This is a genomic window from Aeromonas sp. 82P, from assembly GCF_051919365.1.
In the GTDB taxonomy this organism is placed as follows: Bacteria; Pseudomonadota; Gammaproteobacteria; order Enterobacterales; family Aeromonadaceae; genus Aeromonas; species Aeromonas veronii.
Window position 1 is genome coordinate 3,926,256 of the sequence record NZ_JBQBEV010000001.1, and the last position, 46,245, is coordinate 3,972,500.

At 60.8% G+C, this 46,245-nt stretch carries 41 protein-coding genes, 2 rRNA genes and 1 pseudogene (2 of these 44 running past the window's edge); 11 read left to right on the forward strand and 33 right to left on the reverse strand.

Features of this window, described 5'->3' with window-relative positions; genetic code table 11:
- The 9 genes from recO to rpoE all read right to left on the reverse strand — a co-directional run.
- Positions 1 to 268 carry the beginning of a DNA repair protein RecO gene (gene recO / locus ACTG2S_RS17870; RefSeq protein ID WP_005335391.1) on the reverse strand. It extends 443 nt beyond the left edge of the window, so only the first 268 of its 711 coding nucleotides appear in the window; its start codon is at positions 266 to 268; the stop codon falls past the left edge of the window.
- On the reverse strand, positions 269 to 1,168 hold the full coding sequence (gene era / locus ACTG2S_RS17875) for a GTPase Era (RefSeq protein ID WP_005335393.1): 900 nt from the start codon (positions 1,166 to 1,168) through the stop codon (positions 269 to 271).
- Positions 1,165 to 1,836 (reverse strand): ribonuclease III, encoded by a 672-nt coding sequence (gene rnc, locus ACTG2S_RS17880; RefSeq protein WP_005335394.1) that lies wholly within the window; start codon positions 1,834 to 1,836, stop codon positions 1,165 to 1,167. The genes era and rnc overlap by 4 nt, the downstream gene beginning before the upstream one ends.
- Positions 1,837 to 2,760: a signal peptidase I gene (gene lepB, locus ACTG2S_RS17885; RefSeq protein ID WP_005335395.1), complete on the reverse strand. Its 924-nt coding sequence runs from the start codon at positions 2,758 to 2,760 to the stop codon at positions 1,837 to 1,839.
- Between the two features lie 3 nt (positions 2,761 to 2,763).
- Positions 2,764 to 4,557 (reverse strand): translation elongation factor 4, encoded by a 1,794-nt coding sequence (lepA, locus tag ACTG2S_RS17890; protein ID WP_439983044.1) that lies wholly within the window; start codon positions 4,555 to 4,557, stop codon positions 2,764 to 2,766.
- A gap of 116 nt (positions 4,558 to 4,673) precedes the next feature.
- Positions 4,674 to 5,135 carry a SoxR reducing system RseC family protein gene (locus tag ACTG2S_RS17895; protein ID WP_040068038.1) on the reverse strand — a complete coding sequence of 154 codons (462 nt, stop codon included), beginning with the start codon at positions 5,133 to 5,135 and terminating at the stop codon, positions 4,674 to 4,676.
- A gap of 93 nt (positions 5,136 to 5,228) precedes the next feature.
- Positions 5,229 to 6,209, reverse strand: coding sequence for a MucB/RseB C-terminal domain-containing protein (locus tag ACTG2S_RS17900; RefSeq protein WP_005335407.1), 981 nt, complete (start codon positions 6,207 to 6,209; stop codon positions 5,229 to 5,231).
- A 21-nt stretch (positions 6,210 to 6,230) separates the two neighbouring features.
- Complete coding sequence (locus tag ACTG2S_RS17905; RefSeq protein ID WP_005335409.1) at positions 6,231 to 6,833, reverse strand: RseA family anti-sigma factor; 603 nt, start codon at positions 6,831 to 6,833, stop codon at positions 6,231 to 6,233.
- A 22-nt stretch (positions 6,834 to 6,855) separates the two neighbouring features.
- Positions 6,856 to 7,437 (reverse strand): RNA polymerase sigma factor RpoE, encoded by a 582-nt coding sequence (gene rpoE / locus ACTG2S_RS17910; protein WP_005335411.1) that lies wholly within the window; start codon positions 7,435 to 7,437, stop codon positions 6,856 to 6,858.
- Positions 7,438 to 7,619: 182 nt separating this feature from the next.
- Here rpoE and nadB point away from each other — a divergent pair, with 182 nt between their 5' ends.
- Positions 7,620 to 9,227, forward strand: a complete 1,608-nt coding sequence (nadB, locus tag ACTG2S_RS17915) for an L-aspartate oxidase (RefSeq protein WP_005354382.1) — start codon at positions 7,620 to 7,622, stop codon at positions 9,225 to 9,227.
- Positions 9,228 to 9,382: 155 nt separating this feature from the next.
- Here the strand turns inward: nadB and ACTG2S_RS17920 are convergent, their stop codons facing one another.
- Both ACTG2S_RS17920 and ACTG2S_RS17925 read right to left on the reverse strand, forming a co-directional pair.
- The gene (locus tag ACTG2S_RS17920; RefSeq protein ID WP_274161543.1) at positions 9,383 to 9,775 is read right to left on the reverse strand and encodes a protein YgfX; all 393 of its coding nucleotides are present in this window, start codon (positions 9,773 to 9,775) and stop codon (positions 9,383 to 9,385) included.
- Positions 9,776 to 9,794: 19 nt separating this feature from the next.
- Positions 9,795 to 10,064 (reverse strand): FAD assembly factor SdhE, encoded by a 270-nt coding sequence (locus ACTG2S_RS17925; protein ID WP_005335417.1) that lies wholly within the window; start codon positions 10,062 to 10,064, stop codon positions 9,795 to 9,797.
- Between the two features lie 111 nt (positions 10,065 to 10,175).
- On the opposite strand from ACTG2S_RS17925, the gene ygfZ reads away from it, so the two are divergent.
- Positions 10,176 to 11,084: a tRNA-modifying protein YgfZ gene (gene ygfZ / locus ACTG2S_RS17930; RefSeq protein ID WP_274161542.1), complete on the forward strand. Its 909-nt coding sequence runs from the start codon at positions 10,176 to 10,178 to the stop codon at positions 11,082 to 11,084.
- Positions 11,085 to 11,090: 6 nt separating this feature from the next.
- Here the strand turns inward: ygfZ and ACTG2S_RS17935 are convergent, their stop codons facing one another.
- On the reverse strand, positions 11,091 to 11,972 hold the full coding sequence (locus ACTG2S_RS17935; RefSeq protein ID WP_076494938.1) for a LysR family transcriptional regulator: 882 nt from the start codon (positions 11,970 to 11,972) through the stop codon (positions 11,091 to 11,093).
- Between the two features lie 125 nt (positions 11,973 to 12,097).
- Here ACTG2S_RS17935 and ACTG2S_RS17940 point away from each other — a divergent pair, with 125 nt between their 5' ends.
- Positions 12,098 to 12,544 carry a PACE efflux transporter gene (locus ACTG2S_RS17940; RefSeq protein WP_047436069.1) on the forward strand — a complete coding sequence of 149 codons (447 nt, stop codon included), beginning with the start codon at positions 12,098 to 12,100 and terminating at the stop codon, positions 12,542 to 12,544.
- Between the two features lie 107 nt (positions 12,545 to 12,651).
- Positions 12,652 to 12,795: pseudogene (locus tag ACTG2S_RS17945) on the forward strand (chlorhexidine efflux transporter); the annotation flags it as partial.
- Between the two features lie 167 nt (positions 12,796 to 12,962).
- Here ACTG2S_RS17945 and ACTG2S_RS17950 read toward each other — a convergent pair.
- Positions 12,963 to 13,319 (reverse strand): hypothetical protein, encoded by a 357-nt coding sequence (locus ACTG2S_RS17950; protein ID WP_005362699.1) that lies wholly within the window; start codon positions 13,317 to 13,319, stop codon positions 12,963 to 12,965.
- Positions 13,320 to 13,563: 244 nt separating this feature from the next.
- Between ACTG2S_RS17950 and cutA the strand changes: the two genes are divergently transcribed.
- The 4 genes from cutA (at position 13,564) to ACTG2S_RS17970 (ending at position 16,642) form a co-directional block, all read left to right on the forward strand.
- On the forward strand, positions 13,564 to 13,881 hold the full coding sequence (gene cutA, locus ACTG2S_RS17955) for a divalent-cation tolerance protein CutA (RefSeq protein ID WP_058056979.1): 318 nt from the start codon (positions 13,564 to 13,566) through the stop codon (positions 13,879 to 13,881).
- Entirely contained in the window at positions 13,878 to 15,677 is a 1,800-nt protein-coding gene (locus tag ACTG2S_RS17960; RefSeq protein ID WP_274161541.1) for a protein-disulfide reductase DsbD, read from the forward strand. Before cutA ends, ACTG2S_RS17960 begins: the two co-directional genes overlap by 4 nt.
- On the forward strand, positions 15,667 to 16,158 hold the full coding sequence (locus ACTG2S_RS17965) for a GNAT family N-acetyltransferase (protein ID WP_274161540.1): 492 nt from the start codon (positions 15,667 to 15,669) through the stop codon (positions 16,156 to 16,158). The genes ACTG2S_RS17960 and ACTG2S_RS17965 overlap by 11 nt, the downstream gene beginning before the upstream one ends.
- Before the next feature lie 70 nt (positions 16,159 to 16,228).
- A complete protein-coding gene (locus tag ACTG2S_RS17970; RefSeq protein ID WP_042080037.1) occupies positions 16,229 to 16,642 on the forward strand; it encodes a hypothetical protein in 414 nt (137 codons plus the stop codon).
- 54 nt (positions 16,643 to 16,696) lie between these two features.
- Here the strand turns inward: ACTG2S_RS17970 and ACTG2S_RS17975 are convergent, their stop codons facing one another.
- The 11 genes from ACTG2S_RS17975 to ACTG2S_RS18025 all read right to left on the reverse strand — a co-directional run bounded on the left by ACTG2S_RS17975 (position 16,697) and on the right by ACTG2S_RS18025 (position 30,752).
- Positions 16,697 to 17,287, reverse strand: a complete 591-nt coding sequence (locus ACTG2S_RS17975; RefSeq protein WP_274161539.1) for a hypothetical protein — start codon at positions 17,285 to 17,287, stop codon at positions 16,697 to 16,699.
- Between the two features lie 236 nt (positions 17,288 to 17,523).
- The gene (locus tag ACTG2S_RS17980) at positions 17,524 to 18,828 is read right to left on the reverse strand and encodes an NAD(P)/FAD-dependent oxidoreductase (RefSeq protein ID WP_439983046.1); all 1,305 of its coding nucleotides are present in this window, start codon (positions 18,826 to 18,828) and stop codon (positions 17,524 to 17,526) included.
- A gap of 159 nt (positions 18,829 to 18,987) precedes the next feature.
- On the reverse strand, positions 18,988 to 20,067 hold the full coding sequence (gene fbaA, locus ACTG2S_RS17985; RefSeq protein WP_005340963.1) for a class II fructose-bisphosphate aldolase: 1,080 nt from the start codon (positions 20,065 to 20,067) through the stop codon (positions 18,988 to 18,990).
- A gap of 115 nt (positions 20,068 to 20,182) precedes the next feature.
- Positions 20,183 to 21,346: a phosphoglycerate kinase gene (locus ACTG2S_RS17990; RefSeq protein WP_005335436.1), complete on the reverse strand. Its 1,164-nt coding sequence runs from the start codon at positions 21,344 to 21,346 to the stop codon at positions 20,183 to 20,185.
- A 61-nt stretch (positions 21,347 to 21,407) separates the two neighbouring features.
- Positions 21,408 to 22,418, reverse strand: coding sequence for an erythrose-4-phosphate dehydrogenase (gene epd / locus ACTG2S_RS17995; protein ID WP_005335438.1), 1,011 nt, complete (start codon positions 22,416 to 22,418; stop codon positions 21,408 to 21,410).
- A 60-nt stretch (positions 22,419 to 22,478) separates the two neighbouring features.
- Positions 22,479 to 23,408 carry an ROK family protein gene (locus ACTG2S_RS18000; protein WP_274161537.1) on the reverse strand — a complete coding sequence of 310 codons (930 nt, stop codon included), beginning with the start codon at positions 23,406 to 23,408 and terminating at the stop codon, positions 22,479 to 22,481.
- Between the two features lie 111 nt (positions 23,409 to 23,519).
- The gene (gene hemE / locus ACTG2S_RS18005; protein ID WP_005335440.1) at positions 23,520 to 24,587 is read right to left on the reverse strand and encodes a uroporphyrinogen decarboxylase; all 1,068 of its coding nucleotides are present in this window, start codon (positions 24,585 to 24,587) and stop codon (positions 23,520 to 23,522) included.
- Between the two features lie 180 nt (positions 24,588 to 24,767).
- On the reverse strand, positions 24,768 to 25,547 hold the full coding sequence (nudC, locus tag ACTG2S_RS18010; RefSeq protein ID WP_274161536.1) for an NAD(+) diphosphatase: 780 nt from the start codon (positions 25,545 to 25,547) through the stop codon (positions 24,768 to 24,770).
- A gap of 221 nt (positions 25,548 to 25,768) precedes the next feature.
- Entirely contained in the window at positions 25,769 to 28,933 is a 3,165-nt protein-coding gene (gene putA, locus ACTG2S_RS18015) for a bifunctional proline dehydrogenase/L-glutamate gamma-semialdehyde dehydrogenase PutA (RefSeq protein WP_274161535.1), read from the reverse strand.
- Positions 28,934 to 29,247: 314 nt separating this feature from the next.
- Positions 29,248 to 29,853 carry a TIGR04211 family SH3 domain-containing protein gene (locus ACTG2S_RS18020; protein WP_005335443.1) on the reverse strand — a complete coding sequence of 202 codons (606 nt, stop codon included), beginning with the start codon at positions 29,851 to 29,853 and terminating at the stop codon, positions 29,248 to 29,250.
- Between the two features lie 146 nt (positions 29,854 to 29,999).
- A complete protein-coding gene (locus ACTG2S_RS18025; protein WP_005354446.1) occupies positions 30,000 to 30,752 on the reverse strand; it encodes a potassium channel family protein in 753 nt (250 codons plus the stop codon).
- A gap of 101 nt (positions 30,753 to 30,853) precedes the next feature.
- Here ACTG2S_RS18025 and ACTG2S_RS18030 point away from each other — a divergent pair, with 101 nt between their 5' ends.
- From ACTG2S_RS18030 to glnE, 3 genes are all read left to right on the forward strand, one after another.
- The gene (locus ACTG2S_RS18030) at positions 30,854 to 32,104 is read left to right on the forward strand and encodes a methyl-accepting chemotaxis protein (RefSeq protein ID WP_005335445.1); all 1,251 of its coding nucleotides are present in this window, start codon (positions 30,854 to 30,856) and stop codon (positions 32,102 to 32,104) included.
- 83 nt (positions 32,105 to 32,187) lie between these two features.
- On the forward strand, positions 32,188 to 32,634 hold the full coding sequence (locus ACTG2S_RS18035) for a GNAT family N-acetyltransferase (RefSeq protein WP_064339507.1): 447 nt from the start codon (positions 32,188 to 32,190) through the stop codon (positions 32,632 to 32,634).
- Positions 32,635 to 32,793: 159 nt separating this feature from the next.
- Positions 32,794 to 35,667: a bifunctional [glutamate--ammonia ligase]-adenylyl-L-tyrosine phosphorylase/[glutamate--ammonia-ligase] adenylyltransferase gene (gene glnE, locus ACTG2S_RS18040; protein WP_274161534.1), complete on the forward strand. Its 2,874-nt coding sequence runs from the start codon at positions 32,794 to 32,796 to the stop codon at positions 35,665 to 35,667.
- 76 nt (positions 35,668 to 35,743) lie between these two features.
- On the opposite strand, the gene ACTG2S_RS18045 is transcribed toward glnE, so the two are convergent.
- The 9 genes from ACTG2S_RS18045 to ACTG2S_RS18085 all read right to left on the reverse strand — a co-directional run.
- On the reverse strand, positions 35,744 to 36,274 hold the full coding sequence (locus ACTG2S_RS18045) for a GNAT family N-acetyltransferase (protein ID WP_257687209.1): 531 nt from the start codon (positions 36,272 to 36,274) through the stop codon (positions 35,744 to 35,746).
- Between the two features lie 95 nt (positions 36,275 to 36,369).
- Complete coding sequence (locus ACTG2S_RS18050; RefSeq protein WP_274161533.1) at positions 36,370 to 38,571, reverse strand: glycoside hydrolase; 2,202 nt, start codon at positions 38,569 to 38,571, stop codon at positions 36,370 to 36,372.
- Between the two features lie 108 nt (positions 38,572 to 38,679).
- The gene (locus ACTG2S_RS18055; RefSeq protein WP_439983049.1) at positions 38,680 to 39,426 is read right to left on the reverse strand and encodes a DUF2861 family protein; all 747 of its coding nucleotides are present in this window, start codon (positions 39,424 to 39,426) and stop codon (positions 38,680 to 38,682) included.
- A gap of 50 nt (positions 39,427 to 39,476) precedes the next feature.
- On the reverse strand, positions 39,477 to 40,124 hold the full coding sequence (locus ACTG2S_RS18060) for a response regulator transcription factor (RefSeq protein ID WP_439983051.1): 648 nt from the start codon (positions 40,122 to 40,124) through the stop codon (positions 39,477 to 39,479).
- Positions 40,121 to 41,503 carry an ATP-binding protein gene (locus tag ACTG2S_RS18065; RefSeq protein WP_274161530.1) on the reverse strand — a complete coding sequence of 461 codons (1,383 nt, stop codon included), beginning with the start codon at positions 41,501 to 41,503 and terminating at the stop codon, positions 40,121 to 40,123. The genes ACTG2S_RS18060 and ACTG2S_RS18065 overlap by 4 nt, the downstream gene beginning before the upstream one ends.
- Positions 41,504 to 41,647: 144 nt before the next feature.
- Positions 41,648 to 43,792: an AsmA family protein gene (locus ACTG2S_RS18070; RefSeq protein WP_274161529.1), complete on the reverse strand. Its 2,145-nt coding sequence runs from the start codon at positions 43,790 to 43,792 to the stop codon at positions 41,648 to 41,650.
- Between the two features lie 132 nt (positions 43,793 to 43,924).
- Positions 43,925 to 44,431 carry an NUDIX domain-containing protein gene (locus ACTG2S_RS18075; protein WP_201947648.1) on the reverse strand — a complete coding sequence of 169 codons (507 nt, stop codon included), beginning with the start codon at positions 44,429 to 44,431 and terminating at the stop codon, positions 43,925 to 43,927.
- Between the two features lie 183 nt (positions 44,432 to 44,614).
- Positions 44,615 to 44,729 (reverse strand): 5S ribosomal RNA (gene rrf, locus ACTG2S_RS18080).
- A 117-nt stretch (positions 44,730 to 44,846) separates the two neighbouring features.
- Positions 44,847 to 46,245: ribosomal RNA gene (locus ACTG2S_RS18085) — 23S ribosomal RNA — on the reverse strand; it runs 1,491 nt beyond the window's last position.

Genomic DNA, 46,245 nt, shown 5'->3' on the forward strand with positions numbered 1-46,245 from the left:
GATAGAGGCCGTAGAAGAGGCGATCGCCGCCGAGACGCAGGGAGTGATCCGGGCATTCGACCTGGGTGAGGTTCTTGAGATCACCCTTGCCGCGCCAGGCGATGGTGAGCAGGGTAAAGGGTTGCAGCAGCCCCTTGAGAGGGGAGCGTGGCCCGCGAGAACCGCGAGCCACCAGAGTAAATCGGCCACTATCCTGGGTGAAGACCTCGACCAGCTGGCTGGTCTCCCGATAGGGCCGACTATGGATGACGAAAGCCGGGGTCAGCAATCAGTCGTCGCCATACCCGAGGCTGCGCAGGGCGCGCTCATCATCAGCCCAGCCCGACTTGACCTTGACCCACAGCTCGAGGTGCACCTTGTTCTGGAACAGACGTTCCATGTCGAGGCGCGCCTCGGTGCCGATGGTCTTGATCTTCTCGCCCTTATTGCCGATGACCATCTTCTTCTGGCCATCGCGCTCGACCAGAATGAGGCCGTGGATGTGATAGAGGCCGTTCTCTTCCACCTTGAAGCGCTCGATCTCCACCGTCACCGAGTAGGGCAGCTCCTCACCGGTAAAGCGCATCAGCTTCTCGCGGATGATTTCGGAGGCCATAAAGCGGGAGGAACGGTCGGTCACGTAATCTTCCGGGAAGAAGTGGACGTTTTCCGGCAGCAGATCCTTGGCCCACTCGCGGATCTTCTCCACGTTGGTGCCCTTTTCAGCACTGATGGGCAGAATATGGGCGAAGTTCATCTGTTGTCCCAGCCACTCGAGGTGGGGCAGCAGATCTTCTTTCTCTTTGACGTTGTCAATCTTGTTGACCGCCAGCACCACCGGGCACTTGAGATTGCGCAGCTTGCCCAGCACCATCTCGTCGTCTTTGGTCCAGTGGGTACCGTCGACCATGAACACCACCATGGCCACATCACCCAGCGAACTGGTGGCGGCACGGTTCATCAGGCGGTTGATGGCCCGTTTCTCTTCAATGTGCAGACCCGGGGTGTCGACATAGATGGTCTGGTAGTTATCCTCGGTATCGATCCCCAAAATCCGGTGACGGGTGGTCTGGGGCTTCTTCGAGGTGATGCTGACCTTCTGGCCAAGCAGCTTGTTGAGCAGGGTGGACTTGCCCACATTCGGGCGGCCCACGATGGCGACAAAGCCGCAGTAGGTGGTATCTGTCATGACAGTTTTTCCAATGCTTGCTGCGCAGCGGCCTGTTCGGCCTTGCGACGGCTGGTACCGACCCCGACGAGGGGACCATCCAAACCTTCCACGTCACACTGGACGGTGAACTCCTGGTTGTGGGCCTCGCCCTTGACGTTAGTCACAGTGTAGGTCGGCAGGGATTTGCGGCTTCCCTGCAAAATTTCTTGCAGACGGGTCTTGGGATCTTTCTGCTCGATGCCCGGCTTGATCTCTTCCAGGCGGCTGGCATACCAGCTCAGCAGCAGTGTCCGCACCGTCTCAAGATTGGTATCCAGATAGACGGCACCGATCACCGCCTCGACCGTGTCGGCCAGAATGGATTCGCGGCGAAAACCGCCGCTCTTGAGTTCGCCGGGGCCCAGGATCAGGTGATCACCAAGGTCAAACTCCCGGCCCAGTTCGGCCAGGGTCTTCTCGCGCACCAGGGTGGCGCGCATCCGGCTGAGATCCCCTTCCGCCGCTTGCGGGAAGCGGTGGAACAGATCGTCGGCAATCACCAGACTCAAAATCGAGTCACCCAGAAATTCCAGTCGTTCATTGTGACGGGAACCGGCGCTGCGGTGAGTCAGCGCACGGGTCAGCAGTTCCAGATCCGCAAAGACATGCCCGAGACGGGACTGCAGTCTGTTCATCTTGATATTCATTTACTTGATTCCGCCAATGCGGTTGAAGCGCACACCTGTCGGTACCCAACTTGGCAGCAGGGAGCCCTCTTCGCGCTCGAATTCAAAACTTATCCAGATAGCGACCGCCTTGCCGACCAGATTCTGCTCAGGCACAAAGCCCCAGAAGCGGCTGTCGGTGCTGTTGTCGCGGTTGTCGCCCATCACGAAATACTGGCCTTCCGGTACCACCCACTCGTCGGGGTAGGTGCCGGGCTGGCGATAGTAACGGCCAACCATGTCAGGCATCAGTGGATTGCGCAGGGTCTCGTGGGAGACATCACCCAACTGCTCGGTATAGCGATCAAGGGGGATCCCCATCTGGGTAAATTCGCCTCTTTGTTCAAACTTGACGTCTAGCTTCTTGAAGCCCGGGCACGTTTTCCCTTCCTGCTCTTCGCACTTGGGCCGGATCATCAGCTCCTTGTTGCGATAGATGACCCGATCACCCGGCATGCCGACGACCCGCTTGATGTAGTCAACGCGCGGTTCAAGGGGATACTTGAACACCACCACGTCGCCACGCTTGGGCTCGCCAGTCTCGAGGAACTTGGTGTTGGTCACCGGGTCCCGCAGACCATAGGCAAATTTTTCCACCAGGATGAAGTCGCCCACCAGCAGGGTGGGCATCATGGAACCTGACGGGATCTGGAACGGTTCAAAAATGAACGAACGCAGGATCAGCACAAAGGTGATGACCGGGAAGACCCCGGCGGTCTGTTCAATCCAGACCGGCACGGGGGCGACCTTGGCCAGGGTCTTCTCATCCAGGTGGGCACCGCCATGGGCACGAGCCACGGCAATCTTGGCAGCGCGCTGCTTGGACCAAATCATCTTGTCCAGACACCAGATAACACCGGTGATCGCGCAGACCACCACCAGGATCAGGGAAAACGTGCTTGCCATCAATTAATCCTTTCCGACGTGGAGAATCGCGAGGAAGGCTTCCTGCGGCACGTCGACACGGCCGAGGGACTTCATCCGCTTCTTACCTTCTTTCTGCTTGTTCAGCAGTTTTTTCTTACGACTCACGTCACCACCGTAACACTTGGCGGTTACGTCTTTACGCAACGCCTTGACGGTGCTGCGAGCGATGATCTGGTTGCCTATGGCCGCCTGAATCGCGATATCGAACATCTGGCGCGGGATCAGCTCGCGCATCTTCTCCACCACCTGACGACCGCGATACTGGGCGTTGTCCTTGTGGGTGATGATGGCCAGGGCATCGACCCGCTCACCGTTGATCATGATATCCAGACGGACCATGTCGGAGGTTTCGAAACGCTTGAAGCCATAGTCCAGCGAGGCGTAACCACGACTGGTGGATTTCAGACGGTCGAAGAAGTCGAGCACCACTTCCGCCATCGGGATTTCATAGGTCAGCGCCACCTGCTTGCCGTGGTAGACCATGTTGGTCTGCACGCCACGCTTCTCGATACAGAGGGTGATGACGTTGCCCATGTACTCCTGCGGCAGCAGGATATGACACTCGGCGATCGGCTCGCGCATCTCCTTGATGCTGGTGATGGCGGGCATCTGGGCCGGGCTGTCGATATGGATGGTGGAGCAGTCGGTCAGCTCGATCTCGTACACTACGGTCGGCGCCGTGGTGATCAGATCCAGATCGTATTCACGCTCCAGACGCTCCTGAATGATCTCCATGTGCAGCATGCCGAGGAAGCCACAACGGAAGCCGAAGCCCAGCGCAGTGGAGCTCTCTGGTTCGAAGAACAGGGAGGCATCGTTCAGGGAGAGCTTGTCGAGGGCGTCACGGAACGACTCGTAGTCATCGCTGGAGATGGGGAACAGACCTGCATAAACCTGCGGCTTCACCTTCTTGAAGCCAGCCAGCGCCTTGTCGGCACCGTTCTTGGCCTGAGTCAGGGTATCGCCCACCGGCGCGCCGTGGATGTCCTTGATGCCGCAGACAACCCAACCTACCTCGCCACAGCCCAGCCCCTGGGTATCCACCTGCTTGGGCGTGAAGATACCGATACGATCGACACCCCACACCTGACCGGTGCTCATCACCTTGATCTTGTCGTTCTTCTTCAGGGAACCGTTCTTGATCCGCACCAAAGAGACAACGCCCAGATAGGAGTCGAACCAGGAGTCGATGATCAGCGCCTGCAGCGGGGCATCCGGGTCACCTTCCGGTGCCGGGATCTTGGCGACGATCTCTTCCAGCACCAGGTCAACACCCAGACCGGTCTTGGCGGAGCAGCACACCGCATCGACCGCGTCGATACCGACGATGTCTTCGATCTCCTCGGCAACCCGCTCGGGTTCTGCGGCCGGCAGGTCAATCTTGTTCAGCACCGGCACCACTTCCAGATCCATTTCCATGGCGGTATAGCAGTTGGCCAGAGTCTGTGCCTCAACCCCCTGGCCGGCATCCACCACCAGCAGCGCCCCTTCACAGGCCGCCAAAGAGCGGGAGACCTCGTAGGAGAAATCCACGTGGCCCGGGGTGTCGATAAAGTTCAGCTGGTAGGTGTTACCGTCTTGTGCCTGGTAGTTCAGGGTCACACTCTGTGCTTTGATGGTAATGCCGCGCTCGCGCTCCAGATCCATGGAGTCAAGCACCTGAGCCTGCATCTCGCGGTCGGACAAGCCACCGCAAGTCTGGATCAGACGGTCCGACAGGGTCGATTTACCGTGGTCGATGTGCGCAATAATCGAAAAGTTACGAATGTGTTTCATCGAGCAAGAGTCACTCAAAATTAGTTAAGGTCAGTTATGGAGGCGCGATTTTACTGGATAACCCGGCTGACGGCCATTCTTTAGTCGCCAGCGCCAGTGAAATAGCGCCTGTTCAGTCAGGGGAGGATGCGGACAGGGACGACAACGCCGAGCATCTGCGGGCCGTAACGCCCCTGATCCAGGCGGTTGGAAAAGTAACGAACCAGTAAAAAGCCCAGCACGCCCCCCAGCAGGCAGCAGAGAATGGTAATCCCCTCCCCGCCCGAGAGCAGCGGTGCCAGCCAGAGCTGCCCCAGCAAGGCGCCGGCCAACAGGCAGAAAAGCGGCAGCACATAGACCAGCGCCGCCCCGCGCAGCAGACTCTCTTGCGGGATACCGAGCCTCACTTGCTGGCCAACCCGCACCTCGGCGGTCAGCCTGACCCGCAAGCGGGGAGCTTTCAGGGGAAATGCCTTGGCCACGGTGCCGGTACCGCAGTTGGATTGCTGCTGACAACCACTGCAGGCGGAGCGACGCTCGCACTCCACCCAGGCATGGTCACCCTCAATGGCCACCACGGTCGCCAGCTCTTCACTCATCTCATTCACGGCAACACCTCGGGTTCACACAATCAGGGGATCTGACCACGACTCGCCACGCTCGGCAAGCGGGGAACACCCCCGCATCCCCCGTTACTGCACCGCTTCGTTGCGGGCCAGCGGCTGGACCGACTCGGCGATGCGCTTGGCGGTTTCGGCAGGCACCTCGCCGACCACGGTGATCTCGACCCCCACCTCGTTGACATAGCTCACCAGCGAGGTCGCCCCCTGGCGGATCAGCTGCTGGCGCACCGCCTGCTTGGGATCGACCCGGGAGACGTAGACCGAGAGATCCACCAGCCCGTCGGAGAGCATCATGTAATCCACCGGCATACTGGTGGTCACCAGCTGGTGCCGGTCTTGCGACAGCACCTTGAAGCCATCGGGCAGCCAGGTGATCTGCCAGTTCAACTGCTGTTGTGGCGCTGGATAGGCATCCTCCAGCGCCAGCGCCGGAGGCTGCTTGCTGTTGGCCAGCTTCACCAGCCAGGGGGCCGGTTTGCTCTGCAGATCCAGCTCGACACCGAGCACCTGCTCCACCAGATTGCCTTCCCGCTCGACCATGTCGATCCGCAGCAGCAAGTGGCTCTGCTCATCAATCCAGAGCACGAAACCATATTTGTCGGCCTCTTTAGGCACCAGCCTCACCACCTGTGCCACCACACCAGCGACGCGGCTGCGGCCGGCCAGCACAGGATCATAGCTCTCCAGCACCTGCGCCAGCGGCATCTTCACCAGGGTCGACCAGATGCCGGGGAAGCGGGCATCCTTCAGGGTGTAGGGATCGTGGCTGTTTTCAAAGAAGGTGTATTCGTTCTGGCGCTGAAGATACTCGATCGCCTTGCCGTCAAGGTAACTGAGGTGGGCAACTTCCTTGCCGTTGATGACGGCATGGCTGATCCGGATCGGTTCAAGACGCCCCTGACGGGCCTTGACCATGGACAACTCGAAATTCTGTTGCTGCACGGCACTCTGCATCTGCTGCAACAAGGCCTCGGCCGACTTATCGTCGGCCGAGGCCTTGGCACTGATCAGCAGGAGAGATGCCAGCAAAATACGGCTGGACTGGCGCACGTTTGTATCCCTGACAATTCGTTATTGTTGGATCTGTCTGTCTTGCAACAGGCGCTGCTGCAACTGGTGGTCACGCAGGAAGGCGTTGATCCGCTCCCGCTGCTCCTGCATCTGCTGTTCGGTCAGCCCCTGCTGACGGGCACGGGCGCCATCCTGTTGCGGATAGTGAACACTCACAGGCGCCGCACTGCCACCGATTGGAATGGTATTGAGCACCGGATTGGCCGGAACGCCATCCTGCCCCTGATACTGCTGCACCCCGAAGATAACGGCAGCGGCCACGGATGCCGCAATGGCATATTGACCCAGTTGCTGACCGACACGGCGGAACAACGGAACCACATTGGAATCAGTCTTGACCGGCGCAACGGCAGGTTGCAGCACGGGAGCCGTCTCGACCGGTTTGGGTGCCAGTATGGTGGGCTCATCCTCCAGCGCAGCCATAATGCTGTCACTGAGATCCAGTTGCAGATTGACCGGCAGGTCACCCCGCATGGCATCGCCGATCAGGTGGTAACGACCCCAGGTATCTTGCAAGTCGGAGTCCATCTCCAGCTCGTTCAGTACCTCTGCGTCACTCAGGTCACCATCCATCAGGGCAGAGATTTGCTCTTTATTTGCCATAAGTTAACCCGTTTTTCCCCAGTTAATTCTCGATCAGAGGTTGCAGCTTTTTATCGATTGCTTCCCTCGCCCGGAAGATACGGGATCTGACCGTACCCACTGGGCAATCCATGATTTCGGCAATCTCTTCGTAGCTCAGCCCTTCCAGTTCGCGAAGGGTGATAGCTGTCCTCAGGTCTTCCGGCAATGCCTCTATGGCTGAAAACACGGTGCGTTTGATCTCGTCAGTCAGCGCCAGGTTTTCGGGGGTTGAGACCTCTTGCAAGGCTTCACCACCACCATAAGACTCCGCTTCGTCAGCCTCCACATCACTGCTGGGCGGCCTGCGCCCTTGGGAGGTGAGATAATTCTTCGCCGTGTTCACGGCAATTCGGTACAACCAGGTGTAAAAAGCACTTTCGCCACGGAATGTCGGCAATGCACGGTAGGCTTTTATAAAGGCCTCTTGCGCCACATCGGGCACATCACCGGGATTGTTGACATACCTGGCAACCAGGTTGACCACCTTATGCTGGTATTTTTTTACCAACAGGTTGAAAGCTGCTTTATCGCCGCGCTGGACCCGTTCAACCAGCTGTTCGTCCAGTAGATTCTGGTCGCTCATCAGAGCCGTAAAACCCCCATCAGGTTATCGTTTTTCTTTTCCGGCCCTTCCTAAGCGCACAAGTTCAGACAGGGAGAATCAGAGAAAGTTCGCTTCAATTGAAAAAAATGTGATGCAGGCTGCATCCTCGCCCTCGCTTGGGCTACCATGGTGCCAGTTCTTAATCCAGGCCAATGATACTTATGAAAGCAAGTGTTGAATACCTTTGCGATGTACTGATCATTGGCAGCGGTGCCGCTGGTTTGTCCCTCGCGTTGCGATTGGCAGACCACGCCAAAGTCCTGGTTCTGAGCAAGGGGCCCATCAGTGAAGGGGCCACTTTCTATGCGCAAGGAGGCATCGCTGCCGTTTTCGACGAAACCGACAGCATCGAATCCCACGTGAGCGACACGCTCAACGCGGGCGCCGGGTTGTGTGACCCGGCAGTGGTCGAGTTCACCGCTCGCCACGCCCGCGAGTCCATCCAGTGGCTCATTCAGCAAGGGGTCCCCTTCGATCAGGAGGAGAACGCCGACGGTGAATCCCAGTACCACCTCACCCGCGAAGGGGGCCACAGCCATCGCCGCATCTTCCACGCGGCCGACGCCACCGGCAAGGCGGTGCAACTGACCCTGATCGATCAGGTGCGCGCCCACCCCAATATCCAGCTGATGGAGCGCTTCAACGCGGTCGACCTCATCACCACCCGCAAGCTCAACCTGCCAGGCAACAAGGTGCTGGGGGCCTACGTCTGGAACCGCAACGCCGAGCAGGTCGAGGTGATCCGTGCCCGTTTCGTGGCACTGGCCACCGGTGGTGCCTCCAAGGTCTACCAGTACACCTCCAACCCGGATGTGAGCTCTGGCGATGGCATCGCCATGGCATGGAGGGCCGGCTGCCGGGTGGCGAACCTGGAGTTCAACCAGTTCCACCCCACCAGCCTGTTCCACCCGGACGACCCCAACTTCCTGCTGACCGAAGCGCTGCGTGGCGAGGGTGCCTATCTGCGCCGCCCGGACGGCAGCCGCTTTATGCCGGAGTTTGACGAGCGGGCCGAGCTGGCGCCGCGCGACATCGTCGCCCGCGCCATCGACCACGAGATGAAGCGGCTCGGGGCGGATTGCATGTATCTGGATATCAGCCACAAACCGGCCGATTTCATCATCAAGCACTTCCCGACCATTTATGAGCGCTGCCTCGCGGTCGGCATCGACATCACCAAGGAGCCGATGCCCATCGTGCCGGCCGCCCACTACACCTGTGGCGGCGTGATGATCGACAACAACGGCCAGACCGATATTCCCGGCCTCTATGCCATCGGCGAAGTGACCTACACCGGTCTGCACGGCGCCAACCGTATGGCATCCAACTCCCTGCTGGAATGCGTGGTCTATGCCCATCAGGCGGGGGCCGATATTCTGGCCAAGCTGCCGATGAGCGTGGAGCCACCGCGCCTGCCGGTGTGGGACGAGAGCAAGGTGGAAGATTCCGACGAACTGGTGGTGATCCAGCACAACTGGCACGAGCTGCGGTTGATGATGTGGGATTACGTGGGGATAGTGCGTACCAACAAGCGCCTCGCCCGCGCCAAGCGCCGCATCGACCTGCTCAAGCAGGAGGTGCAGGAGTACTACGCCAACTTCCGCGTCTCCAACAACCTGCTGGAGCTGCGCAACCTGCTGCAGGTAGCCGAGCTTATCGTCAACTGCGCCCTGCAGCGCAAGGAGTCTCGCGGCCTGCACTACAACCTGGATTATCCGGATATGCTGCCGGACTCCAAGCCGACTGTGCTGACCCCGGAGCGGGATTAATCCCCCTTCCCGCAAAGCGTTGCAGCTATCAGTGACCCCGCCCCGGCGGGGTCACTTGTTTTCAACCGGTTTTCAGCCACAAAAAGAGCGCCGCCAGCCACATTGCAGCAGCTTATCGCGATAAATCAGCGCATGGTCATCACGGAAAGCAGGCATCAACGCCGGGACGGCAGAAAGTGGATGGCTCGCGCCAGCAGGCGGTAATGTTCGGGGGTAAGGGCGTCGGAGAAGAGCCACAGTTGCCGTGGCGACACAGCTCCACTCGCTTGCGGTTCGGGACAAAGTGCCAGCCTGAGCACGCCGGGCAGAATGCGGCTTTTCTTGTCGAGCTGATAGCGACGACCTTGCCACTGTAGCCACTGGCCATCCCAGACAAGCTCGAACGGGGGCTCGTCGAGCGCACGCCAGCTAAAGTAGAGCGCCACCAGCCAGACGGGCAGCAACAGCGCCCACTGCCAACCGGCAATCAGGCCAGCCACCGGCCAGAGCAGCAACAGAAAGAGGGCCACCAGCAAATATTGCTGATGGCGGGAGGGGTGAACCGTCATGATCACCCGCTCCACAGGATTACCCCTGGCGGTCGTGGCGCGCCTGATTGCGCTCCAGGATCATCGGGATCATGGCGGCAAATGCGGGATCGGCAGGGACACCATGCCCCATGCACCATTTGAACAGATCCGGATCGTCGCTCGCCAGCAGGCGGATAAAGGTCTGCTGATCGGCTTCGCTCAGGGAGTCGAACTCGTGTTCGAAAAAGGGCATAAAGATCACATCCAGCTCGAGCATACCGCGACGGCAGGCCCACTTCAGGCGGGATTTTTCAACTGGGCTCAACATGGCACTCTCCTTACAAAGACCGGGGGATGGTACCAGCTGGATTTTCCGGCTGACAAACATTAGTTACGTCTTTACCATGCAGCTCACATACTTTCTCTCTGGAATACCATCGTGAGCCTGCAACCACCTGTTTTTCCTGCCGAGCCGACCCGCTTCCCCCTGACCAAGCTGGCCATCACCCGTATCAGCGGCCAGGATCGCGCCAAATATCTGCAAGGTCAGGTCACCTGTGATGTCAACGCCCTGCAACCGGGGCAACAGACCCCGGGCGGCCACTGCGATCCCAAGGGCAAGCTGTGGAGCAATTTCCGCCTGCTCTGTCTCGACGACAGCCTGCTGCTGCTGACCAGCCCTTCGGTACTGGAGCGCCAACTGCCGGAGCTGAAGAAATTTGCCGTCTTCTCCAAGGTCGAGATCGCCGCCGATGAGCGTCACGCCACCGGGATCGCCGGTACGGGCAGCGATGGGTGGATCACTGCCCAGTTCGGCCTTGAGCAGAGCGGTCTTATCGACGGCGGCATGGCGGTGAAGATTGAACAGGATCGCTGGCTGCTGGTGAGCAATCAACAAGCCGACGCCCTGCCGCAAGGGGACGAGTCACTCTGGTGGGGGCTCGAGATCAAGGCGGGCCTGCCGCACATGGAGGCGGTGCATCAGGGGGAGTTCATCCCGCAGATGCTCAACCTGCAGGCACTGGACGGCATCAGCTTCAACAAGGGCTGCTACATGGGGCAGGAGACGGTGGCCCGCGCCAAGTATCGCGGCGCCAACAACCGCGCCCTGTTCCTACTGGCGGGCACTACCGGCGAGCAGGTCGCCAGCGGCGATACCCTTGAGCTGCAACTGGGTGACAACTGGCGCCGTAGCGGCATGGTGCTCAACGCCTGGCAACAGGCCGGGCAGGTGTGGCTCACCGCCGTGCTACCAAAAGATACCGAGGCTGACGCCCAATTCCGCCTCAAGCAGGACGAAGGCTCCCGCCTCACCCTGCAACCCCTGCCTTACGCCCTGACCGAGTAAGGTCGGCTAGCGAGGCACCCGCGCCAGCAGTGCCTCCTTCAGCCAGCGCCCCGCCTGCCCCAGCGGGCGGGCGCGATGCCACTGCAACTCCAGCGCCAGCGCGTGGCTGGCGATAAAGTCCGGCTCCAGCACCACCACTTCGCCGCGAGCCAGCGGCTGATGCAGCAGAAATTCCGGAATCGCGGACCAGCCAAGGCCCCGCTTGACCAGCTCCAGCACCCCGAGATCCCCCTCGACCCACCACACCTGAGCCGAAATGCGAAAACGCTGGCGCTCGCTCCCTTCCCGTCGGCCGGTCACCATCAGCTGGCGCGCCCCCTGCAGATCGACCTCCCGTAGCGGCTGCTTGCGGGCCAGCGGATGATCCGGTGACACCACCAGCGGCATGGTCACCTCCCCCAGCGAATGGGCAACAATCTCCCGCTGCGGATGCACCTTCTGATAGCTGATGCCAAGCTGGGCCCGGCCGGTCACCAGCATCTCGGTCACATCTTCCATCAGCGGGAAGAGCAGCTCCAGCTCCACGGTCGGGTAACGAGTGGCGAACTCCTCCAGCAGGGTGCCGAGCCAGGGGAGGTGGGAGTCATCATCGATGGCCAGAGTGAGCCGCGTCTCCACCCCGGCCGCCAGCTCCCCGGCAATGGATTGCAATCGTTCACTCTGCGCCAGCAGGATCCCCGCCTCCTGCACCATGCGGGCCCCCGCCTCCGTCAGCTGCGGATAGCGGCCGCTGCGGTCAAACAGGGTGAGCGCCAGATCGATCTCCAGATTGGCGATGGCGCTGCTCACCACCGACTGCGCCTTGCCCAGCTTGCGGGCGGCAGCGGAAAACGAGCCGGTTTCGGCGGCCGCCAGCAAGATCCTCAGTTGTTCCAGTGATGGCGTCATCTTATGGCCCTCCGGCAAGCTCTCTCATCCATCTATTTTAGCGATGGATACCAACATGAATCTATCGCTAAAGATCTATAGATTAACCAGCAATCCGTGAATAAATCTGATTGAGAGAGTGACTTATGCGTACCCGTAACGATCGCCTGCGCCATGCCATTGGCTTTGAATTTATTGGCCTGCTGATTGCCGCCCCGCTGGCCAGCTGGGTTACTGGGGTCGGGCTTAACCATATGGGCCCGCTGGCACTGTTCTTCTCGGTGCTGGCCACCGTCTGGAACTACATCTACAACATCGGGGTCGACAAGCTGCTGCTCAAATATCAGGGCCATACCCACAAAACCCTGTGGCAACGGGTGCTGCATACCTTCGGCTTTGAGGGCGGTCTGCTGATCGTCGCGCTGCCGGTCATGTCCTGGTGGCTGAGCGTCAGCCTGCTGGAGGCGCTGGTGCTGGATCTGGGCTTCGTCGTCTTCTACCTGATCTATGCCTTCGTCTACAACTGGGGCTATGACAAGGTGTTCCCCATCCCCCGCGAAGTGCCGCACGGCATGCCACAAGAGGCGCGCTAAGGCACGAATCCGTTGGATTGAAACCGAGAAATGAAGGGCAACAAGGAAAGACTACAGAAGAAACGACACGGCCCCATCATGGCAGACATGATGAGGCCGCAACAGGGATCAGCATGCTGGAGGCGCTGGTGCTGGATCTGGGCTTCGTCGTCTTCTATCTGATCTATGCCTTCGTCTACAACTGGGGCTATGACAAGGTGTTCCCCATCCCCCGCGAAGTGCCGCACGGCATGCCCCAAGAGGCGCGCTAAGGCACGAATCAGTTGGATTGAAACCGAGACGTGAAGGTCAACAAGGGAAGGCAACAGAAGAAACGAAACGACACGGCCCCACCATGGCAGACATGATGGGGCCGCAACAGGGATCAGCGCTGGCAGGCCGGCTGATTCAGAAGTAAGGATTCAGGCCTGCCCGTCGCTCAAGCCTGGGCCTTGAGCTCTTCGCCGCTCTCGTCGGCAGCGGCAGCCTCTTCAGGCTGGGCCTGAGCGGCCTGCAGCGCTTCCAGCTCGCTCTGATAATCGCTCAGGATCTGCTGGGCAACCGCCATATCTCCCTTGTGTTTGCGCTCGAACAGATGGTGCTGCACCACGCCGTTGAGATACTCCACCGTGATGGGCTGCTCCAGGGTGGCCATCAGCTCCTCTTTCTCCAGCTCGGCATTGATTTCATCGGCGGTCGTGCGCAGCAGCCCGGCCAATTGAACCAACATGCGGCGCTCACCTTCGCGCAGCAGGCTCAACATGCGGTTTCTCTGCTGCTCATTCTGTTGGGTCATACATTTCCTTACGTCAATTGGGAACAAGCTCGCTCATTCTGCCCTGTCCCCATGACAGCGTCTATCTCATGCCCCCCACAAATTTTTGGCGCTGGCTCACAAATGGCTACAGATGCTATTTGAAGCGGCTCTGGGGTATAGTAGCCGCTGATTTTCAGGCGCTTTTTTCACCTTCATCCGCAGAAAAGGATGACACGGCAAGGGCGCCTGCCCGGTTTACCCCAACGAGGTGAAGATCCGCTTTATGACCGACGCCATTGTGGTGCTCTGCACCTGCCCAGATCAAACCAGTGCCGACCTTCTCTGCGAACAGCTGCTGAACCAGCGGCTGGCCGCCTGCATTAATCAACTGCCGGGCATTACCTCCGTCTATCGTTGGCAAGGCAAAGTAGAGCGCGCCACCGAGATCCAGCTCATCATCAAATCCCGCCAGTCGCGCTTTGCCGAGCTGCAGGCATGTATTCAAGCCAATCACCCTTATGAGGTGCCCGAGCTGCTGGCCCTGCCGGTAAGTGCCGGACTACCCGCCTATCTCGACTGGCTCAATGGGGAGACCTCATGACATTCACTCGCTTGCTCTCTCCCCTGTTGCTGCTCTGTGCTCTGTTGACGACAGCGGCGGGCAGCGCCCCTGCCCACGCCAGCGGCGCCGATCTGCTCAGCTCGCTGGGCATTGAGGCCAATGCCAAACCCAAATTTTTGCAGGTCGATGAGGCCTTTCAGATCGAGAGCGAACAGCGCGGCGATCAGCTGCTGCTGACCCTCCACATCGCCGACGATTACTACCTCTATCGCCACAGCCTGCGCTTCAAGGGGAACAGTCTCACCTTCAGCGAGCCGACCCTGCCAGAAGGCACCGAGCACGAGGATGACTTCTTCGGCAAGACCCGGGTCTACTACCAGCAGGTGAGCATCGCGGTGCCGCTAAAGGAGGTAGGCGACGGCGCCACCCTGCGGGTGCGCTATCAGGGCTGTACCGACGGCCTCTGCTACCCGCCGACCGACAAGCTGATCGATGTGGCCCCGCTGGTCACGGCAACCACAGCGTCCACTGCTGATACGGCACAAAGCGTCGCACCGGTTAGCCAGCAAGATCAGCTGGCCGCAGCCCTCGGCAATCAGGGTTTCTGGCTCAGCATCGTCGCCTTCTTCGCGCTGGGGCTGGGGCTCGCCTTCACTCCCTGCGTCTTCCCCATGTACCCAATCCTGACCGGCATCATCGCCGGTGCTGGCCATCGCCTCTCTACCGGTCGCGCCTTCCTGCTCTCCTTTGTCTATGTGCAGGGGATGGCGGTCACCTACACCCTGCTGGGGCTGGTAGTGGCCTCGGCGGGCCTGAAATTCCAGGCGGCGCTGCAACACCCCTATGTGCTGATCGGCCTCTCGGTGATGTTCGTGCTGCTGGCCCTCTCCATGTTCGGGCTCTATACACTGCAACTGCCGAGCAGTTTGCAAACCCGTCTCTCCGGTCTCTCCAACCGCCAGCAGGGCGGCTCGGTAGTCGGGGTCGCCATCATGGGGATGATCTCCGGGCTGGTCTGCTCCCCCTGCACCACGGCACCGCTCTCGGGGGCGCTGATCTATGTGGCCCAGAGCGGCGATCTCTGGCTCGGCGGGGCGGCGCTCTATGCCCTCTCGCTCGGGATGGGGCTACCGCTGCTGCTGCTTGGCACCTCGGGTGGCAAGCTGCTGCCCAAAGCAGGCGCCTGGATGGATGTGATCAAGCAGCTGTTTGGTTTTGCCCTGCTGGCGGTGCCCATCCTGCTGCTGTCACGGCTCTGGAGCGATCAGATTGCCACTCTCGCCTGGCTTGGCTGGGGGCTGCTGCTGTGCGGCTATCTCTATCACCACAACCAGCACCAGCCCCACTCGGTGGCCAAAAGCGTGCGCGGCTTCGTGCTGTTGTTGGCGATGATTAGCGCCGTGGTGGTGGGCAAGGATCTGCTGCAACCGGCCAACCCTGCTGCCATCACGGCGGATGCCAATCAAACGGCGCCGCGGTTTATCCGCGTCAAGACGCTGGATGATCTCAAGGTGCAGCTTGCCGCCGCCCGCGGCAAGCCGGTGCTGCTTGACCTCTACGCCGACTGGTGCGTCGCCTGCAAGGAGTTCGAGCACAAGACCTTCAGCGACCCGACGGTGAGGGCGCGCTTTGGCCAGATGGTGCTGCTGCAGGCGGATGTCACCGCCAACGACGATGCCGATATCGAGCTGCTCAACAGCCTCAACGTGCTGGGATTGCCGACCCTCATCTTCTTCGACCGCGAGGGCAAGGAGCTGACAGGGCAGCGGGTCACCGGTTTTATGGGGCCTATCCCCTTTGCCAAACATCTCGAGATGGTAAGTGATGCACACTGAGTTGCGTCGGCTGCAGACAAGCGATGCACCTGCCTTGCAGCGGCTGTTCGAGCAGGCCCCCTCCTATCAGGCGGCGGTGAGCAATAACCCTCTCTCTGCACAGGCAGGAGAAGAGGAACTGGTCGCCTGCCCACCCGGCCTGCCTCTCTCCGACAAACATCTCATCGGCCGCTGGGAGCAGGGAGAACTCACCGCTGTCATTGATCTGCTGCGCGGCTACCCCAATCCAGACACCGCCTATCTGGGTCTGTTACTGGTGGGGGAACCCTGGCAAGGGAGTGGCCGTGGTCAGTCGCTCTATCTTCACGCCTGCACGCTGGCAAGCTCATGGGGGGCTACCCGGCTTCGCCTGTCAGTGATTGCCAGCAATGAGAGTGCTCTATCCTTCTGGCTGCGCAGAGGCTTCACCGAGTGCTATCGCCGCGAGCTGGCTGGTTATCGGGCCGAGGCCATCGTGCTGGAACGTTCACTGGAACCGTGAGCCGAGGTTTGCCGCCGCGCATTCGCGTGGCACAATCGCCCCTCTCGTTTTGCACTTGTCCGGAGTTTTGATGAAAAAGTGGTTCATCCCCCTGCTAGCCCTCTGGCTTTATGGCTGCAGTGCAGGGCCCGGTGAAGAGGATATCCGCCAGCAGGTCACCGCCAAGCTGCTGGCCGAGACAGACGCCAACCTGTTCGATATCAGCGACTTCACCATCCTCGGCAAGGAGGAGCGGATGGAGGGGGTCTATCTGGTCAAGGTGAGTTACCAGCTCCACTTCAAGCAGGGGCTCGATCAGTTGCAGGTGTTGCACGACGAGGACCTGGTCTACGACCGGGTGGGCCCCTTCCAGCAGGAGATGGGGCTGATGGAGCTCGAGCGCAAATATGGCGAGTTCGAGGCGGGCCAGGTGCTGCCACAAGAGGCCGAGGTGTGGATGATGAAGGACGAACAGGGCTGGCGGCTGGCGGAACCGGCCCAATAAAGGGCTGCCCGCCCCTTACGCACTGCAACGACTGGACTGCTGTTGCCAACCAGCTCAAACCTGGGTATCGACCCGATACCCTTTTCGCTCGGCAGGTTCGCTCGGCAACTTGCTGGCCAACCCTGACAGCACCTCCTTGAGGGTGACCCCGCTCTCTACCGCACCACTGCTCTCCAGCAGCTTGGTCAGCTGGTTCTGCAAGGGGTTCACCGCTTCACTTTCGGCCCCTTGCTCGCTCTCTTTTCCCTGTCCGCCCTGCTGATCCAGCGTCTCCAGCAGGCGCTCCAGATCCCGCTTGAGCGGGTTTTCGCTGCTGTCGGCGATGGCGAGTTTGCGCTGTTCCTGCTCTTGCCGCTGTTGTTGCTGCAACGCCAGCTGTTGCTCCTGCTGCTGTTGCAAGGAGCCCATCATGGTGTTGATGAACGCTTCCAGCGAATCCCTGATTGAAGCACTGCTCCCGCCGCCATCCGCCCCTTTCGACGACAGCCCCAGCTCATCCAGCACGGCGCCAAGATCGCGCACCATCCGGCTGTCGCTGCCTGTCGATGACGAAGGCGTTGCCCTCTCCGGTGCCTGCACAGCGGAAGAACCCTGCCGTTGCGCCAGCGGGGTGAGCCCGCCTGACGCGACCACATTTATCTCCATCTTGGCCCTCCTCTCCCCGTCCTCGGCCCTTTCTCGGCAAATATTCCGGCAATCTGACAACCCCTTGCCCCTTGGCAGATAACCGCTCTCACACCTAAAAGATAGCGCCAATCGGACGAGATTGGCGCGAATGCATCTTTTGGTCTATCGGGCGGAACGATAGTGCTAACCCGCTATAAACAAGGGCTGGCAAGGGGGCTTAGTTCAGCCATCACTGCACAGGCTGACAATAGGGGTCAGAAGATATCCTTCATCCGGTGCCACAGCATACCCAGTGCCAACAGCGGGGAGCGCAGCGCCGGGCCGCCGGGGAAGGTGATATGGGGCACGCTGGCAAAGAGATCGAAACCCCGGCTTTTGCCGCGGATCGCCTCGGCCACCAGCTTGCCCGCCATATGGGTGGCGTTGAGGCCGTGGCCCGAGTAGGCCTGGGCGTAGAGCACGTTTGGGTATTCCTTCAAGCGGCCAATCTGCGGCAGCCGGTTGGCACCGATCCCGATCATGCCCCCCCACTGAAACTCGATGGCAGTGCCAGCCAGCTCGGGGAAGACTCGCAGCAGCTTGGGCAACATAAAGGCCTTGATATCGCGGGGATCCCGGCCGGAGTAGTTGCAGGCCCCGCCAAACAGCAGACGGCCATCGGCAGAGAGGCGGTAGTAGTCGAGGGCCACGTTCTGATCGCATACCGCCATGTTTTGCGGCAGCAGGCGCTGGCGCAAGCGGCGATCGAGCACCTCGGTGGCGAGAATGTAGGAACCGGCCGGCAGCACCCGCCCTCCCAGCTCCGGATTGAGGTCATTGAGATAGGCGTTGCAGCCGATCACCAGATAATCGGCGGTGACCCGGCCGTGGGCGGTGGTCACCTCCAGCTGCTTGCCATAGTCGATATGGGTCACTCGGGAGTGTTCAAACAGAGAGACCCCGAGGCTGGCGGCGGCGCGCGCCTCGCCTAGCGCCAGATTGAGGGGATGGAGATGGCCGGAGCCCATGTCGATAAGACCGCCGATATAGCGATCCGACCCCACCACTGTATGGATATCTTCCCGCGGTACCAGCTTCAACTCGTGCTCGTACCCCAGACTCGCCAGATGGTCGAGCTCCTCTTCGAAACCAGCCTGATGGCGCTGACGGGTGGCCAGATCGCAGTAGCCCCAGGTGAGATCGCACTCGATCTTGAAACGCTCGACCCGCTCGCGTACCAGTTGCACCGCCTCCAGCCCCATCAGGTCGAGCTCGCGTACCCCTTCCTCACCAATCCAGCGGGCGAACTGGCTGGTATCGTGGCCGATACCGCGAATAAGCTGACCGCCGTTGCGCCCGGAAGCGCCCCAGCCGATACGGTTGGCCTCCAGCAAGACAACCTTGTAACCGGCATCAGCCAGATTGATGGCGGTATTGAGACCGGTAAAACCGCCGCCGATGATGCAGACGTCAGCCCTGTGCTCCCCCTCCAGCTCGGGCCACTGTTGCGAGTCGTTGCGGGTGGCCGCGTAGTAGGAGGCGACGTGCTCCTGATATCCGTTGTGCTTTCCTGCCTGCATACTCAGCATCCTGCCTTGGTTGCAAATTGTTTAATAAAATAAGCAAAGTTGTTTCGATAATACCCAGTTCCTCCTCCACTCACCAACCGGTGCGGATCACAGAAATGCAAAAGGCGCCCCGAAGGGCGCCTTTTCATGCAATCAAGGTGCTGTAACGAATTACAGTACGTCGATGGCGTTCAGGTCGGAGAATGCTTTCTCCAGACGAGCGATCATGGAAGTCTGACCTTCACGCAGCCATACGCGCGGATCGTAGTACTTCTTGTTCGGCTTGTCGGCGCCTTCCGGGTTGCCCAGCTGGCCTTGCAGGTAAGCTTCGTTCTTCTTGTAGAAGTTCAGCAGACCTTCCCAGGTTGCCCACTGGGTGTCGGTGTCGATGTTCATCTTCACTACGCCGTAGGAGATGGACTCGCGGATCTCTTCCAGAGTGGAACCTGAACCACCGTGGAATACGAAGTCCAGAGACTTGGCTGGAACGCCAAACTTCTCGGAAACGTACTTCTGGGAAGCGTCCAGGATGGACGGGGTCAGCTTGACGTTACCCGGCTTGTATACACCGTGTACGTTGCCGAAGGAGGCAGCGATGGTGAAACGCGGACTGATCTTGGACAGACGCTCGTAAGCGTAAGCAACATCTTCCGGCTGGGTGTACAGAGCGGACTGATCCATGTGGCTGTTGTCGACGCCGTCTTCTTCGCCACCGGTGCAACCCAGTTCCAGCTCCAGAGTCATGTTCATCTTGGCCATGCGGGTCAGGTACTCGCAGCAGATGTCGATGTTCTCTTCCAGAGACTCTTCGGACAGATCCAGCATGTGGGAGGAGAACAGCGGCTTGCCGGTTTCAGCAAAGTGCTTCTCGCCCGCTTCCAGCAGACCGTCGATCCACGGCAGCAGCTTCTTGGCAGCGTGGTCGGTGTGCAGGATTACCGGCACGCCGTAGGCTTCGGCAACAGCGTGAACGTGCTTGGCACCAGAGATGGCACCCAGGATGGCAGCTTTCTGACCTTCCAGCTTCAGACCCTTACCGGCGGTGAACACGGCACCACCGTTGGAGAACTGAACGATAACCGGCGCTTTAACCTTGGCGGCAGCTTCCAGTACGGCGTTCACGGAGTCGGTACCAACGCAGTTTACGGCCGGCAGAGCAAAGCCGTTCTCTTTAGCGATGGCGAACACTTTCTGAACGTCATCACCAGTGATCACGCCGGGTTTTACGAAGTCGAAAATTTTCTTAGACATGTTTAATCGTCCTGTCTCGTATGCCGTTAATAAAAAATGGGGGGTTCATCATGAACCGGCACAGCGGGCACATGATAAACGAAACGGGAGGCTTTTGCCCCCCGTTCCGGGTCAATTAGGCTTTGGCGCGCTGTTCCAGAATCGCAACAGCCGGCAGTACCTTGCCTTCTACGAACTCCAGGAAGGCGCCGCCGCCAGTGGAGATGTAGGAGACTTTGTCAGCGATGCCGAACTTGTCGATAGCAGCCAGGGTGTCGCCACCGCCAGCGATGGAGAAGGCCGGAGAAGCAGCGATGGCTTCAGCGATAACCTTGGTGCCTTCAGCAAACTGGTCGAACTCGAACACACCGACCGGACCGTTCCACAGGATGGTCTTGGCGTTCATGATGATGTCAGCCAGGGCCTTGGCAGAATCCGGGCCGATGTCGAAGATCATGTCGCCGTCGGTCACGTCAGAGACGGACTTGATGGTCGCCGGAGTGGACTCGGAGAACTCGGCACCTACAACCACGTCGGTGGTCACAGGAATGTTGGTCTCGGCAGCCAGTTTCTTGGCGGTGTCGATCAGGTCGTGCTCGCACAGGGACTTGCCGACGTTGTGACCGGCAGCAGCGATGAAGGTGTTGGCGATGCCACCACCGACAACCAGCTGGTCAGCGATCTTGGAGAGGGATTCCAGAACGGTCAGCTTGGTGGAGACCTTGGAGCCGCCAACGATGGCAACCATCGGGCGCTCGGGCTTCAGCATGGCTTTGCCCAGCGCTTCCAGTTCACCCGCCAGCAGCGGACCGGCACACGCGACCGGAGCGAACTGGGCAACACCGTAGGTGGAACCTTCGGCGCGGTGAGCAGTACCGAACGCATCCATTACAAAGACGTCACACAGGGCGGCGTATTTTTTGGCCAGCTCTTCGGTGTTCTTCTTCTCGCCTTTGTTGAAGCGGCAGTTTTCCAGCACAACCAGCTCACCGGCAGCGACTTCTACGCCATCCAGGTAATCCTTGGCCAGGCGAACCGGGCAGGACAGAGCGTCTTTCAGATAGTTGACAACCGGAGCCAGGGAGAATTCTTCGTTGTATTCACCCTCGGTCGGACGACCCAGGTGGGAGGTGATCATCAGCTTGGCGCCCTTTTCCAGAGCCAGCTTGATGGTCGGCAGAGTCGCAACGATACGTGCATCGGAGGTGACCTTGCCGTCTTTTACCGGTACGTTCAGGTCAGCACGGATCAGAACGCGTTTACCCGCCAGATCCAGGTCAGTCATCTTGATAACAGACATATTCAGTCCTCTATATTTTCCAGGTAATGTTAAAAACAGTAACCTTTCGCCCGGGGCAGGCTCAGCCTGCGGCCATCATGGCCCGGGTGGTATCCAGCATCCGGTTCGCGAAGCCCCATTCGTTATCGCACCACATCAACATCTTGACGAGGTTGGCATCGCTCACCCGGGTCTGGGTACCATCAATGATGCAGGAGTGTGCATCATGATTGAAGTCTACGGAGACCAGCGGTTCTTCCGTGTAATCCAGAATACCGTGTAATGTACCTCTGGATGCCCGTTGCAGGGCTTGATTTACGTCAGTAACTGTCACTTTTTTACGAACAGTAATACTGAGATCCATCGCTGTTACATTGATGGTCGGCACCCGCACCGCGATCGCCTCGAACTTGCCGGCGAAGTGGGGCAGGATACGCTCCAGCCCCTTTGCCAGCTTGGTGTCCACCGGAATGATGGACTGACTGGCAGCACGGGTTCGGCGCAAGTCACTGTGGTAGGCATCGATGACTTGCTGATCATGCATGGCCGAATGAATTGTCGTAATAGTACCACAATTTATCTCGAATTCTCGATGCAATGTTTCAATCACCGGCACCACGCAGTTGGTAGTACAGGAGGCGTTGGAGACGATCCGCTCCGCTCCGGTGAGGGTATGATGGTTGACCCCGTAGACCACGGTGGCATCCACATCCGCATCCGCCGGGTGGGAGAAGAGTACCTTGCCCGCCCCCGCCGCCAGATGCAGCTCGGCATCGGCCCGCGAGCCAAACACCCCGGTGCAATCGAGCACCACATCCACCCCCAGCGCCCGCCACGGCAGCTTTGACGGATCCCGCTCGGCAAACAGGGAGATGAGATCCTCCCCCACCAGCATGCTGTTGCCCGCCAGTTGCACCGGATGGTGGAAGCGACCGTGACTGGTATCGTAACGGGTCAGGTGCACCATGGCCTCGGGGGCCGCCAGCTCGTTGATGGCGACGATCTTGATGGTCTTGTCGCGCCCGCTTTCATAGAGGGCTCGCAACACGTTGCGACCGATCCGCCCGTAACCATTGATGGCAATCTTGATCATCGAGAATCCGTTTCCTTGAACCAGCAACAGGGCGGCACACCGGCCGCCCGGGAGCCCCGGCTACGACAGCAGGGCCTCCTTGAATTCACCGCGGGCCAGCAGTGCGGCCCCGAATACCCCGGCACTGTCACCAAGGGCAGGAGCAATAATGGGGGCTCTGAAGCGGGGATTAAAGAGGAAGGGCAAAATTGTCTGCCGTCCGGCGCTGTAAAGGCTCTGCACATTGCCCACCCCGCCACCGATGACAATAACATCCGGGTCGAGAATATTGACCACATTGGCCAGCGCCTGACCAAACAGCAGATGCAGCCGATCGATGGTGAGCTTGGCGATGTGATCGTGGGCGGTGGCAGCCGCGATTTGGGCAAGCGAGAGGCGGCGCTTGGCCTTGGCCTCGTACCAGGCCTCCAGCGCCGGACCGCTGATCAGGGTCTCGACGCAGCCACGCTTGCCGCAGTAGCACTCGGGGCCATCAGGGGAAAGCACATTGTGGCCCCACTCACCGGCGATGCCGTGGTGGCCGTTGAGGATCTGGCCGTTGATGACGATGCCGGAGCCGACCCCGGTGCCCATGATGATGCCGAACACCACTTTCGCATCGGGATGGTGCTGGCGCACTGCACCGAGATGGGTTTCTGCCAGCGCGAAGCAGTTGGCGTCGTTGGCGATCAGCACCGGCACGCCCAGCTTGCGCTCCAGATCCTCCTTGAACGGCTTGCCGTTGAGCTCGGTGGTGTTGCAGTTCTTCATCAGGCCGGTCTGCGGATCCCGCGCCCCCGGGGTGCCCATGCCGATGATGGCCGGGCGCTGGCCAATCTTCTCGGCGCACTCTGCCACCAGCTTGGCGATCTGGCCGATCATATGGTCATAACCGCCAGCCCGCTCGGTGGAGATGCGGTGGCGCAGCAGCACCTCGTCGCCCTCCAGCACCACGCATTCACACTTGGTACCGCCAAGATCGATACCCCAATCCAGTGACTTGCTGCTCATCTTGCCTCCTGCACGGGCGCCACGCTCTCGTGTCGCAGCGCCATTCTTTAATGTAAAACGGGGCCTTGCGGCCCCGGATTTCAAACAAACTATTCTTTTCTCGCCCCAGCCTTAGCGACCGTGGTACTGGGCGGAGAGCTCGTGTACCGCGTTGACGAACACACCGGCATGTTCCGGGTTCACATCCTGATGGATGCCGTGACCGAGGTTGAATACGTGACCATTGCCGTGACCGAAACCGGCCAGAATGGAGGCGACCTCTTCACGAATGCGAGCGGGAGTGGCGTAGAGCATGGAGGGATCCATGTTGCCCTGCAGCGCCACCTTGTCGCCGACCCGACGCTTGGCATCGGCAATGTCGGTGGTCCAGTCCAGACCCAGCGCATCGCAACCGGTGGCGGCGATCTGCTCCAGCCACTGGCCACCGTTCTTGGTGAACAGGGTGACCGGCACGCGGCGACCGTCGTGCTCGCGGATCAGGCCATCGACAATCTTGTGCATGTACTGCAGGGAGAAATCGCGGTAATCGCGCGGGGTGAGCACGCCGCCCCAGGTGTCGAACACCATGACCGCCTGTGCACCCGCCTTGATCTGGGCGTTGAGGTAGGCAATCACGCTGTCGGCCAGCTTGTCGAGCAGCAGGTGCAGGGTTTGCGGCTCTGCGTACATCATCTGCTTGATCTTGGTGAATGCCTTGGAGCTGCCCCCCTCCACCATGTAGGTGGCCAGGGTCCATGGGCTGCCGGAGAAACCGATGAGCGGCACTTCGCCCTTCAGCTCGCGGCGGATGGTGCGCACCGCGTTCATCACGTAGCCCAGCTCATCTTCCGGATCCGGAATGGGCAGCGCCTGCACATCGGCCATGGAGGTGATCGGGCGCTCGAAGCGCGGGCCTTCACCCTGCTCGAAGTAGAGACCCAGCCCCATGGCATCGGGCACGGTCAGGATGTCGGAGAAGAGGATGGCGGCATCGAGCGGGTAGCGGCGCAGCGGCTGCAGGGTGACTTCACAGGCCAGCTCGGCATTGCGGCACAGGGACATGAAATCCCCCGCCTGGGCGCGAGTCGCCTTGTATTCCGGCAGATAGCGCCCTGCCTGGCGCATCATCCATACCGGGGTCATGTCTACATCCTGACGCAGCAGGGCGCGCAGGTATCGATCGTTCTTCAGCTCTTTCATCCCAGTTCCTGAGTTCGTATCACGCATAAAATGGCGACCATAATACCACTTTGCCCACCGGAGCGGACTGCCCAAAACGTGGCAAATGGGCGCGCGGTTGCAAAGATGTGAAGGGGCGCAAACCAGAGCGCCCCGTTTTTAAAATGAAGTGCAAAAAGGTTGGCGAAAAGATAAGCGCCGTTACCCCTCGCCAGCCAGTGACAACTCGATCAGCCGCCGGGCAATGGTGCCGTGGGGTGGCAAACGCGGCAGCTGGTCGGCGGCAAAGAAAGCGGCAGCGACCAGTTCGTCATCCTGCACCTTGATTTCGCCGCTCTCGTAGTCGGCGGTAAAGCCCATCATCAGGCTGTGAGGGAAGGGCCAGGGCTGGCTCGCCACATAGCGCACATTGCGCACCCGGATGCCGCTCTCCTCGAACACCTCCCGCGCTACGCACTGCTCAAGGTTCTCTCCCGCCTCCACAAACCCGGCCAGCACGGTATACATGGGATCATCCGCCTGATAGTGACGGCGATGGGCCGCCAAGAGGATCTCCGGCCCCTTGCGCACCGCCACGATAATGCAGGGTGAAATGCGCGGATAGGCCGTGTGGCCGTGGTGGCACACCTGCTCCCACTCCCCCGCCTTCGGGGTCATGGGGGCGCCGCACTCGCCGCAGAAACGGTGGGTGCGGCGGAAGGTAACGAGCTGCCAGGCACGGCCCGCGAGACGAAAGCCCTCTTCGTCCCCCGCCACCATCAACTGGCGCAGGGGGGCCATCATAGTCGTGTCGGCCTCAGCCCCCAGATCGAGCAGATAGCAGGGTAGCCCCTGCCACTCGTCGAAACGCTCGAAATGGGCACCGGCCAGCGCTGCGGGCAGGCACGCTTTACTACCCTGTGGCACCTCTCCCTGCTGATCGAGCAGTACCAGATGATCGCCCCCCAGCACGAACCAGCGGGCTTGTTCGGTTAATGACATCAGATAAACACTCTCGTTAAAACAAAACCCTGGCTACGGCGGGCCCGCCAAGGGGCAAACGCCACGCGAATGGCTCCCATCTTACGACCAGCACGGGTCGCTGACGACCCCGCCGTGGCCGATTGTCCCATTCGTAAAAAACGGATGGTGCAAATAAAGAGGCCGCCCGAAGGCGGCCCGTTGTTATCCGGTATCCCGTATCCGGCCTCTATCGACGCGGATCAGGCATCGCCCATCGCCAGCAGGGAGGCGTTGCCGCCCACCGCCGTGGTGTTGATGGTACGGGTCTTCTCGGTAACAAACCGCCCGAGATAGTGAGGGCCACCCGCCTTGGGGCCGGTGCCGGAGAGCCCCTGGCCGCCGAACGGCTGCACCCCGACCATGGCGCCGATCTGGTTGCGGTTGATGTAGACGTTGCCGACGTTGATGCGGCTCGCCAGCTCCTCCGCGTGGGATTCGTTGCGGCTGTGGATCCCCAGCGTCAGGCCATAGCCGGTGCCGTTGATGTCGCCGATCACCTTGTCCAGATCCCGGGTGGCGTAGCGCACCACGTGCAGGATGGGGCCGAACTGCTCCTTGGCCAGCTCGCGGATGGAGCCGATCTCCAGCGCAGTCGGCTGAACGAAGTGTCCCTCCATGGTCGCGGCGGGCATCGGCGCCTGGGCAATCAGGCGAGCACGCGGGATCATGTAGGCGAGGTGAGCATCGAGACCGGATTTGGCATCGGCATCGATCACCGGGCCTACGTCGGTGTTGTGCTCAGCCGGGTTGCCCACTTTCAGCTCCTGCATGGCGCCGGTGAGGATCTCCAGCACCCGCTCGGCAATCTCCTCCTGCAGATAGAGCACCCGCAGGGCCGAGCAGCGCTGACCAGCGCTCTGGAAGGCTGCGCTCACCACGTCGCGCACCACCTGCTCCGGCAGCGCGGTGGAGTCGACAATCATGGCGTTCTGGCCGCCGGTTTCGGCGATGAGCGGCAGGATGGCGCCATCGCGCTGGGCCAGGGTCATGTTGATGAGCTTGGCGGTCTCGGTGGAGCCGGTGAAGCAGACGCCGCCGATACGCGGATCCGCTGTCAGCTTGGCACCCACGGTGGCGCCGTCACCGGGCAGCAGCTGTAGCACGTCGCCAGGAATCCCAGCCTGATGGGCCAGAGTCACCGCCAGATGGGCAATAAGGCCGGTCTGCTCCGCCGGTTTGGCGATGACGGTGTTGCCGGTGGCCAGCGCAGCAGCGATTTGGCCGAGGAAAATCGCCAGCGGGAAGTTCCACGGGCTGATGCAGACAAAGACGCCACGCCCCTGCAGGAACAGCTCGTTCTGCTCGCCGGTGTAGCCGGGCAGCGGGGTCGCCTGCCCCATCAGGCTGCGGGCCTGCACCGCGTAGTAGCGACAGAAGTCTACTGCCTCGCGCACCTCGTCGATGCCATCTTGCAGCAGCTTGCCCGCCTCGCGGGTACAGAGGGAGACAAACTGCTCGCGGTTCGCTTCCAGCAGAGCCGCCAGCTTCTCCAGCGCGGCGGCACGCTCGCTCACCGGGGTTTCACGCCAGCGCGGGAAGGCGGCGTGGGCGGATGCCAAGGCCTGCTCCACCGCCTGCTCGTCGGCCCAGTGGATCTTGCCGACGGTGAGGCTCACATCCTGCGGGCTCAGCACGGTGCGCGCCTCACTCCGCTTGAGGGTCTCGCCATCGACGATGGGGCCCGCCAGCCACGGCTTGCTCTCCAGCTCTTTCAAGCGGGCGAAGAAGGGGCGCTGGATGGAGAGGATGTTCATGTTGACGCCGCTGGAGTTCTTGCGGTCGCTGAACAGGTTCACCGGCTGCGGAATGCGGTCGTTGGCAAAGCCGGAGTAGCGCTTGAGGGTGCGCAGCGGATGCTCGGCCAGCGAGTCCACCGGGGTGTTGGGGTCCACCAGCTTGTGAACGAAGGAGGTGTTGGCCCCGTTTTCCAGCAGGCGGCGCACCAGATAGGGCAGCAAGTCCTTGTGGGCGCCGACCGGCGCGTAGATGCGGCAGTGCAGACCGGGATTGTCGTTCAGCACGGCGTTGTGCAGCTCCTCGCCCATGCCGTGCAGACGCTGGAATTCAAACTGGCGATCGCCCGCCATCTCCAGAATGCTGACCACTGTATTGGCGTTGTGGGTGGCAAACTGGGGGGCGATAAAGCCGCGAGTCGGCTCGCTCAGCAGGTAGCGGGCACAGGCGAGGTAAGAGATATCGGTGCCCGCCTTGCGGGTAAAGAGCGGGTAGCCGGGCAGGCCCGCCTGCTGGGCATATTTCAGTTCGCTGTCCCAGTAGGCGCCTTTTACCAGTCGCACCGGAATGAGGTCACCCTGCTCACGAGCCAGTGCGGTGAGCCAGCACAGTACCGGCAGGGCGCGCTTGGAGTAGGCCTGCACCACCATGCCGAGCTTGCCCCAGCCACGGTTGGCGTCACAGCGGTAGAGCTGTTCGAACAGATCCAGCGACAGCTCGAGTCGGTCCATCTCCTCGGCATCGATGCTGATGGCCACATCCTTGTCGCGGGCCAGCCGTACCAGCCCCACCAGCCGCTCGCACATCTCGCCGAGCACCCGCTCGCGGTTGGCCACGTCATAGCGCGGATGCAGGGCCGAGAGCTTGATGGAGATGGAGGGGGCCGGGCCACCGTCGCTGATCCGCTCATTGCCCACCGCCTCGATGGCGTTGCGATAATCGGTCAGGTATTTGTCGGCATCCTGCAAGGTGAGGGCCGATTCACCCAGCATGTCATAGGTGTGGGTGTAGCCCAGCTCGCGGGATTTGCGGCTCGCCTTGAGCGCTTCTTTCATGTCGCGCCCCAGCACGAACTGCTTGCCCATGATCTTCATGGCGGCGTACATGGCGGAGCGCACCACCGGCTCCCCCAGCTTGTTGACCATCCGCCCCAGCAGGTTGGCCGGGTTGCCGTCGAGCTTTTTGTCGAGCTTGATGATCTTGCCGGTCAGCATCAGCCCCCAGGTGGAGGCGTTGACCAGAGTGGAGTCGCTCTTGCGGAAATGGGAGGACCAGTTGGCGCCGGAGAGCTTGTCCTTGATCAGGGCATCGGCGGTCTCGGCATCGGGAATGCGCAGTAGCGCCTCGGCCAGACACATCAGGATGATCCCCTCCTGGGTATCGAGGCTGTACTCCTGCAGGAAGGCGTCGATACCATCACCGGAGCCGCTCTCCTTGCGCACCTTGGTCACCAGGGTACGGGCACGCTGGGTCACCTGCTCCAGCGAGGCGCCATCCCCCGGCAACATGGCCGACAGTTCGGCCAGATAGGCATTTTCATCTACCACGTAGTTTTGGGTGATGGCTTCGCGCAGGGCGGCCAGATCGGAGGGGATATAGTCAGCGGCAAGCACTTGAGTAGCTTTGAACATATGGGGTCTTCCTGTACGCCCTAGGGCTGATATCGACAAAGGCGGACGCGCCGCCGAAACGCCGATAATGTATACAATGTTGCACCCTATATGAAATGAATTTGTTGCCACTCTTTAACAAAGATCGCTCATTCCCCCCATGAATTCCCTTTTGAAGCCAATACGCCAGCAAGCGTGAGGGTCATCTGACTTCATTTTGTATACGATCTGCCGCCGCTCTATCGCAAAGCAGCCACGCATTTCGCCCAATACGCCCCAAAACAAGAAGGGCCGCCACGGCGACCCTTCTCAGCAATTCATTCAGCCAGATGCTGTCAGTTCATCCAGCGATCGCCGCGGCTGCGACGACGGGGCAGCATGGGCAGCAGGATGCCAAGCAGGATACCGGCACCCACCATGGCACCACCACGGATAAACCAGTCCATCTGCATGTCATGTTCCTGGTTGTCGTAGCTCTGGGTCAGGGCATCATTCTGCTCTTTGAGATTGCTCATCTCCTCACCCTGACTGACCAGCTGAGCCTTGAGAGCAGCGATCTCCTTGCTCTGGGCAGCGATCTGGCCATCCTTCTCGGTGAAGCGTTTCTCGTTGTCACCGTTGAGGTTCTGCAAGCGATCTTTAAGCTCATCGCGCTCTTTTTCCACCTGGGGCAGACGCTCGCGCAGGCTGATCTGGCTCTGCAGCTCGCTGTTCTTGATCCACCCCTCGCGGCCACGACCGTCCACCACCTGGGTGAAACCGGCCTCGCTGTTCACCGCCTTTACCTCCAGCGGTTCACCAGCCTTGACGCTGCCAAGGATCCGGTACTGGGTACCCGGGCCATTGTGGATATAGGTAAAGATGTTGTCTGAAACATAACGGGTATCGGCCAGTGCCTGTTGGGCACACAAGCAGATCAAAATCCCGAGAAGGGCGCGCATGGTCGATCGATTCTCTTTTTCAGGTTTGGACAAGAGGTTGAATGTTAAGCCGCCAGCAGGTTAAAGGACAAGCAAAGAAAAAGCACCTCCCCCCAGATAAAGAGCGCAGAGTTGCGAGTTACCTCGCAACTTGCCCGTCTGCGGTCTCACTTGTTTTTCAGCTCCTGCACCTCGCTGCGCAGGGCGCGGATCTCCCGCAGCAGCTCCTCTTGCTGATTGTTGTAGTGATGACGCCACTTGTCGGTCTCGCCATCCCCCTTGTTGGGCTGCAAAAACAGGCTGGCCATAAAACCGCTGATGGCACCGAACAGACCGACTCCGAACAGGATCAGCAGGCTGGCGACAAACCGCCCCTCCTCGGTCTTGGGCACCAGATCGCCGTAACCCACTGTCGAGAGGGTCACCAGCGTCCACCAGAACGCGTCATAGGGTGTCTCAATCTGGCTGCCGGGCTGGCCTGACTCAATCCAGTACATGACGCCGGAGCCCACCCCCAGCAGCAGGAAGAAGAGGAACAGGATGCCAGAGAGAGTAGTCTCGTTGCGCTCGCGACGAAACATGGCCCAGAGATCCGGGTGCTCCTTGAACAGCTGATAGACCCGCCACAGCTGGATCAACCGCGCCCAGCGCAACTGCTCCGCCATCGGCAGGCTACCCGGCAGATAGATCCAGTTGGCCTTGAAATAGGCCTTGCGATCGGAGGCCCGGATCCAGCCATAAGCAAAGTGCGCGAGGAAGAAGTAGCAGATCAGACTGTCGAGGTCATAGAAGAGCTGCAGAGTCTGTGGTGTCAGGCTCTCATGGCCCCACCAGCGGGCCGTCACCAGCACAACCGAGATTATCGACAGAAATGCCATCAGCAGATCCATCGCCCGCAGATGAGTTAAGTGATGTCGCATACATTTTCCAACTTTAAGCACAGTGCAAATTAATAAAAGAGAAGATAATGCCGATAGTCCTGAGGGCAAAGGAAAAAACGGCTTTTAAAAGGAGAATGACAATGCAGCTGAACCTGCTGGAGAAAAGAATGAGCAACATCCGGTTGGTACCCAAAGTGGTGCTGCTGATGGTGTTCAGTACCCTCCTGCTACTGACAAAACTCTGGTTTGACGCCAACAATCTGGAAGCGACCCTGCTCAGCGAAGGGCTCGATCCCGCCAAGGCGGATGCGATCTCCAATCGCCTGCTCTGGACCGGTCTGATGGAGACCGCCATCATGGGGCTGCTGTTCGTGATCCTGCTGCTCACCGGCTCCCGCCTGATGGTCAAGCAGGTGCACTATCTGGTGGGCCTGCTGGAACGCTTCGCCAAGCGGGACCTCAGCCACAAGGTACTGCTCAAGTCTCGTGACGAATTCGGCGACATCGCCAAGGCGGTCTCCCACTCGCAGGAGAACCTCAAAGAGGTGTTTGGCAACCAGCGTGCCGCCTGCAAGGAGCTCAACGACATCGCCTCCCAGGTGACCCTTTGCATGGAAGAGGCCAACGAAGCGATCAACGAAGAGTTCACCCAGATCGAACAGCTGGCCAGCGCCATGAGCCAGATGGTCGGTGCCATTCGCGAAGTGGCCGCCCATGCGGATCAGGCCTCTCACGCCACCGCCGAAACCAGCCAGCTGGCGGAAGAGGGGAGCCGCTGCGTCGCCGACACCGTCAGCACCATAGACACCCTCTCCGGCAACATCCAGCGCTCCGCCACCGTGGTCAACGAGGTGGAGCAGGGGGTCGAGCGCATTGGCTCTGTGGTCGACACCATTCGCGGCATCTCGGAGCAGACCAACCTGCTGGCCCTGAACGCTGCAATCGAGGCGGCTCGCGCCGGTGAAGCTGGTCGCGGCTTTGCCGTGGTGGCCTCCGAAGTGCGCGAGCTGGCCAACCGGGCTCAGGCCGCCACCGTCGAGATCCAGAAGATGATCGAACAGCTGCAGGGCAATGCCCATCAGGCTGGCGAGCTGATGGCCCAAAGCGTACAGCAGGCCGACAAGGGGGTGGAACAGGTGACCCAGGCCGGTACCCAGCTCGCCACCATAGTGCAGCGGGTACAGGGTGTCGCCGACATGAACCGCCACATCGCCGCCGCCTCCGAGCAACAAAGCTCGGTCGCCGAAGAGATGCGCGGCAATCTGGAACAGGTCAAGCAGATCGCCGAAGGCTCCGTCGTGGTGCTGCGTGAACTGCAAGAGGCCTCCGAACTGGTCGAGCAGCACAGCAAGGAGCTCGACAGCCAGATCCAGTCCTTCAAACTCGTCTGACTGTTTTCATGCCCCAATCCGGTTAGACTGGAAGGCCCCTTGAGGGGGCCTTTCTCATTTCCAGCGCACGGCAAGGAGCCAATATGCAGCAGAATGCAACGCACCCACCACTCGAGCTCAGTGACGACAAGGGGCGGCTCGATGTGCCGCTGATCCACCGTTTTCTCTCCGAAGAGGCTTACTGGTGCCGTGGTATTCCCCACAGCACTGTGGTGCGGGCTATCAACCACTCCCTCTGCGTTGGCGGCTATGTCGATGGTCAGCAGGTTGCCTTCGCCCGGGTCATCACCGACAAGGCCACCTTTGGCTATCTGGCCGATGTCTTCGTGCTGCCTGAGTACCGCGGCCGGGGTTACAGCAAGGCACTGGTGGCAACCATTGTCGACCATCCCGAGTTGCAGGGATTACGTCGTCTCGCTCTCGCCACCTCTGATGCTCACGGCCTCTATGCCGGTTTTGGCTTTGCGCCCCCAGCAAGTCCAGACAGCCTGATGGAGATCTACAACCCTGCCATCTACCAGCGCACCTGATTGACTGGCGGCCAATAATTCCCACCGGATCATGCTTCTCGCCCCTGCGCTGTGACGCGGGGGCCTGACAGTGCTAGATTGGCAGCCACCATTTTGAACCGGCAGCGTTGTTAACCTCGTGTCGTTAACCCTCTGTCGTGAACCACAAGGACGGCAACCGTGGCCCAGCACTCTCCCTCTTTCTCCGCCCTCTCCCCCCTGCTGCAAGAACAGGCCGAGCGCCAATGGCAGCGACTGGTCGAGCTAGCCCCCGACTATGGCTCGCTGCCCGAGCCCGTTCGCCAGACCCTGCTGACCCTGCTCGGCCTCTCCGATTTTGTCGCCGACTCCCTCTTCAAACAGCCGGCGTTGCTGACCGAACTGCTCGCCTCCGGTGATCTCGAACGAACCGAACGCTGGCCCGCCTACCAGAGCGATCTGACCGCCCTGCTCGCCGAGGTAAGCGATGAAGAGGCGCTCAAGCGTATCCTGCGCCAGTTCCGCCGCAGCCGCATGCTGGTGATCGCCTGGCGCGAGCTGCTGGGCCATGCGGCGGTGGAAGAGAGCTTTATCCACCTCACCAAACTGGCGGATGCCCTCATCTGCTCCGCCCGCGACTGGCTCTACGCCAAACAGTGCAGCGAGCTGGGCACTCCGATGGACGGCAACGGCAACCCGCAACCGCTGCTTATCCTCGGCATGGGCAAGCTGGGGGGTGGCGAGCTGAACTTCTCCTCGGATATCGACCTTATCTTCACCTTCCCCGAGAACGGCTACACGGTCGGCGGGCGGCGCGAGCTCGCCAACCAGCAGTTCTTTATCAAGCTCGGTCAGCGCATCATCAACGCCCTCCACCAGCCCACCCAGGATGGTCAGGTGTTCCGGGTCGATATGCGCTTACGCCCCTTTGGCGATGCGGGGCCACTGGCCATCTCGTTTGCCGCCATGGAGGATTACTACCAGCACCACGGCCGCAACTGGGAGCGCTACGCCATGGTCAAGGCGCGGGTACTGGGGCCCCAGTGCGAGCATGCGGTGGAGCTGGCCGAGATGCTTCGCCCCTTCGTGTTTCGCCGCTATATCGACTTTGGCGTTATCGACGGCCTGCGCCAGATGAAGGCGATGATCGCCGCCGAGGTGCGCCGGAAGGGGCTGGAGGGCAACATCAAGCTGGGGGCCGGCGGCATTCGCGAAGTGGAGTTCATCGCCCAGGCGCTGCAGCTTATTCGCGGCGGCCGCGAACCGGCGCTGCGGGTGCGCCACCTGCCGGAGGCGCTGGCCGCCATCGCCCAATGTGGCGCCCTCGAATCCGCCCATTGCGACCGCTTGCTGACGGCCTATCGTTTCCTGCGCCGGGTCGAAAACATCCTGCAGGAGATCGGCGATCAGCAGACCCAGACCCTGCCCACCGAGGAGCGGGATCGCCAGCGGCTGATCGCCGCCCTCGGTTTTGCCGACTGGGGCGCCTTTATGGCTCATCTCGATGAGGAGATGGCCGCCGTCCATCAGGAGTTCGCCGCCGTGGTGGGGGAAGAGAAAGAGGCCCCCGCCCATCTGGAGCAGCTCTGGCTCGATCTGTGGCGCACCGAGCTCGACGCCGCCGAGCTGGAAAAATTGCTGACTGCGCAGGGGGTGGCCGAGCCCGCCCCGCTCTGCGCCGCCCTGCTGCGTTTCAAGGAGGAGTACAAGCGCCGTCAGGTGGGCCCGCAGGGGCGCATCGCGCTGGACTGGCTGATGCCGGAGCTGCTGCGGCTGGTGGTCGCCAGTGAGCAACCCGCCCGCCTGTTCGAACGGGTATGCGAGCTGCTGACCCGCATCTTCACCCGCAGCGCCTATCTGCAACTGCTGGCGGAAAACCCGGGCGCCCTGCGCCAGCTGGTGCGGCTGTGCGACGCCAGCCATCTGGTGAGCGAGCAGCTGGCCCGCTACCCTATCCTGCTTGATGAGCTGCTCGATCCCCAGCACCTCTATCACCCCACCCCGCTCGATCAGTACAAGCCCCAGCTGCGCCAGTTCCTGCTGCGCATCCCCGAAGAGGATGTGGAGCAGCAGATGGAGGCGCTGCGCCAGTTCAAACAGGTGCAGCTGCTACGCATCGTGGCGGCCGATATCGCTGGCGCCCTGCCGCTGATGAAGGTGAGCGACCACCTCACCTGGCTTGCGGAGGCGATCACCGAGGAGGTGGTCAATCAGGCCTGGGCCCAGATGAGCGAGCGCTACGGGGTGCCGCCCGATGTGGCAACCAGCGGCCAGCGCGGCTTTGCGGTGGTGGCCTATGGCAAGCTGGGCGGTATCGAGCTCGGTTACGGCTCGGATCTCGATCTGGTGTTCCTGCACGGCGGCGACCCCAACAGCTACACCGACGGGCGCAAGCCCATCGACAGCCGCCAGTTCTATCTGCGCCTCGCCCAGCGGATCCTGCACCTGTTCAGCACCCGTACCCCGTCCGGGATCCTCTACGAGATCGATATGCGGCTGCGCCCCTCCGGCGACTCCGGCCTGCTGGTCTCGTCGCTGTCGGCCTATGAGCAGTATCAGCAAAACGAGGCGTGGACCTGGGAACATCAAGCGCTGGTGCGGGCCCGCCCCATCTATGGCGATGACGCCATCGTTGCCGAGTTTGCCCGCATTCGCCGCGATGTGCTGGCCAAGGAGCGGGAGCTGCCGACTCTGGCCCGCGAGGTGCGCGAGATGCGCCACAAGATGCGGGATCACCTGCTCAAGGCGGGGGCTGGCGAGTTCGACCTCAAGCAGTCCCCCGGCGGCATGGTGGATATCGAGTTTATCGCCCAGTATCTGGTGCTGGCCCACGCCTGCGGCGAGCCCGATGCCCTCACCCGCTGGTCCGATAACGTACGCATCTTCGACGAGTGCGTGATGGCAGGGGTGCTGACGCTGGAGCAGGCAGAGGGGCTGAAGCAGGCCTATCTGGAGATCCGCAACCACGGTCATCGCCTCAACCTCTCGGAGATCTCCCGCAAGGTAAGCGACGATCAGCTGCAAAACGAACGCAGCCATGTGCTCGCCGTCTGGCACAAACTGCTGGGGGAGTAATTCCCGCCAGCGGCAATGAAAAAGGGCCCGCCTGAATTACTTCAGGCGGGCCCCTCTCTTATCTCCTTACGGCTGCTCAGCCGTGCTCCATCACCGTCTCCACCAGCATGCTGTTGAAACGCTGATAGGCCTCTTCCTCAAGAAGCCCCGGATAGCTCAACACCCGTAGGGCATGACCTCGATAGTCAGGATGATAGGGTGGGTGGAGATGGGCATAGTCGTTGAGACAAAAGCCCAGCCCCTGATAGAAGCGCAGACGGCGAATGGCAATCTCATCCTCTGGCGGATCGATCTCGAGAATGACGGTTTTGCCTGCCCGCTCGCAAAATTCGGCCAGCAGGCGGCTGCCGTAGTTGCGGCCGCGCAGCGCAGGATTGATGGCCAGATGTTCGATATAGACCTGCTCGCCACACGCCCACCAGAAGATGAAACCGAGCAGCAGGCCGTCCTGATAAAAGATTTGGCAGTGATAGCGAGGATCCCGCATCTTCTGAGGCTGATGCTGTGACTGGCGCTGCTCGTAGCGGGGAAAACTCTCGCCATAGATCTGCCAGACCAGCGGCCACGCCGGATGGTTTACCTCTCTAATCACTTCACTCTCAATCATCAGAACTGCCTCTCATTTATTTTGCAGAACGTTCATCTATACATGAAAAGTTCTGCCACAGCATCATCTGATGAAATAAAGACCAGAATTCCAGATTAGCGGGCGCCATCCGGTTGCGAGACAAACTGCTGCTGGCTGCCATCGGGCAGCAGCGCCAGCACGCTTTGAGCGGCCAGTTTTATCCCTGACAGCTCGGTGGCCAAACCGAAGTTGGCAATCAGTCGAGTGCCATCGGCAAACTCGCTCTGCTGCACAACTCCTTTTTTGTCGAGCCAGCGAAAACCGGTGAGGGGCTGGTTGTAGAGCCTTTCATGCAGCGGGCGGAAGAAAGCATCGAGCCCCTTGAGGTAGGGAATGCGCGCGCTGGCGCTATCCAGACTGAGATTGAGCAGCGGCGGCACGTTGTAGAGCTGCTGCAACAGTTCGGTCACCTGACGGCTCTCCTTGAACTTGAGGCTATCCATCGTCCAGTGGTGGGTGGTCACTATGCTGTCGTGAAAAACGCTCTGGAGCAGCGGCAACCGCAGCGCCGGATCGAAGTAGAGACCCTGATACCCGGGCTTGAGGTGGCTCTGGCGAAAGAAGAACGCAGGCTGATAGTCGGGATACCAGGCCCCCAGATAGTAGGGAGAGCGCTTGTTGCGGCGCATATCGGGATCCTGCCAGCCAAAGCCGCTGGTCTGGGGACCATGGGCAAAGGCCGCGGTGCGATTGGCAACCGCGCCGCCCTCCTCGGAGCCCACCAGTACACCCTGACTCCTGGCAATCCACGCCATCCCGGCCATCCGGTTTTGCACATCCTGCGCCTGACTGGTCGGCTTGGCCGGGTCGAAGTCGTCAAACACCATGCCGGTCGCCGCCACATCGAGGAACCAGCTGTTGTAGTGGCTCGCCTGCTGCAATTTGGGCACTCGCTGCTCCATCACCGGGCGCACACAGGCCTGATTGGTGTAGACGCCGCTATTTTGAAAGCCGCTCTTGCGCCGTCCGTTCTCCTGCATGATGCCGCAGCGCAGGTAAATATCCTGCCCCATCTGGGCGGTGAGCCAGCTCTGCTGGCGATTCCCCTCCGGCAGCGCGGTATCGTAGGAGTCGTAGGGAGCGATGAGATAGCCCGCCTGTTTGGCAAGCGCTATCCCCTCTGGCGCGGCAAAACCCGCCGTCCACTGGGGCAACCCCAGCCAGAGTTTTGGTAGCCCAGCCTGTTTGAGGGCATCAATCATCTTGGCCGAGCTGCCATCGCCCCAGCTCTCTGGCTCGTTGAGAGCAGCGCCCAGTTGCGTGGCCGCCAGCGTGCGCCGGGCTTTGATATCGGCCAGTTGCTGACCCGGATGGCGCAGCGCCAGCGCCTGCTCAACTCCGGCCAACACCCGGTTTTGCAGGTAGCGGTTGCGGGCCAGCTCGGGCGCTTGCAGCGCCGTTTTGCTCTCCCCCTTGAGCCAGTCGGTGGGCATCAGGCGGCGCAGCACGGGCCAACTCTTCACATCCTGTGGCACCAGCAGTCGCTCGCCCCAAAGGTAGAGGTGAGAGGCGCCGATCAGCCGCTTGCCATCCTTTACTGCCGCCAGCTTGCTCTCGAGCGAGACCAGCTCGCCCCTTGCCTTCAACCAGCTGCGATAGGCCTTGGCCGCCGCCAGCCAGTCGTTGCCCGGCTGCAGCGAGACCGCCACCTCATAAGGGTCAGCCTGATTAAGGCGATTGACGCTGTGGGTCGCCGTGAGGGCAATGCCATCTTGCTTCGGAGCAAAGGTGAGCCGGTTGTTGAAAGGGTTGGCAAAGAGGATCGCCAGCTGCTGATCACCGTAATCCAGCCCAACCAGTGGCAGGGTGAGATTTTCGGTGGTGTTGATCCCCTGATACTCCTGCGCCAGCGCCTTGCGCCACGCAGTGTGCGTAGCCGGAATGCGAAATCCCTCGTGGATCGGCAGCATCAGCGCCTGTGCCCCTGCAGGAACCCGCGGCCATACCAGCTCGCCAGTGGTCGCGCGGCTCAGGGTGAGGATCAGGCGGTTGCCCTCAAGGCGGGCCAAGGCCCGCACCTCGCCATCAGCACGGGTCAGCCAGCTGGCGCGCTCCCCCTCCTGCTGCAAGGCGGTGACCGGCTGGCGAGGGCCGGGAGAAGAGATGAGAAGATGCTTGCCCGATGGCAGCACAGCCTCGGCCGCCAGGGTGGCGGGATCCAGCTCGATGCGCCACTGATCGTTGGCAAGGGTCAGCGCCTCGGCAGGCAGGGAGAACAGCGGCGCCAACAGCAGCAGCGGGCGGATCCGGCTCGCTAATTCGGGAAGAAGAGTCATGGTCGGTGATTCCTGATAACACACGGGAATCGCCATTTCAGCAGATTGGCCGCCTGCGATTGTCAGGCCAATGTCAGGATTGCGGTGACCTGACCATCACGACGACCATTAGTCCACCGGCCCCGCCTGACTGTGGCTCAGCTGCAACACCAACTGGCCGCGCTGGCTGGTTTGCACCAGCGAGAGGGTGCGCCAACTGTCGGGCGTGGCGGCAGGCCAACCCACCTTGCCATCGAGAGGCAGACGGTTCCACCAGAGCAGGGAGTATTGCGGGCGGGCCAGCACAGCCTGATCGAGCCAGAGCTGCGTACAGGAAGCGGGATTGGCGGGGGGATTGGCTACCGCCTGCGGCGAGCGGGAGAGCCAGTCCAGATCCTGCACCGCAGGTAGCGGCAACGCCACCTGCCAGTACTGGCCTGCCACCGTCAGCCGAAGCTGATAGAGTCCGGCTGGTAAAGGCATCGGCAGATCGGCCCCCACGACCCTGACCCCCTTACTCCCTTCCGCCTCCCACTGGGCACCTGCCAACCGGTTGTGGCCAGCGGGATCGATAAGTTCAGCGGCGGTGATGGGCCCCTCGCCGGTCAGCTGCACCCGATAGTCCCGCAGCAGCGGCGCATCGCGCTGGATCAACTCAAGACGCAGCTCGCTCACCCCATCAGGCAAGGTCAGCGGGAAATCCTTGCCGCAGTGCTGGGCACTCAGCGCAGCCAGCATCCCCTGCCAGCTACGGCGCTCGGCATCACTTGTGAGCGCAGGCCAAGCCTGCTGCAAAGATTGCCAGGCGTGCCGGTTATCCCCCTGCAACAGCGCCAGGGTAGCCGGTTGCAGTGGATCGGCGCGATCAGTTGCCATAACGCAGCCAGCGCTTAGAGCCAACAGCAGCCCAACCAGCGTTGCACGCTTCACGCTGTCACCTCCAGTCGGTAGCCGATGCCGCGCACCGTCTCGATAGCCAGCCCAGGCAGCTTCTGGCGCAGCTGCAGAATATGGGTATCGACGGTGCGGGTGGAGGGAAACGCCTGATAGCCCCACACCCGGTTGAGGATCTCCTCCCGGCTCAGCACCCGCCCCGCCATCCGCACCAGCAGGGTGAACAGGGCAAACTCGGTGGGGGTAAAGCTCACCTCCGCATCCTGCCAGCTCGCCTGCATCCGGGCTGGATGAAGCTGCAAGCCGCCCACTGCCTGAGTGCCATCCCCCAGCTGACGCAACTGGGCCCGGATCCGCGCCAGCAGCGCGTCGTGGGAGAAGGGTTTGGTCAGGTAGTCGCGCGCCCCCGCATCGAGCCCGGCCACCCGATCGCTCACCTCCACCCTTGCGGTGAGCACGATCACCGGCAGCGCCTTGCGCGCCAGCCACTGGGGTAGCCAGTCGAGGGCATCCCCCTCCGGCATGGTGCGATCGAGCAACACCAGATCCGCCGCCAGCCACTGCTGCTCCGCCGCAGCCAGGGTGTCGCACCAGAGGCAGCGATACCCCTCGCGGGTCAGATAGCGTTGCAGGTTCTCCGCCAACAGCGCCTCATCTTCGACAAGCAAGATGGTCTTCATGATTCGGGGTCGCTCCAGAGTTGGCAGGGCAACGTCAGGGTGAAGGTGGTGGGCGGGCCGGATAGGGTGAGGCGCCCGCCAAGACGGCACAGCAGATGGCGCACGATGGCAAGCCCCAGCCCCAACCCCTCGGCACGGGCACCGCGGTGCAGCAAGGTGGCGAGCCGGTAACCCGGCAGCTCGCCGCCATCGCTGACCGCGAGGATCAAACGCCCCGCCTGCCAGCTGGCATTGACCCGAACCGGCTCACAGCCATGCTGGCTGGCATTGCGCAGCAGGTTGTCGAGGGCGAGATCGAGCCAGTAGAAGGGGAGCGCCAGAGTCATCTCCCGCTCAAGGCAGAAGGTGGCGCCATGCCGCTCGCAAGCCAGGATGAGCCACTCGGTGAGACTGACCGCCACCCGCTCATCTTCGAGGGTCTCTGCCGCCAGATAGTGGCGGCTCGCCTGTGCCAGCTGATGCAGACGGGCGACACTGCCCAGCAGCTGCCCCACGCTCTGCTGGGCGGAAGGGGGCAGCCGGTCGAAATCGTGGCGCAGCTCCTCGCTGATGCCGGAGAGCGCCATGATGGGGGTGCGCAGCTCGTGGGTCAGCATCTGCAACGCGACGCGCCGCTCCCGCAGCAGTCGCCAGCGCTGCCAGCTGGCCCATCCCAGCAGCAAGATGAAACCAAGGGAGCTGGCCAGCGCCAGCCACTGCCAGTCAAGCGTGGGGCGAGTATTGAAACAGATCGCTCCGACTCGCTCTTCACAAGTACCAGCTGTGCGGCTATCCAGCGTCACGCCGAGCCGCTCGGCCAGCGGCTGCCACTGCCCCGCGCCATAACGACGCCACTGCCCATCGGCAAGCAGCCAGAGCTGACCCGATTGCAGCAGCCAGCGATCCCCCCGCAGCAGGGCGTCGAGGTTGTCATCGCCGAGCTCACCGAGCTGCCCCAACTGATCTCGCCGCTCCCGCACATGGAGCAGAGCGTCGAGCCCGGCCGCCGGATGACCTTCCAGCCAGCGGGCAGCGCTGGAGCCACCCAACGGATAGACGGGGTGAGCGGCAAACCAGTTGGTCGAGGGCGCAGCCCCTTGGCCGCAAAGCGCCCGCAGCAGCGGCAGCCACTCGGCGGGCAACTCATTATCTGTCCCGCACTCCTGCTGATAGCGATAGATGGCCTGCAGCTGGCGCAGCGGATAGCGCTGCCAGGCGGGATGAAGGGAGTCGGGAGCAATCAGGCGACGATCGAGCCGCTGCACCTCGTCAAGAGGCAGCGTATGTTCGGGAACCTGCTTGGCCAGCTCGCCAGCCAGGCGATCCGCCAGCGGCCCGGCCAGCACCGGAGAAGCCATGCCGTAGCAGATCAGGGAGCAGAGCAGCAGGATCAGGCGCATGGGTTCAACTCGAGATGACTCCGGATGAAAGCGCAGCAGGTCACTGCGCCATAAAAAATGTCAGCGCCATTTTTCAATGGCACTGACATCCGGTCAACTGCTAACGGCATTGGCGCAGCTCCCGCCAGCCATGTGAACCGTCACCTATTTGAACAGTCCCTTTAGCAGCTGGTCAGCCACCCCTTTGACGGCCTCATTGTCGGCCTTGTCACCCAGCAGCTTCTTGAGGCCGCGTTCGGCCTCCTTGCGGGCTTTCTCCTCCAGCAATTTGTTGTTGCTGAGCAGAGCCTTCACATCGAGCTGATAGCTGGGTGCCTGCCAGTGACCGCCGATCCGCACCGGAATGGTGATCTCTTTGAGCTCATCCACATCCTTGCCCCCCTGCCCCTTGCTGCTCTCGACAATGGAGGTGAGGAACAGGAAGTCGAGGCTCTCCGGCACCAGCGCCGTCTGCCCCTCCCCCTTGACCCGCAAGGCGGGGGCAAAGAGCTGGATATCGTTGCTGCGGGCGATGCCATCGGCAATCTGGAAGCTGGCGGTCAGAGCGCTGAAGTCGGTCTTGCGCGCCTCCTTCACCTGCTCGGCCCCCTTGCCGGTGAGGGTGGCCCGCGCCTCGCGGATCATCTCCGGCAGGTTGATGCCATGCAGGGCGCCGTCGCTCAGCTTCAAGGTCACCTTGCCCTGCATTCCGTTGCGCAGTGCCAGAGGAGAGAGACCACGCCCCTGCACCTGCACATCGAGATCGCCCTTACCCTCCAGCAGATCGCTCTGGGCCAGAGTCTGCAGCAAGGGACGAATGTTCACTCCGGCCACCTGCTTGTGCACCTTGTAGGTGGCGGGTTGCTGGCGCGCGTCGAGAACTCCTTTCGCGTTTACCTGACCGCCAGCCACGGTCGCGCTGAACTGTTTGAGCGTCAGCAGTCCCTTGGCCAGAGCCACCTGCAGATCGACTGCGCCGAGATCCAGCCCTTTCAGACGCAGGCTGCCAAGCTGCAACCGACCATCCAGATCCACACCTTTGAGCACACCCAGATCCGGTTCAACCGCGGAGAGTGCTTCGCTCTTGCCAGTTGCAGCGGTATTAGAAGCACCGACCGCCGGTGTGTCCTCTTTCGCCTGCGCTGGTGTGGTCGGTGCCGATTTGGCGATCCATTTGTCGAGATCCAGCTTCTCCCCCTTGAGATCGAAGCTGATCGAGGGAACAGCGCCAAGCTGCACGCTTCCATCACCACTCAGCAGCGCCTCATCGGCACTCATCACCAGCTTGCTCAGGGTAATCAACTGCTTGTCGAGCTCGGCACGGGCAAACCCGGCCAGTTTCAGCTTCATCTGCGGGCGTGGCAGCGCATCACCTTCCAGCGCTGCCGTCAGCAGCACATCGGAGAGTTCGGCCAGCTTCACCTCTTTATCGAGCCGTCCCTTGAGTGTTCCTTCCAGCGAGCCAGCCAGTGAAGCTTGCTGCCCCTCTACCTTGGCCCCTTTCAGCGCCAACGTGAGGTTGCTCCACTCACTAAGGGCCAGTCGGTCCCCCTTGATGGAGAAACTGTCGAGTCGCAGGGACGGGTCACTCAGGCTGCCACTGAGGCTCAGATCTTTCAGTTCACTGGCCATCACCTCCTGCGCCAGCTTGATCTGGGTCTGCCCTTTAACGTCGAAAGCGAGCTTGTCGGCACTCCCCTTGGCGGCCAGCGTCACGGGTACCCACTGACCGGTGGCCAGCTGCCCCATATCGAGATCGAGGCGATCCAGTCGCAGCGAGGTGCCGCTGCGATCATCCTGTACCAGCGCGCTGGCCTGGGAGAGCGCGACACCCTGCAAGCTGATCTGCCAGGGCTTGCTATCAGCGGTTGGCGCAGGGGTTGCGGGGACGACCGGTTCGCTTGCATCAGCAGTGGCATCTTTGATCAGTCCGCTCAGATTGGAGCTGCCATCCGCCTTGGTCTGGATAAAGAGATGGGCGCCACTCAGGGTCACCTTTCCAATCTCCAGACGATGAGAGAGCAACGGCAACAGGGCCACCGAGGCCTCGCCCTGTTCGAAACGAACGAGATCCGGCTCGGCAAAGCCGGCCGGATTGCGCAGAGCGACTTTTTCCAGCGAGAGGCCGAGACTCGGCCAGAAACGCCAGTCAATCTCCCCCGCCATCACCAGCTCCCGGCCCGTGCTCTTGCGCACCTGTTCAGCCAGTTGGGGCTTGAATTGATTGGGGTCGATAAGGCTTATCAACGTCACTATGGCCAGCAAGGCCGCTACGGCGATGCCGAGCAAGATGAGAACTATCTTCTTCACGATATGCTCCTTGAATCCGGATCCACTGCAGACTATACCACTCACCGTCTGACGAATGGCGTCTACGGGACAAAAGCGGACAAGGATGAGACAGGGATGGTCGCAGCCAATCCCCATCGTCATCAGCAGGGATCAGGCTTGCAAAGGGGATTGCTGCAGCCGCGCCATCGCGCTGCGCGTCGATTCGAAAGCAAAGCGGGACATGGGGATATCGCTGATCTTCTGCCACTGGCAGGCGGCCACATCGTCAGCTGGCTGGATGACCGGTTTTTCACTCAACCTGATGGCGAAAAAGGTGTCACAGGTGTGATAAGTGATGCCATCGTAGGGGTAAATATTGGGGAATGAACCAAGATAGGTAAAAGGTTGAGCGCCAACATCGAGCTCCAACTCCTCCTGCAACTCGCGCACCAGCGCCCCCTCCAGCGACTCGCCGGGATCAACAAATCCTCCTGGCAGATCCAGCAACCCCTTGCCCGGATTGCCGGCACGCACCGCAACCAGCACCTCATCCTGCCAGCAAAGCGCTACCATCACAGCCGTCGCCACATTCTGGAAAAAATGAAAACCGCAGCCACAGCGAAGCTCTTTAGGGCTGACGCTCTGCAGGGTTTGACCGCCGCATTTTGGACAAAACATGGGCTATCTCCGACGAAATAAAGCACCATTTTACGCTGTTGTGACCGTTTTTTATGAGTAAAACCGACGGGGAAAACTAGGCATTCAAAGGGAGAGGAATAAAACGGGACAATTATCAGACGATTTAATAAATTGCAGGCAATAAAAAACCCCGCTCGATGAGCGGGGTTTCTTGTATTGGGTGCCTGGCAGTGTCCTACTCTCGCATGGCGAATGCCACACTACCATCGGCGCTACCGCGTTTCACTTCTGAGTTCGGCATGGGATCAGGTGGTTCCACGGCGCTATGGCCGCCAGGCAAATTCTTAATCTAGAAAGCTGACGTGAATAACGAACTGCCTGTTGGCTTCGCTATCACTGAATTAGTAGTTTGCTTAGGTTTGCTACAAGCCTTAGAACACTTCTTGGGTGTTGTATGGTTAAGCCTCACGGGTAATTAGTATGGGTTAGCTCAACACATCACTGCGCTTACACACCCCACCTATCAACGTTGTGGTCTCCAACGGCCCTTTAGGACCCTCAAGGGGTCAGGGATGACTCATCTCAGGGCTCGCTTCCCGCTTAGATGCTTTCAGCGGTTATCGATTCCGAACTTAGCTACCGGGCAGTGCCACTGGCGTGACAACCCGAACACCAGAGGTTCGTTCACTCCGGTCCTCTCGTACTAGGAGCAACTCCCTTCAATCATCCAACGCCCACGGCAGATAGGGACCGAACTGTCTCACGACGTTCTGAACCCAGCTCGCGTACCACTTTAAATGGCGAACAGCCATACCCTTGGGACCGACTTCAGCCCCAGGATGTGATGAGCCGACATCGAGGTGCCAAACACCGCCGTCGATATGAACTCTTGGGCGGTATCAGCCTGTTATCCCCGGAGTACCTTTTATCCGTTGAGCGATGGCCCTTCCATTCAGAACCACCGGATCACTATGACCTACTTTCGTACCTGCTCGACCTGTCCGTCTCGCAGTTAAGCTGGCTTATGCCATTGCACTAACCTCCTGATGTCCGACCAGGATTAGCCAACCTTCGTGCTCCTCCGTTACTCTTTGGGAGGAGACCGCCCCAGTCAAACTACCCACCAGGCACTGTCCGCGAGCCCGATTCAGGGCCCTGCGTTAGAACATCAAACATACAAGGGTGGTATTTCAAGGACGGCTCCAGCGCAACTGGCGTCACGCCTTCAAAGCCTCCCACCTATCCTACACATGTAGGTTCAATGTTCAGTGCCAAGCTGTAGTAAAGGTTCACGGGGTCTTTCCGTCTAGCCGCGGGTACACCGCATCTTCACGGCGAATTCGATTTCACTGAGTCTCGGGTGGAGACAGCATGGCCATGGTTACACCATTCGTGCAGGTCGGAACTTACCCGACAAGGAATTTCGCTACCTTAGGACCGTTATAGTTACGGCCGCCGTTTACCGGGGCTTCGATCAAGAGCTTCGCTTGCGCTAACCCCATCAATTAACCTTCCGGCACCGGGCAGGTGTCACACCCTATACGTCCACTTTCGTGTTTGCAGAGTGCTGTGTTTTTGATAAACAGTCCCAGCCATCTGGTCACTGCGACTCCCGACAGCTCCATCCGCAAGGGACTTAACCATCAAGAGCGAACCTTCTCCCGAAGTTACGGTTCTATTTTGCCTAGTTCCTTCACCCGAGTTCTCTCAAGCGCCTTGGTATTCTCTACCCGACCACCTGTGTCGGTTTGGGGTACGATGACTTGTAATCTGAAGCTTAGAGGCTTTTCCTGGAAGCAGGGCATCAATGGCTTCCACACCGTAGTGTGTTCGTCTCGTGTCTCAGTGTTGTG

What these genes read in the sequence shown, in the direction of transcription:
- era (WP_005335393.1), bottom strand. Translation starts at nt 1,168, where the DNA reads ATGACAGATACCACCTACTGCGGCTTTGTCGCCATCGTGGGCCGCCCG.
- rnc (WP_005335394.1), bottom strand. Translation starts at nt 1,836, where the DNA reads ATGAATATCAAGATGAACAGACTGCAGTCCCGTCTCGGGCATGTCTTT.
- lepB (WP_005335395.1), bottom strand. Translation starts at nt 2,760, where the DNA reads ATGGCAAGCACGTTTTCCCTGATCCTGGTGGTGGTCTGCGCGATCACC.
- lepA (WP_439983044.1), bottom strand. Translation starts at nt 4,557, where the DNA reads ATGAAACACATTCGTAACTTTTCGATTATTGCGCACATCGACCACGGT.
- ACTG2S_RS17895 (WP_040068038.1), bottom strand. Translation starts at nt 5,135, where the DNA reads ATGAGTGAAGAGCTGGCGACCGTGGTGGCCATTGAGGGTGACCATGCC.
- ACTG2S_RS17905 (WP_005335409.1), bottom strand. Translation starts at nt 6,833, where the DNA reads ATGGCAAATAAAGAGCAAATCTCTGCCCTGATGGATGGTGACCTGAGT.
- rpoE (WP_005335411.1), bottom strand. Translation starts at nt 7,437, where the DNA reads ATGAGCGACCAGAATCTACTGGACGAACAGCTGGTTGAACGGGTCCAG.
- nadB (WP_005354382.1), top strand. Translation starts at nt 7,620, where the DNA reads ATGAAAGCAAGTGTTGAATACCTTTGCGATGTACTGATCATTGGCAGC.
- ACTG2S_RS17920 (WP_274161543.1), bottom strand. Translation starts at nt 9,775, where the DNA reads ATGACGGTTCACCCCTCCCGCCATCAGCAATATTTGCTGGTGGCCCTC.
- ACTG2S_RS17925 (WP_005335417.1), bottom strand. Translation starts at nt 10,064, where the DNA reads ATGTTGAGCCCAGTTGAAAAATCCCGCCTGAAGTGGGCCTGCCGTCGC.
- ACTG2S_RS17935 (WP_076494938.1), bottom strand. Translation starts at nt 11,972, where the DNA reads ATGACGCCATCACTGGAACAACTGAGGATCTTGCTGGCGGCCGCCGAA.
- ACTG2S_RS17940 (WP_047436069.1), top strand. Translation starts at nt 12,098, where the DNA reads ATGCGTACCCGTAACGATCGCCTGCGCCATGCCATTGGCTTTGAATTT.
- ACTG2S_RS17950 (WP_005362699.1), bottom strand. Translation starts at nt 13,319, where the DNA reads ATGACCCAACAGAATGAGCAGCAGAGAAACCGCATGTTGAGCCTGCTG.
- cutA (WP_058056979.1), top strand. Translation starts at nt 13,564, where the DNA reads ATGACCGACGCCATTGTGGTGCTCTGCACCTGCCCAGATCAAACCAGT.
- ACTG2S_RS17960 (WP_274161541.1), top strand. Translation starts at nt 13,878, where the DNA reads ATGACATTCACTCGCTTGCTCTCTCCCCTGTTGCTGCTCTGTGCTCTG.
- ACTG2S_RS17965 (WP_274161540.1), top strand. Translation starts at nt 15,667, where the DNA reads ATGCACACTGAGTTGCGTCGGCTGCAGACAAGCGATGCACCTGCCTTG.
- ACTG2S_RS17970 (WP_042080037.1), top strand. Translation starts at nt 16,229, where the DNA reads ATGAAAAAGTGGTTCATCCCCCTGCTAGCCCTCTGGCTTTATGGCTGC.
- ACTG2S_RS17975 (WP_274161539.1), bottom strand. Translation starts at nt 17,287, where the DNA reads ATGGAGATAAATGTGGTCGCGTCAGGCGGGCTCACCCCGCTGGCGCAA.
- ACTG2S_RS17980 (WP_439983046.1), bottom strand. Translation starts at nt 18,828, where the DNA reads ATGCAGGCAGGAAAGCACAACGGATATCAGGAGCACGTCGCCTCCTAC.
- fbaA (WP_005340963.1), bottom strand. Translation starts at nt 20,067, where the DNA reads ATGTCTAAGAAAATTTTCGACTTCGTAAAACCCGGCGTGATCACTGGT.
- ACTG2S_RS17990 (WP_005335436.1), bottom strand. Translation starts at nt 21,346, where the DNA reads ATGTCTGTTATCAAGATGACTGACCTGGATCTGGCGGGTAAACGCGTT.
- epd (WP_005335438.1), bottom strand. Translation starts at nt 22,418, where the DNA reads ATGATCAAGATTGCCATCAATGGTTACGGGCGGATCGGTCGCAACGTG.
- ACTG2S_RS18000 (WP_274161537.1), bottom strand. Translation starts at nt 23,408, where the DNA reads ATGAGCAGCAAGTCACTGGATTGGGGTATCGATCTTGGCGGTACCAAG.
- hemE (WP_005335440.1), bottom strand. Translation starts at nt 24,587, where the DNA reads ATGAAAGAGCTGAAGAACGATCGATACCTGCGCGCCCTGCTGCGTCAG.
- nudC (WP_274161536.1), bottom strand. Translation starts at nt 25,547, where the DNA reads ATGTCATTAACCGAACAAGCCCGCTGGTTCGTGCTGGGGGGCGATCAT.
- putA (WP_274161535.1), bottom strand. Translation starts at nt 28,933, where the DNA reads ATGTTCAAAGCTACTCAAGTGCTTGCCGCTGACTATATCCCCTCCGAT.
- ACTG2S_RS18020 (WP_005335443.1), bottom strand. Translation starts at nt 29,853, where the DNA reads ATGCGCGCCCTTCTCGGGATTTTGATCTGCTTGTGTGCCCAACAGGCA.
- ACTG2S_RS18025 (WP_005354446.1), bottom strand. Translation starts at nt 30,752, where the DNA reads ATGCGACATCACTTAACTCATCTGCGGGCGATGGATCTGCTGATGGCA.
- ACTG2S_RS18030 (WP_005335445.1), top strand. Translation starts at nt 30,854, where the DNA reads ATGCAGCTGAACCTGCTGGAGAAAAGAATGAGCAACATCCGGTTGGTA.
- ACTG2S_RS18035 (WP_064339507.1), top strand. Translation starts at nt 32,188, where the DNA reads ATGCAGCAGAATGCAACGCACCCACCACTCGAGCTCAGTGACGACAAG.
- ACTG2S_RS18045 (WP_257687209.1), bottom strand. Translation starts at nt 36,274, where the DNA reads ATGATTGAGAGTGAAGTGATTAGAGAGGTAAACCATCCGGCGTGGCCG.
- ACTG2S_RS18050 (WP_274161533.1), bottom strand. Translation starts at nt 38,571, where the DNA reads ATGACTCTTCTTCCCGAATTAGCGAGCCGGATCCGCCCGCTGCTGCTG.
- ACTG2S_RS18055 (WP_439983049.1), bottom strand. Translation starts at nt 39,426, where the DNA reads ATGGCAACTGATCGCGCCGATCCACTGCAACCGGCTACCCTGGCGCTG.
- ACTG2S_RS18060 (WP_439983051.1), bottom strand. Translation starts at nt 40,124, where the DNA reads ATGAAGACCATCTTGCTTGTCGAAGATGAGGCGCTGTTGGCGGAGAAC.
- ACTG2S_RS18065 (WP_274161530.1), bottom strand. Translation starts at nt 41,503, where the DNA reads ATGCGCCTGATCCTGCTGCTCTGCTCCCTGATCTGCTACGGCATGGCT.
- ACTG2S_RS18075 (WP_201947648.1), bottom strand. Translation starts at nt 44,431, where the DNA reads ATGTTTTGTCCAAAATGCGGCGGTCAAACCCTGCAGAGCGTCAGCCCT.